53 protein-coding genes and 1 tRNA gene (2 of these 54 cut by a window edge) are annotated in these 57,488 nt (G+C 57.2%); 33 read left to right on the forward strand and 21 right to left on the reverse strand.

Annotated elements, in window-relative coordinates; genetic code table 11:
• The 6 genes from ACR0AH_RS16720 to ACR0AH_RS16745 all read left to right on the forward strand — a co-directional run.
• On the forward strand, positions 1-306 hold the 3' portion of the coding sequence (locus ACR0AH_RS16720; protein WP_480592866.1) for a CCA tRNA nucleotidyltransferase. The gene continues 849 nt to the left of window position 1, outside the view; 306 of the gene's 1,155 nt are visible here — the last part of the coding sequence; its start codon lies off the left edge, out of view; its stop codon occupies positions 304-306.
• Between the two features lie 194 nt (positions 307-500).
• Positions 501-2,339 (forward strand): ABC transporter ATP-binding protein, encoded by a 1,839-nt coding sequence (locus ACR0AH_RS16725; protein WP_480592868.1) that lies wholly within the window; start codon positions 501-503, stop codon positions 2,337-2,339.
• Positions 2,336-4,168, forward strand: coding sequence for an ABC transporter ATP-binding protein (locus ACR0AH_RS16730; RefSeq protein ID WP_480592870.1), 1,833 nt, complete (start codon positions 2,336-2,338; stop codon positions 4,166-4,168). Before ACR0AH_RS16725 ends, ACR0AH_RS16730 begins: the two co-directional genes overlap by 4 nt.
• Before the next feature lie 39 nt (positions 4,169-4,207).
• A complete protein-coding gene (locus ACR0AH_RS16735; RefSeq protein WP_480592872.1) occupies positions 4,208-5,431 on the forward strand; it encodes a class I SAM-dependent RNA methyltransferase in 1,224 nt (407 codons plus the stop codon).
• Positions 5,432-5,453: 22 nt separating this feature from the next.
• Positions 5,454-6,239 carry an ion transporter gene (locus tag ACR0AH_RS16740; RefSeq protein WP_170408783.1) on the forward strand — a complete coding sequence of 262 codons (786 nt, stop codon included), beginning with the start codon at positions 5,454-5,456 and terminating at the stop codon, positions 6,237-6,239.
• Positions 6,240-6,301: 62 nt separating this feature from the next.
• Complete coding sequence (locus ACR0AH_RS16745; protein WP_170408782.1) at positions 6,302-6,820, forward strand: L,D-transpeptidase family protein; 519 nt, start codon at positions 6,302-6,304, stop codon at positions 6,818-6,820.
• A gap of 7 nt (positions 6,821-6,827) precedes the next feature.
• Here ACR0AH_RS16745 and ACR0AH_RS16750 read toward each other — a convergent pair whose 3' ends face one another.
• The 7 genes from ACR0AH_RS16750 to cysQ all read right to left on the reverse strand — a co-directional run bounded on the left by ACR0AH_RS16750 (position 6,828) and on the right by cysQ (position 14,718).
• Positions 6,828-8,261 carry a nodulation protein NodH gene (locus ACR0AH_RS16750; protein WP_480592874.1) on the reverse strand — a complete coding sequence of 478 codons (1,434 nt, stop codon included), beginning with the start codon at positions 8,259-8,261 and terminating at the stop codon, positions 6,828-6,830.
• Positions 8,262-8,267: 6 nt separating this feature from the next.
• Positions 8,268-9,968: a DUF5927 domain-containing protein gene (locus ACR0AH_RS16755; protein ID WP_480592876.1), complete on the reverse strand. Its 1,701-nt coding sequence runs from the start codon at positions 9,966-9,968 to the stop codon at positions 8,268-8,270.
• Positions 9,965-10,951: a glycosyltransferase family 2 protein gene (locus ACR0AH_RS16760; protein ID WP_480592878.1), complete on the reverse strand. Its 987-nt coding sequence runs from the start codon at positions 10,949-10,951 to the stop codon at positions 9,965-9,967. Before ACR0AH_RS16760 ends, ACR0AH_RS16755 begins: the two co-directional genes overlap by 4 nt.
• Before the next feature lie 146 nt (positions 10,952-11,097).
• Positions 11,098-12,114, reverse strand: coding sequence for a glycosyltransferase family 2 protein (locus tag ACR0AH_RS16765; protein WP_480592880.1), 1,017 nt, complete (start codon positions 12,112-12,114; stop codon positions 11,098-11,100).
• Between the two features lie 26 nt (positions 12,115-12,140).
• Positions 12,141-13,124, reverse strand: coding sequence for a UDP-glucose 4-epimerase GalE (galE, locus tag ACR0AH_RS16770; protein ID WP_480592882.1), 984 nt, complete (start codon positions 13,122-13,124; stop codon positions 12,141-12,143).
• On the reverse strand, positions 13,121-13,921 hold the full coding sequence (locus ACR0AH_RS16775) for a 3-deoxy-manno-octulosonate cytidylyltransferase family protein (RefSeq protein ID WP_170408777.1): 801 nt from the start codon (positions 13,919-13,921) through the stop codon (positions 13,121-13,123). The genes galE and ACR0AH_RS16775 overlap by 4 nt, the downstream gene beginning before the upstream one ends.
• A complete protein-coding gene (gene cysQ / locus ACR0AH_RS16780) occupies positions 13,921-14,718 on the reverse strand; it encodes a 3'(2'),5'-bisphosphate nucleotidase CysQ (RefSeq protein WP_170776418.1) in 798 nt (265 codons plus the stop codon). Before cysQ ends, ACR0AH_RS16775 begins: the two co-directional genes overlap by 1 nt.
• Positions 14,719-14,840: 122 nt before the next feature.
• Here cysQ and ACR0AH_RS16785 point away from each other — a divergent pair, with 122 nt between their 5' ends.
• A complete protein-coding gene (locus ACR0AH_RS16785) occupies positions 14,841-15,668 on the forward strand; it encodes an ABC-2 transporter permease (RefSeq protein ID WP_170408775.1) in 828 nt (275 codons plus the stop codon).
• Between the two features lie 54 nt (positions 15,669-15,722).
• On the opposite strand, the gene ACR0AH_RS16790 is transcribed toward ACR0AH_RS16785, so the two are convergent.
• Positions 15,723-16,325: an alpha-ketoglutarate-dependent dioxygenase AlkB gene (locus ACR0AH_RS16790; RefSeq protein ID WP_170734081.1), complete on the reverse strand. Its 603-nt coding sequence runs from the start codon at positions 16,323-16,325 to the stop codon at positions 15,723-15,725.
• Between the two features lie 213 nt (positions 16,326-16,538).
• Between ACR0AH_RS16790 and dnaK the strand changes: the two genes are divergently transcribed.
• The 3 genes from dnaK (at position 16,539) to radC (ending at position 20,586) form a co-directional block, all read left to right on the forward strand.
• On the forward strand, positions 16,539-18,446 hold the full coding sequence (dnaK, locus tag ACR0AH_RS16795) for a molecular chaperone DnaK (RefSeq protein ID WP_170399312.1): 1,908 nt from the start codon (positions 16,539-16,541) through the stop codon (positions 18,444-18,446).
• Positions 18,447-18,520: 74 nt separating this feature from the next.
• The gene (dnaJ, locus tag ACR0AH_RS16800; protein WP_170399308.1) at positions 18,521-19,672 is read left to right on the forward strand and encodes a molecular chaperone DnaJ; all 1,152 of its coding nucleotides are present in this window, start codon (positions 18,521-18,523) and stop codon (positions 19,670-19,672) included.
• Positions 19,673-19,830: 158 nt separating this feature from the next.
• Complete coding sequence (gene radC, locus ACR0AH_RS16805) at positions 19,831-20,586, forward strand: RadC family protein (protein WP_170399305.1); 756 nt, start codon at positions 19,831-19,833, stop codon at positions 20,584-20,586.
• 3 nt (positions 20,587-20,589) lie between these two features.
• Here the strand turns inward: radC and ACR0AH_RS16810 are convergent, their stop codons facing one another.
• The 3 genes from ACR0AH_RS16810 to secA all read right to left on the reverse strand — a co-directional run bounded on the left by ACR0AH_RS16810 (position 20,590) and on the right by secA (position 25,907).
• Positions 20,590-22,146, reverse strand: coding sequence for a phosphate ABC transporter substrate-binding/OmpA family protein (locus ACR0AH_RS16810; protein ID WP_480592884.1), 1,557 nt, complete (start codon positions 22,144-22,146; stop codon positions 20,590-20,592).
• A gap of 25 nt (positions 22,147-22,171) precedes the next feature.
• Positions 22,172-23,089: a hypothetical protein gene (locus ACR0AH_RS16815; protein WP_480592886.1), complete on the reverse strand. Its 918-nt coding sequence runs from the start codon at positions 23,087-23,089 to the stop codon at positions 22,172-22,174.
• A 100-nt stretch (positions 23,090-23,189) separates the two neighbouring features.
• Entirely contained in the window at positions 23,190-25,907 is a 2,718-nt protein-coding gene (gene secA, locus ACR0AH_RS16820) for a preprotein translocase subunit SecA (RefSeq protein ID WP_480592888.1), read from the reverse strand.
• A 175-nt stretch (positions 25,908-26,082) separates the two neighbouring features.
• Between secA and ACR0AH_RS16825 the strand changes: the two genes are divergently transcribed.
• The 3 genes from ACR0AH_RS16825 to mutT are packed head-to-tail and all read left to right on the forward strand — an operon-like array spanning position 26,083 to position 28,557.
• Entirely contained in the window at positions 26,083-26,931 is an 849-nt protein-coding gene (locus ACR0AH_RS16825; protein WP_480592890.1) for a peptidylprolyl isomerase, read from the forward strand.
• Positions 26,932-26,935: 4 nt separating this feature from the next.
• Complete coding sequence (gene argJ, locus ACR0AH_RS16830) at positions 26,936-28,162, forward strand: bifunctional glutamate N-acetyltransferase/amino-acid acetyltransferase ArgJ (RefSeq protein ID WP_480592891.1); 1,227 nt, start codon at positions 26,936-26,938, stop codon at positions 28,160-28,162.
• Positions 28,159-28,557 (forward strand): 8-oxo-dGTP diphosphatase MutT, encoded by a 399-nt coding sequence (gene mutT, locus ACR0AH_RS16835; RefSeq protein ID WP_170399291.1) that lies wholly within the window; start codon positions 28,159-28,161, stop codon positions 28,555-28,557. Before argJ ends, mutT begins: the two co-directional genes overlap by 4 nt.
• A 16-nt stretch (positions 28,558-28,573) precedes the next feature.
• Here mutT and ACR0AH_RS16840 read toward each other — a convergent pair whose 3' ends face one another.
• A complete protein-coding gene (locus tag ACR0AH_RS16840) occupies positions 28,574-29,083 on the reverse strand; it encodes an LCCL domain-containing protein (protein ID WP_480592893.1) in 510 nt (169 codons plus the stop codon).
• A gap of 189 nt (positions 29,084-29,272) precedes the next feature.
• Here ACR0AH_RS16840 and ACR0AH_RS16845 point away from each other — a divergent pair, with 189 nt between their 5' ends.
• The 10 genes from ACR0AH_RS16845 to ACR0AH_RS16890 all read left to right on the forward strand — a co-directional run bounded on the left by ACR0AH_RS16845 (position 29,273) and on the right by ACR0AH_RS16890 (position 40,167).
• Positions 29,273-31,216 carry an AMP-binding protein gene (locus tag ACR0AH_RS16845; protein WP_480592913.1) on the forward strand — a complete coding sequence of 648 codons (1,944 nt, stop codon included), beginning with the start codon at positions 29,273-29,275 and terminating at the stop codon, positions 31,214-31,216.
• Positions 31,217-31,291: 75 nt separating this feature from the next.
• Entirely contained in the window at positions 31,292-32,110 is an 819-nt protein-coding gene (locus ACR0AH_RS16850) for an ABC transporter ATP-binding protein (protein ID WP_170426283.1), read from the forward strand.
• A 29-nt stretch (positions 32,111-32,139) separates the two neighbouring features.
• Positions 32,140-33,126 carry a branched-chain amino acid ABC transporter permease gene (locus tag ACR0AH_RS16855; RefSeq protein ID WP_170408767.1) on the forward strand — a complete coding sequence of 329 codons (987 nt, stop codon included), beginning with the start codon at positions 32,140-32,142 and terminating at the stop codon, positions 33,124-33,126.
• A gap of 3 nt (positions 33,127-33,129) precedes the next feature.
• Positions 33,130-33,387, forward strand: coding sequence for a hypothetical protein (locus tag ACR0AH_RS16860; RefSeq protein WP_170408766.1), 258 nt, complete (start codon positions 33,130-33,132; stop codon positions 33,385-33,387).
• A gap of 3 nt (positions 33,388-33,390) precedes the next feature.
• Positions 33,391-34,467: a branched-chain amino acid ABC transporter permease gene (locus tag ACR0AH_RS16865; protein WP_170627000.1), complete on the forward strand. Its 1,077-nt coding sequence runs from the start codon at positions 33,391-33,393 to the stop codon at positions 34,465-34,467.
• A 73-nt stretch (positions 34,468-34,540) separates the two neighbouring features.
• Positions 34,541-35,824 carry an ABC transporter substrate-binding protein gene (locus ACR0AH_RS16870; protein WP_170408764.1) on the forward strand — a complete coding sequence of 428 codons (1,284 nt, stop codon included), beginning with the start codon at positions 34,541-34,543 and terminating at the stop codon, positions 35,822-35,824.
• 72 nt (positions 35,825-35,896) lie between these two features.
• Complete coding sequence (locus ACR0AH_RS16875; protein WP_170399269.1) at positions 35,897-36,730, forward strand: ABC transporter ATP-binding protein; 834 nt, start codon at positions 35,897-35,899, stop codon at positions 36,728-36,730.
• Positions 36,731-36,749: 19 nt separating this feature from the next.
• The gene (locus ACR0AH_RS16880) at positions 36,750-37,967 is read left to right on the forward strand and encodes an acyl-CoA synthetase family protein (protein ID WP_170426281.1); all 1,218 of its coding nucleotides are present in this window, start codon (positions 36,750-36,752) and stop codon (positions 37,965-37,967) included.
• 106 nt (positions 37,968-38,073) lie between these two features.
• On the forward strand, positions 38,074-39,738 hold the full coding sequence (locus tag ACR0AH_RS16885) for an ABC transporter permease (protein WP_480592895.1): 1,665 nt from the start codon (positions 38,074-38,076) through the stop codon (positions 39,736-39,738).
• A gap of 78 nt (positions 39,739-39,816) precedes the next feature.
• Positions 39,817-40,167, forward strand: a complete 351-nt coding sequence (locus tag ACR0AH_RS16890) for a DUF2794 domain-containing protein (RefSeq protein ID WP_170399260.1) — start codon at positions 39,817-39,819, stop codon at positions 40,165-40,167.
• Here ACR0AH_RS16890 and ACR0AH_RS16895 read toward each other — a convergent pair.
• From ACR0AH_RS16895 to ACR0AH_RS16905, 3 genes are all read right to left on the reverse strand, one after another.
• Positions 40,164-40,901 carry an NlpC/P60 family protein gene (locus tag ACR0AH_RS16895; protein ID WP_170408761.1) on the reverse strand — a complete coding sequence of 246 codons (738 nt, stop codon included), beginning with the start codon at positions 40,899-40,901 and terminating at the stop codon, positions 40,164-40,166. The two genes, ACR0AH_RS16890 and ACR0AH_RS16895, sit on opposite strands and share 4 nt — an antisense overlap.
• Complete coding sequence (locus tag ACR0AH_RS16900; RefSeq protein ID WP_480592915.1) at positions 40,898-42,280, reverse strand: leucyl aminopeptidase family protein; 1,383 nt, start codon at positions 42,278-42,280, stop codon at positions 40,898-40,900. The genes ACR0AH_RS16895 and ACR0AH_RS16900 overlap by 4 nt, the downstream gene beginning before the upstream one ends.
• 63 nt (positions 42,281-42,343) lie before the next feature.
• Positions 42,344-42,733 (reverse strand): hypothetical protein, encoded by a 390-nt coding sequence (locus ACR0AH_RS16905; RefSeq protein ID WP_170399254.1) that lies wholly within the window; start codon positions 42,731-42,733, stop codon positions 42,344-42,346.
• A gap of 214 nt (positions 42,734-42,947) precedes the next feature.
• Here ACR0AH_RS16905 and ACR0AH_RS16910 point away from each other — a divergent pair, with 214 nt between their 5' ends.
• The 3 genes from ACR0AH_RS16910 (at position 42,948) to ACR0AH_RS16920 (ending at position 45,144) form a co-directional block, all read left to right on the forward strand.
• On the forward strand, positions 42,948-43,427 hold the full coding sequence (locus ACR0AH_RS16910) for a phosphoribosyl-AMP cyclohydrolase (RefSeq protein ID WP_170399250.1): 480 nt from the start codon (positions 42,948-42,950) through the stop codon (positions 43,425-43,427).
• A gap of 86 nt (positions 43,428-43,513) precedes the next feature.
• Positions 43,514-44,050: an SRPBCC family protein gene (locus ACR0AH_RS16915; protein ID WP_170408759.1), complete on the forward strand. Its 537-nt coding sequence runs from the start codon at positions 43,514-43,516 to the stop codon at positions 44,048-44,050.
• Between the two features lie 401 nt (positions 44,051-44,451).
• Entirely contained in the window at positions 44,452-45,144 is a 693-nt protein-coding gene (locus ACR0AH_RS16920) for a M48 family metalloprotease (RefSeq protein WP_480592897.1), read from the forward strand.
• A 143-nt stretch (positions 45,145-45,287) separates the two neighbouring features.
• Here the strand turns inward: ACR0AH_RS16920 and ACR0AH_RS16925 are convergent, their stop codons facing one another.
• The 3 genes from ACR0AH_RS16925 to ACR0AH_RS16935 all read right to left on the reverse strand — a co-directional run bounded on the left by ACR0AH_RS16925 (position 45,288) and on the right by ACR0AH_RS16935 (position 48,646).
• Positions 45,288-46,310, reverse strand: a complete 1,023-nt coding sequence (locus tag ACR0AH_RS16925; protein WP_170598560.1) for an aspartate-semialdehyde dehydrogenase — start codon at positions 46,308-46,310, stop codon at positions 45,288-45,290.
• Between the two features lie 113 nt (positions 46,311-46,423).
• A complete protein-coding gene (locus tag ACR0AH_RS16930; RefSeq protein WP_480592899.1) occupies positions 46,424-47,458 on the reverse strand; it encodes a glycosyltransferase family 4 protein in 1,035 nt (344 codons plus the stop codon).
• 15 nt (positions 47,459-47,473) lie between these two features.
• A complete protein-coding gene (locus ACR0AH_RS16935) occupies positions 47,474-48,646 on the reverse strand; it encodes an MFS transporter (protein WP_170734090.1) in 1,173 nt (390 codons plus the stop codon).
• Positions 48,647-48,791: 145 nt separating this feature from the next.
• Between ACR0AH_RS16935 and ACR0AH_RS16940 the strand changes: the two genes are divergently transcribed.
• Positions 48,792-49,934 carry a DUF3095 domain-containing protein gene (locus ACR0AH_RS16940; RefSeq protein ID WP_480592901.1) on the forward strand — a complete coding sequence of 381 codons (1,143 nt, stop codon included), beginning with the start codon at positions 48,792-48,794 and terminating at the stop codon, positions 49,932-49,934.
• Here ACR0AH_RS16940 and ACR0AH_RS16945 read toward each other — a convergent pair.
• A complete protein-coding gene (locus tag ACR0AH_RS16945; RefSeq protein WP_480592903.1) occupies positions 49,931-51,340 on the reverse strand; it encodes a pyridoxal phosphate-dependent decarboxylase family protein in 1,410 nt (469 codons plus the stop codon). The genes ACR0AH_RS16940 and ACR0AH_RS16945 overlap by 4 nt on opposite strands.
• 126 nt (positions 51,341-51,466) lie before the next feature.
• Here ACR0AH_RS16945 and hpaR point away from each other — a divergent pair, with 126 nt between their 5' ends.
• Positions 51,467-51,901 carry a homoprotocatechuate degradation operon regulator HpaR gene (gene hpaR / locus ACR0AH_RS16950; RefSeq protein WP_170515396.1) on the forward strand — a complete coding sequence of 145 codons (435 nt, stop codon included), beginning with the start codon at positions 51,467-51,469 and terminating at the stop codon, positions 51,899-51,901.
• Between the two features lie 163 nt (positions 51,902-52,064).
• Entirely contained in the window at positions 52,065-52,979 is a 915-nt protein-coding gene (locus ACR0AH_RS16955) for a helix-turn-helix transcriptional regulator (protein ID WP_170567234.1), read from the forward strand.
• Here the strand turns inward: ACR0AH_RS16955 and ACR0AH_RS16960 are convergent.
• Entirely contained in the window at positions 52,972-54,186 is a 1,215-nt protein-coding gene (locus ACR0AH_RS16960) for a winged helix-turn-helix domain-containing protein (RefSeq protein ID WP_480592905.1), read from the reverse strand. The two genes, ACR0AH_RS16955 and ACR0AH_RS16960, sit on opposite strands and share 8 nt — an antisense overlap.
• Before the next feature lie 6 nt (positions 54,187-54,192).
• On the reverse strand, positions 54,193-55,218 hold the full coding sequence (locus ACR0AH_RS16965) for a LacI family DNA-binding transcriptional regulator (RefSeq protein ID WP_170734093.1): 1,026 nt from the start codon (positions 55,216-55,218) through the stop codon (positions 54,193-54,195).
• Between the two features lie 114 nt (positions 55,219-55,332).
• Between ACR0AH_RS16965 and ACR0AH_RS16970 the strand changes: the two genes are divergently transcribed.
• From ACR0AH_RS16970 to ACR0AH_RS16985, 4 genes are all read left to right on the forward strand, one after another.
• A tRNA-Arg gene (locus tag ACR0AH_RS16970) sits at positions 55,333-55,409 on the forward strand.
• A gap of 155 nt (positions 55,410-55,564) precedes the next feature.
• Positions 55,565-56,422: a hypothetical protein gene (locus ACR0AH_RS16975; RefSeq protein WP_170361218.1), complete on the forward strand. Its 858-nt coding sequence runs from the start codon at positions 55,565-55,567 to the stop codon at positions 56,420-56,422.
• Positions 56,419-56,889 carry a plasmid mobilization protein gene (locus ACR0AH_RS16980; RefSeq protein ID WP_226689051.1) on the forward strand — a complete coding sequence of 157 codons (471 nt, stop codon included), beginning with the start codon at positions 56,419-56,421 and terminating at the stop codon, positions 56,887-56,889. The genes ACR0AH_RS16975 and ACR0AH_RS16980 overlap by 4 nt, the downstream gene beginning before the upstream one ends.
• Positions 56,886-57,488, forward strand: the 5' portion of a protein-coding gene (locus ACR0AH_RS16985; protein ID WP_170361220.1) for a relaxase family protein. Its footprint extends 954 nt past the window's final position; 603 of the gene's 1,557 nt are visible here — the first part of the coding sequence; it begins with the start codon at positions 56,886-56,888; its stop codon lies beyond the right edge, outside the window. Before ACR0AH_RS16980 ends, ACR0AH_RS16985 begins: the two co-directional genes overlap by 4 nt.

Genomic DNA, 57,488 nt, shown 5'->3' on the forward strand with positions numbered 1-57,488 from the left:
CAGCGTCTGGCTCGGATGCGCGACGAAGCGATGGCGACGACCAGTGTCGCAGAATTGGGTTATCGCTATGGGTCGGAAGGCGGATTGCACGAGACACTTTTGCGTCATGCATTTCTTGAACAGCCTTGGTCCGAAGACCTGAACCGAGCTTTGCAAAAAGGGTCCGCGGCCAGTTTCCCGATCAAGGCGGCGGATTTGATCCCCGCCTTCTCGGGCCCCGCGCTGGGCGCAAAACTGGCCGAGCTTGAGGCGCGTTGGATCGCGTCGGATTTCGCGCTTAGCCGCGAAGAATTGCTGGCCGACTGATTTGAAGTCTCAAAAAGGGATGACAAACCCGATTTGATTTGGCAGGGTGCGCCTGACTCATATGGAGGGAGGAATGCGAATGTATTACGGGATCTGGTTCGGCTAAAGCCCGGAACACTTTGACCCGTAGGGGTGGTGTTCTGGCGCCATCTTTCTTCGCATGACCTATTTTCTGCTCAATCGGAGCACTCTCCATGTTTCGCTACTTCGAAAATCTCATTGACCCTTTTGTTGCCTATGAACAGGTAGACAAGCCACCGACGCGGCTGTGGCCTTTCATGCTGGGTTACTCGCAGCCTTTCAAACGCGTTTTTGTATTGGCCGCGCTGATGTCCGTGGTCGTTGCGGCGGTCGAGGTCGGGCTGATCTTCTATATGGGCCGCGTTGTGGACCTGTTGGGCAGTTCTCCCGCCGAATTCTGGCGGGCGCATGGAACTGAGTTGATCGTGGTTGCCGCGCTGATCCTGTTCATTCGCCCGATCCTGCAACTTGTTGACGTGCTGTTGCTCAACAACACAATCTTGCCGAACTTTGGCACGCTGATCCGTTGGCGCGCCCATAAACATGTTCTGCGTCAATCGGTTGGCTGGTTCGAGAATGACTTTGCCGGGCGCATCGCAAACCGGGTTGTTCAGACCCCGCCCGCCGCGGGTGAGGTGGTCTTTCAAGTCTTTGACGCGATCTCGTTCTCGATCGCCTACATGATCGGTGCGGCCATTCTGCTGATGGCGGCTGATCCGCGCCTGTTGTTGCCTTTGCTGATCTGGCTGGTGTTTTACGGCGCGCTTGTGCGATGGACCGTAAAACGGGTTGGCCCCGCGTCGCAGGCAGCGTCGGATGCACGCTCGACCGTGACGGGCCGGGTGGTGGACAGCTATACCAACATCCACTCGATCAAGATGTTTGCCCATGACACTCAGGAACAGGACTATGCGCGCGAGGCGATTGCGGAAACCCGCCGCACTTTCCAGATCGAGATGCGGATTTTCACCATCATGGATGCAGCACTAGTTGCGCTGAACGGTGTGCTGATCGTGGGAGTCGTTGGTTGGGCGATCTTGCTTTGGACGCAAGGTAGCGCAACGGTGGGAGTGGTGGCCGCCGCCACGGCGTTGACGTTGCGGCTGAATGCCATGACCGGGTGGATCATGTGGGCGCTGACCAGCTTCTTTCGCGAGTTGGGTATCGTTGCCGAGGGTATGCAGACCATCGCGCAGCCCATCGATCTGTTGGACGAACCTGATGCGAAACCTTTGCGGCTGGGTAATGGCCAGATCGAAATACGCGATCTGTCTCATCACTATGGACGGGAAACCGGTGGTTTGGATCACGTCAACTTGACCATCCGGCCAGGCGAAAAGATCGGCCTGATCGGTCGCTCAGGTGCGGGAAAATCGACCCTAGTAAAGCTGCTTTTGCGGTTTTACGACGTCGAGAAGGGTGCGATCCTGATCGATGGCCAGGATATCTCGAAGGTCACGCAGGACAGTTTGCGCAGCCATATTGGCATGGTTCAGCAGGACAGTGCTCTGTTGCACCGCTCGGTTCGGGCCAATATCCTCTATGGTCGGCCTGATGCGACCGAAGAACAGATGATTGCCGCTGCGAAACAGGCCGAAGCGCATGAGTTCATCCTCGATCTGCAAGACCCGGAGGGCCGCACTGGCTATGATGCGCATGTGGGTGAGCGGGGCGTGAAGCTGTCTGGCGGTCAGCGGCAGCGTGTGACGCTGGCGCGGGTGATCCTGAAAGACGCGCCGATTTTGCTATTGGACGAGGCGACATCTGCCCTAGATTCCGAAGTCGAAGCCTCGATACAGGAAACACTCTACGGCATGATGCAAGGCAAGACCGTGATTGCCATCGCGCACCGGCTCAGCACGATTGCTCAGATGGATCGCATCCTGGTGATGGATGGCGGCCGGATCGTTGAGCAAGGCGGTCATTCCGATCTGTTGGCGCAAGGAGGGCTTTACGCTCAGTTCTGGGCGCGGCAATCTGGAGGCTTCCTGAACCCGGAGGCCGCTGAATGAGGATTGCCGACCTCATCCAACCGTTCAAAGACACAGAAACGCCCCCGCCGCAAACGCTGGGGGCGTTCATCCGTTGGAGCTTGTCCGGCGCCTGGCCGATGCTGTTCGTCGCAGCCGCCTTCTCGGCGATCGCGGGTGCGATGGAGGCTGGCACCGCCTGGGTCCTGGGCCGCGTCATTGATCTGACCACCAACAGCAGCCCCGAGGCGTTTCTGACCGGCGGCAATCTCGCGATCATTTTGGGTGCTGTCGCATTCTTCATGCTTATACGCCCCGCACTGTTCGGACTGTCATCGGTGGCAAACAACTACATCGTCATGCCCAACATCACGCCGTTGGTTTTGGCAAAACTGAACCGCTGGACGCTGGGCCAGTCGGTGACCTATTTCGATGACGATTTCGCCGGACGTATCGCCCAAAAACAGATGCAGACATCGAACGCCATGACGCAAGTGGTGTCCGAAACAATCAGCGCTATTGTCTTCGCTATTGCCTCACTTGCAGGCTCATTGCTTTTATTAGGGTCTATTCACCCGCTTGTGATGCTGCCATTTGTTGCCTGGCTTGTTGTCTATTTCCTGCTAGTGCGCTGGTATCTTCCACGCATCCGCGTACGCTCTGCCGCGCGGGCGGGGGCGCGGGCGATGGTATCGGGGCAGGTGGTCGATACGATCACCAACATCAAAACCGTCAAGCTGTTTGCCCATTCCGAGTTCGAAGATCATACCGCCCGAAATTCCATGGTCGACCTGCGTGAACGGTCGCTGGAATTCGGCAAGCTATCGGCCAGTTTCCGGTTCATCCTAATGACTCTGGCGGGGGTGCTGCCGGTCCTGTTGATCGGCGCGACACTGTGGTTGTGGCAGGCGGGCATCGCGACGGCCGGGGACATCGTGGCGGCCGGGGCCGTGGCGATACGCATCTCGCAAATGACCGGCTGGGTCAGTTTCACACTGATGGGCCTTTACGCAAATGTCGGTGAGATTGAAAACGGAATGCACACACTGACCAAGCGCGTTCGGGTTGAGGATGCTCCGAACGCATCGACACTTGTGGTCTCAGAGGGCGAGATTGCCTTTGACAGCGTCAGCTTTGCCTATGGCCGCGATATCGGTGGTGTTGCTAAACTTAATCTCACTGCCGCACCGGGTGAAAAGCTGGGCATAGTCGGGGCCTCAGGTGCGGGGAAATCCACTTTGGTTTCACTTTTGTTAAGGCTCTATGACGGGGAACATGGCGTTATTGCCATCGACGGGCAGAATGTCTCTCACGTGACTCAGGACAGCCTGCGGCAACAGATTGGGATGGTCACGCAGGAAACCGCGATGTTCAATCGTTCGGCGCGCGAGAACATCCTCTATGGTCGTCCTGACGCGACTGAAGATGAGCTGATAGAGGCCGCGACCAAAGCCGAGGCGCATGAATTCATACTCGGTCTAGAGGATGCGCAAGGACGCAAGGGCTATGACGCGCATCTGGGCGAACGCGGCGTGAAGCTGAGCGGCGGGCAACGACAGCGGATCGCTCTGGCTCGCGCTATCCTGAAAGACGCACCGATATTGGTTCTGGACGAGGCGACGTCGGCGCTGGATTCCGAGGTCGAGGCAACGATTCAGACGGCACTGCACCGGGTGATGCAAGGCAAGACCGTGCTGGCTATTGCCCACCGCCTGTCCACGCTTAGCGAGATGGATCGGATTATTGTTCTGGATCACGGTCATATCGTTGAAAGCGGGACGCACGAGGCTCTGCTGGAGCGTGGAGGGTTGTACGCCCGGTTCTGGCATCGCCAATCGGGCGGCTTCATTCAGGCCGAGGCTGCAGAATAAAGGGTTTTGTTGCGCTCAAACCCCAGTTATCAGGCCTCCATGACGCAGCAATACACAATAAACCGCCTTGGACATCAGGGCGACGGAGTCGCCGATGGTCCGATCTATGCGCCACGCACTCTGCCGGGTGAAGTGGTCAGCGGTACGTTGCTGGGTCAGTTTCTGAACGATATTCGCGTCGAAACACCCTCGGATCAGCGGGTCAAGGCACCCTGCCGTCATTACAAGGCCTGCGGCGGCTGCCAGTTGCAACATGCGACCGATAATTTTGTCGCCGAGTGGAAAATTGAGGTGGTGCGCAACGCGTTGGCCGCGCAGGGGCTCAATGCCCTGATGCGGCCCATTCACACTTCGCCTGAACGATCCCGCCGTCGGGCCACCATCGCCGTGCGGCGCACCAAGAAGGGTACGCTGGCCGGGTTTCATGGTCGCGCTTCTGACACGATTACCGAAATCCCGGATTGCCATTTGCTGCACCCAACCTTGATTGCTGCCATCCCGGTGGCCGAAGCCTTGGCGTTGTTGGGTGGCAGTCGGAAAGGTGTGTTGGCCGTAACGCTGACCCTGTCCGAAGTCGGTTTGGATGTTGCGGTCAAGGGCGGCAAACCGCTGGATGGACCGTTGGAACTGGCGCTCGCGCAAGTGACCGAGCATCACGGTTTTGCCCGGCTTAGTTGGGATGATGAGGTTATCGCCATGCGTAAGCCTCCGATCCAACGCTTTGGAACCGCTGGTGTCACCCCACCGCCCGGAGCGTTTTTACAAGCCACAAAAGACGGAGAACAGGCTCTATTACAAGCTGTTTCCGACGCTACGTCGGGTGCAAAGCGGATTGTCGATCTGTTCGCCGGATGCGGGACATTCTCGCTGCCGCTGGCACAGACAGCTGAAGTTCATGCAGTCGAAGGTGAGGCCGAGATGACGAAGGCCTTGGATCAGGGCTGGCGCAAGGCGCAAGGCTTGAAACAGGTCACAGCCGAGGCCCGAGACCTGTTCCGCCGCCCGCTCATGCCCGATGAACTCAAGAAATTCGACGCCGTTGTGCTTGACCCGCCGCGTGCTGGGGCCGAGGCGCAGGTGGCCGAGCTGGCGCAGGCCATGCGCCCGGTGGTTGCTTATGTCTCGTGCAACCCGATCACCTTTGCCCGTGACGCAAAAATGCTGGTTAACGCCGGATATGCCCTTGAATGGGTACAGGTGGTTGACCAATTTCGATGGTCGTCACACACCGAACTTGCTGCTCGGTTCATTTTGAACAAATAACCCTGAGATAAGGACCGCCCGCATGGTGATCGCCCAACGACTGCTGCCCATCATCGAAGCACCGGCTTTCGGGAAATTCATCACCGGTGTGATCCTGTTCAACGCGGTACTGCTGGGGATGGAGACATCGCCTACGCTGATGGACGCAGCGGGCCCGCTGATCGTGACGCTGGACAAGCTGTGCCTTTCCATATTCGTCATCGAAATCGTCATGAAACTGATCGCCACAGGGCGCCGGTTCTTCACCAGCGGCTGGAATGTGTTTGATTTCGTGATCGTGGGCGTCGCCCTAGTTCCCAGTGCAGGGGCGCTTTCAGTTCTGCGGGCACTGCGTATCCTCCGGGTGCTGCGCGTCATCTCGGTCGCGCCGCGCCTGCGCCGAGTGGTCGAAGGCTTCATCTCAGCCCTGCCGGGCATGGCCAGCGTGTTCCTGCTGATGGCGATCCTGTTTTACATCGGCGCTGTGATCTCAACCAAACTTTTCTCGGGCACGTTCCCCGATTGGTTCGGCGATCTGGGTCTGTCGGCCTATACGCTGTTCCAGATCATGACGTTGGAAAGCTGGTCCATGGGCATTGTCCGCCCTGTGATGGAGGTGTATCCCTACGCTTGGCTTTTCTTTGTTCCCTTCATCATGGTGACCACCTTTGCGGTGGTGAACTTGCTGGTCGGTCTCATCGTGAACTCGATGCAGGATGCCCACCATGCCGAGGATGAGGTCAAGACCGATGCCTATCGTGATGAGGTTCTTGAAAGGCTGGAATCGATCGAACGCCGCCTGACGGAACAGTCGAACAGCAAAAAGTGATTTAAGTTTCGCGAAAATCTGGCATAATAATTGACAAAAAAGAGCATCAGGCAGTGAAAATAATGGATCGTCGAGCATTCGGAATGGGCGCAATGGCAACGCTGAGCCTTTCAGCATGTGCCTCAGCCAAACCCAGATTTCTTTCTTATCGCGGGCCCGAGGTGACCTCGATGGTCATCAACAAAGGTGCACGCAAGCTGTATTTGCTCCATAACGAGCAGATTTTGCGGGAGTATGATATCGATCTAGGATTTGCGCCCAACGGCACGAAAAACAAAAAAGGCGATGGTCGTACGCCCGAGGGTACCTATCTGATCGACCGCCGCAATCCGCGCAGCAGGTATCATCTATCGTTGGGTATATCGTATCCCAATTCGGAAGACTTGGCTAAAGCCAAGGCCGCAGGTGTTGATCCGGGCGGCGACATCTTCATTCACGGACAACCCAATCTGCGATCCGAGTTCAAGCGGGCTAAGAAGACCCCGGATTGGACGGCAGGTTGTATTGCGGTCAAGAATGATGAGATCGAAGAGATCTACGCCATGGTGAATGAAGGAACCGTGATTACCCTGCGCCCCTAAGCAAGGTTCAAAGCGGTTTCCAGTCACCAAATCCAAATACAGTATAGTCGCGCTGGTACGCTTCCTTCGCCAGCGCTTCAAGCTGTGCGTCGTAAATCTGATCAAGTGCAAACGGCGCGTCCGGCTTGGCCTTGTTTGGGGTTGGTGGGGCTGTATGCCCAATTTTGTAGGCAAGGTCGGGCAAGGCGGTTTCCATCTCATCCTCGCGAAGGATCAGGTCGGGCATGGTGAAACCGGCCATGCCTTCCAGCGTCTGCGCCTGTCCGCACCATTCCCCATCCACACGGATCGGGGTTTGACCCGCCAGAATACTGCGCAGCATGCCCAGAAAGGCCGCGAACGCCTCGGAATGCTGATCGCGGGTATAATTGCTGAGATCACCCTTGGCAGGTAGAGGCACCTTGTACCGTCGGCTCAGCATATTGCGAATGCTGACATATGCGCCGGGGCCTGTGTGCAGAATACGGTCGCAGAACACAGCGTGCGCGCGCGCCAGCGGATGGCGCAGCACCGTGAATTTGCGGTGACCGGGATGATCCTGCATCCATTGACGGGTCTGTTTTTGATTGCGGCCGGTGATCAGGTCGGCTTGAGACACCCCGTCTAGATCGGCAATCCACTGCACCACTTCAGCCTCGGGGCCGCCGCGCACCGGAAGGTACATCAGCGAAGTTTGCGCAGCACCCACATAGCGCGAAACAGCCGGCCCGCGGTGCGGCTCGTAACTTGGGATATGGTGTAGCTTGAAGCGGTCACGTTGCGACAGGGCCAGCTCCATATCATCTGGATTGGTCACTTTCGACCGGGCAGGCGCTGGGTTTTGACGTTTGAGATGCTGGTTCAGCTCCTTAAGACGTGCGCTGACGCCAAGCCACGCGGCAAGGCCGTTCAGAACGTCCAAATCTGTTAGATCGTCATAGTCGATGTAAAACGGTGTTTGCCCGGTGGTCTGCAGATGTTTGAGCACTGTTTGTTGAAATGCTTGCCGCTGGTCGAGCTGTTCGGCGAATTCTTCGGCATCGAAGGTGATCTGAGCTTCCCGCCGTTGCTTGATGTTCACTAACCGCCACTGCTTTGTTTCCAAGGCGATTTTCCACGATATGTAGCTATCCAGAGGGTTGCGCATCAGAATGATTTTGGCGCAGCGCGGATCATCCAGCGCCGGTGGCAGCGCCCGCGCATCGTGGTCGCTGAAAAAACGAAAGCCGTTCATCTCGCCCGGAGCCTTTCGGATAGCGTCGATTAGCGCCATCGGGTCGCGTTCACGATCTTCCAGGGTAAAGCCCAGAACGCTGTCCAGTTTTGGCAGGCCGACGAAATAGGGGTTAAACGCTTCTCCGTGACACGTGACGCCATCCAGCGTGTTCAGCTGTAATTCAAGCAGGTTCGAACCTGTGCGCATATCGGCCAGAACGATGAAATAATCGAAGCGGCGGGTCATTTTAGGTTACTGCACCAAATAGGGCTTCTTGAACGATTTGGACTGTGCGCCAAACACGTCATTCACAGGGAAATCCCCCATCAGATAGGGATGCATCCCTTGGTTCTTGAGGTTTTGCAAGAACTTTCCGAACCCGGTCAGATTCACCATCGTCGGTGCCTCGGTCAGATGGGTGGGTTTGGGCGCGCCCATGTCTTCCAGAACGGTCTGCAGTTGCTCCATAGGGGATTCCACAAACTCTGCCATCGTCCATATTCGAATGCGCGTCTTTGCGCGGGCGGCATCCAGCAGCTTGAGCTGTTTGCTTTCGATCTGTTGTAGGCGGGCAGCTTCGCACCGGATATCGGCAAAATTCAGGTTCGAACGGAACAATGGAACCGCCCAGGCCCCCGAGATGACCGCAATATGTGCATTCTGGTCTTGCGTCAGGAATTCATTGATTTTCTGAATATCCGTTGGCCCGAATTGAAAGCACTGACGCTCGCCTCGTGTATTCCAGATGAGGTTCGACAGAAAGGCCGAGGGGTTATAGTCGCGTAGCGTGGCGCAATCGCTGAGCGCACCGTTGATGATCGTCTCATCTTCGGCAAATTGCGCCCGTTCGGGACCGAACAGGTGCCCATGCACCCGCCCGCCGATGGCGTTTGTCAGCCAAGGTTCGAAATCCTCGAACAACTCGGTAAAGCCTTGAAACACCGAATAGGGAAAGGCTGTCAGGCTGCGCTCCGTAGCCGCGCGAGGGAAGCGGCTTTGCATATAAAGACCATCACGACCGCGAACGCGCCGCTCGACCGCTTTGGAAAACACCCGGTCGATCTTGCCGGGGTTGGGCTCGGCCGGGGTCAGTGCGCCTTCGTGGTCGGTCAGGAAGGTCTGATACAACCGGTTCGCGCTGTGCCAGACTTTGCGCGCCACGAAACAGTCGGACCGGCGCAGCAATTGTAGGTGATCGTCGTAGAACATGTGCGGCCGACCTTGATAGTCGAACTTCGACAGAGTCAGCGATCGGCTTTCGATATGGGTGGAATAGAGCCGTGCCAGTGTCTGAAAATAGCTTTCATCGGGAATCCAGACCTGGCGGAAATAGCGATCATATTCGGCGCGCTTAGGATCCTGAAGAATGGCCGACAAGGTTTGGCGGGTCAGACACCACCACTGGCTGCCCATATGGGGCACCAGACCGTCTGGAATTCTGCGGCGCAGACCGAGGGCGCGTTGCAATCGCACGTAATTGTCAAACAGTTTTCGTTGCCTGCGCCATGAGAAGGGGAACCTCAGGGTGAAACGCTCCAGGTCCAGGCCGCCGATCGTCCAGCTCACGTCGCGCGTGGTGGCGCTTTCGATGAAATCGACACGGGGTCGGTCGGCCAGATAGTCGATCAGATCAGCGACCGGACGCAGCGGCAGACACGCGCCTGAAGACAGATATACATGCCGGACGTTCGGAAACTTCTCCAACATAAGCGATGCGGCGGATTGTGATGCGGCGACAATACCCCAGCCGCCCCATTCACAGACATGGCGTTTTGAAAACAGGATCAGCGGTTCATCCGAACAAGCGGCGACAAAATCGGAATAAGCCGGATCGCCGACTTTCTGATCTACATGAATGACCACAGGACAGCCCGAGGCGGCCCAATGGCGTGCCACCTGCTCAACCCGATCCAGCGCGGTGTGCACCAGCATTACGATGCCCAAGGTGCTCATGCCCAGTTCCCCTTGGACATCAGGCCGAGGATCTCAATCTGTCGCCAGTTGATGTATTTCTCGGACCATTTGTTCCAGAAAACCGGATTATCCTCTAACTGCTTGGCATAAGCCTTGTACTCGCCCGACGCAGCATAGTGCTGTCCGCGCAGCAACTCTTCTTTAGCTTTTTCCCCAAGCGTATTGATCAGCTTTGCATGCAGCAGCGCTCCGCTGGTTTTTTCACCGCCCTGCTCTTCATAGACCTGATTGAGCCCGCGCGGCAGCAAGGCGTGGGTTGAGCTGACATAAGCGTAGCGCCGGTGCCATTTCACAAGAGGTATCTTGTTCAGGGCTGGAGCCTTCAGGGGATTGTCCTGAAAGAAAACCCGTGCGCGTGCACCGCCTTGAATCCACAGATTCCCATAGGTCGGGTTGCGGGTAATCATGAAGTTGCCTGAATCGAACCAAGGCGTGACTTCAAAAGGGTTCTGGCCCTCATGATAGGGCGCATCCATGATTCCGGTTTCGGGATACATGTCGATCAGCATGGTGCCGAAACTGCGCACACCAGTATCGTCCAGCCAGTCGGTCAGGGCGCGGATCGGGCGGGTATCGCAAAAAGGATAGATAAAGAATTCATCCGGATCGACCGTCAGAACCCAGTGCTTATGCGCATAGCGGCGCAGCAGGTAGTTGGACCAATCCAGACCAAAGGTCGCATTCTTGTAACCTACATCCGTCCACCACAGCGAAACGTCCGGCTGGCTGCTCAGGTATTCGTGGGTGCCGTCATCGCTGTTGTTGTCCACGCACAGGAAGTGATTGATGCCAAGCTTTCGATAGTAGTCTAAGAAATAGGGAAGGCGGATCTTTTCGTTCCGCATCACGCTCATCAACAAGATGTCGTTTTCTTTGATCTTGTTGGTGTTATCTTGCACCGCTTTCAGATCCCGACGCCGACGTAGGCAACGCAGCAGGCGGCGCTTGCGCCGCAATCTCATGCGATAGGAATCCAAAAGGCTCACGCGGCTGCCCAACCTTTTTTGATACGCGCGTCTGCCCGGGGCCGCCTGAGGCCTGAGTGGTGCCGGACATTAACGTTTTATGACATCTCTGCACCTTGTGAGGCAACGGGTTTAAATCCGGTTTACTTCCCCCCTGTGGCAGGAAATCCGCCCGCGTTCATGAGCCCAAGGTCTTGTAACTGTTGCCAATCACTTAGTTTGACCGAGTCAGAAGTCCAAAGATCAGGCCCGCTGATGATCCCGTCATAATAGGCGCCGAACCGATCGGGGTCGTGAAAATGTTGCCGCCTCTGTTTTTCGATCCGCGATTTGTCGACAACCTCAGGCAGGAATTTCGTGTGGAGCAACACGCCCGAGGCGGTCTGCCCACCCGGACCGTCATATTCAAAATTCAAGAACCGGGGCAGCGCGGAATGGCACGAATTCACATAGGCCATATGTCGTGACCACCGGGTTAGAGGGATCTTGTTTAGGGTCGGTGATTTTTGGGGCTGATCTGCAAAAAACGCCCGCTCGCGTACGCCTCCCTGAACCCAAAGGTTGCCCATCGGCCTTTGGCGCTGGGCACGATAGGGGCCGGGGTCAAACCAGTTCAGGCAATCGGTTGGATCGGAATGCGGATCATAACTTTGCTTGCCCAGCCGACCTTTGGGATAGAGATCCAGCATCATCGCCCCAAACGTGGTTTGACCGCGCGCGTCCAGCCATGCAGTTAAATCGCGCATCGTATGGGTGTTGTGATGGGCGTAGATCAGTAACTCATCGGCGTCGACCATCAACGTCCAGTGGTCGTACCCAAGTTTCCACTGCAGCCAAGTCAGCCAATCCAACCCGAACCGGGACGCGCGATAGCTTGCCGTAGTCCGCCACAGCGACACATCCGGCTGTTCGAGCAAATACGGGACCGAGCCGTCATCGCTGCCATTATCCACCATCAGAAAATGATCAATGCCCAGCGTGCGATAATGGTGAAAGAACCACGGCAGACGGGTGATCTCATTCCGCAGCGTGGTAAAGGCCAGAATGGCGCCGGGTGTGATCTTTTGCGTGTTGTCAGTCAACGACTTCAGTTGATGGCGGCTGCGAAAGGATCGCCACAACAGCCGCTTGCGTTTCAGGCGCAGCTTGTAGCGCTGCACCCAGCTTAGCGGCTGATCCTCAAGCCTCACTTGGTGTAGCCGCCATTCTGATGCCAACGCCAGGCATCCGTGATCATCGTCTCTAACGTTGATCTTTTTGGTGTCCAGCCCAGCTCTTCCTTGGCTCGGACCGAGCCTGAAACTAGACGCGTACAATCCCCGGCCCGGCGCGGGCCGATGCTATACGGCACCGCACGGTTGGTGACGGCTTTGGAATGCTCGATGACTTCCATCACCGAAAACCCCGACCCGGTGCCCAGATTGAACACGCGGCTTTCTTTGCCCTGTTCTAGCCACTTTAGCCCCAGTACATGTGCATCGACCAGATCACAGACGTGTACATAATCGCGGATGCAGGTGCCGTCGGGTGTGTCGTAATCGGTGCCGAATACAGTCAAGCCACTCCGCTTGCCATCGATGGCGTCCAGCATCAGCGGCACCAGATGGGTTTCTGGTTGGTGAAACTCTCCAACTTCGGCATCCGGGTCGGCCCCGGCCACGTTGAAATAGCGGAAGATCACGTGCTTCAGGCCATATGCGGCTTGGAAATCACGTAAGATGTCCTCGATCGCTCGTTTCGAAGCACCATAGGCATTCAATGGCTGCTGCTGAGTGCTCTCGTCCAGCACAACGTTGTCATGTTCGCCATAGGTGGCGCAGGTCGACGAGAACACAAAGTTCCAACATCCCGCATCCACAGCCGCTTGTATCAGTGTCAGCGAACCGGTGACATTGTTCGACCAATACGTTCCGGGCTCAGCCATCGCTTCGCCGACCTGACTGAGGGCGGCGAAATGTATCACGGCGGCGGGTTGGTATTTGGCGAACACTTCGTCCAGCCGGGCGCGGTCCAGCAGGTCGCCCTGCTCGAAAGGGCCGAATTTCACCGCGTCCTGCCATCCGGTGACAAGATTGTCATAGGTTACGGGCGTATACCCCGCCCTTGCCAGTGCCTTGCAGGCATGAGAGCCGATATAACCTGCACCACCTGTAACCAGAATATTTGTCATTCAAGCCCCATAGCGGCCATCATTTCTTCGATCTTGGCCACGTCCTGCGGGTTGTTCAGCTCCCAGAACTGACGACCTTTGGCTTCAACTTCGACACACAGAACCTTGCGGCCGTTTTCCATGAAGCGCAGCTGTTCCAACCCTTCCAGTGTCTCCAGCGGACCGCTAGTCCAGCCCGGATAAGCAGTCAGAGCGTCAGGCCGATAGGCATAAACTCCGACGTGGTGGAATACCGGTGTCGGGTCACTGCTGGCATAGGTCTCGGCTGTGAAAGGGATCACTTCTTTCGAGAAGTAAAGCGCGCTGTGGTCATTGCCGAACACCGCTGTAGTGCCCCCGACCCGGCCTTGCTTGCGATCGTTCAGTAATCCGTTCAGTGCGTCCCCGTCACAGCGCAGCACGGGGGTGGCCACACCCGCATCTGGCGCGTTGCGCAGACCCGAGATCAGGTCTTCAACAAACCAATGCGGGGTCAAAGGCGCATCCCCTTGCAGGTTGACGACGATGTCATAACCGCCACCCAGAGCCGAGTGCGCCTCGGCGCAGCGTTCGGTACCGTTGCGGCAGGTGTCTGAAGTCATCACCACCTCGGCACCAAATCCCTCTGAGACTTCGCGGATACGGTCATCGTCGGTTGCCACAACCACGCGATCTACGCCTGACACGGAAATCGCAGCGCGCCAGGATCGTTCGATCAGAGTCATGCTGGTTCCGTTTGCCCCGGTCAGCGGAACCAGAGGTTTGCCTGGATAGCGGGTCGAAGCGTAGCGCGCGGGAATGGCAATCAATACTGACATCAGGCTTCCTTCAGCTCAACGCCTGGAGCATAGGCGATGAAAAATGGATTGGCATAGCCGTCTTTGCCATAGGTCAGCGGCGAATGGTCGTCAAAGCGCACCACATGTCCGCCCGCACCGGCCAGAACCGCGTGGCCCGCAGCGGTGTCCCACTCCATGGTGCGGCCAACACGGGGGTAGAGGTCGGCCTCTCCCGTCGCCACCAGACAGAACTTCAGCGACGACCCGGCACTTTTGCTGTCGCGCACCTGATATTTGTTGATGTAATCCTCGGTCGCCTGATCCCGATGCGACTTGGATGCAACGATCATCAGCGCCGAATTGTCTGGTTTAGAGACTGATATTGGCGTCAACACACCCGGCTGATCTTTGTCCAGTGCGCCGGTTTCCTCGACAGCTTGCCCATCGGCTTGCGTATAGAACATCCGCCCCCGCGCCGGTGCGTAAACCACACCGCGCGTCGGCACGCCGTTCTCGACCAGAGCAATATTTACCGTGAAATCGCCCCGCCGGTTGACGAACTCTTTGGTGCCGTCCAAAGGATCAACGATCAGAAAGGTTTCACCCTTTTCGGAATGCGAAGCTGCCTGTTCCTCGGTCACCAGCAGGATATCTGGAAAAGCCTCGCGCAATCCGGCCGAGATCAAAGCATCCGCCGCCTCGTCCGCCTCGGTTACCGGGCTTGAGTCTGACTTGACCTTGACGTCGAAATCATCCGCTTCATAGATCTGCATGATCTTGTCGCCTGCCTGCAAGGCCAGCCGCCGGATGACGGGAATAAGCGCGTCATAGGTCACAAAAAAGCTCCGTTTCTGTGGTTTGTTGATCAGGGCATCTCACGGACTTATGATGCGATGGATACGGAACAGCAAGAATTTCGTGCCAATTTGCGGCTGACACAGCAGGAAAGAGTATTCGAGTGTTTCACTACAAGCGAAATCAGTCGTTGCTGGGCGGGGTTTTCACCACCGCCGAGCTTATATTCCATGCGGTGGTCCGCAATATCCGCTCGCAGCATTCAAATGCGGTGATCGCAATCCTGATAAACATTGTTCAGGTCGTTCTTCTGGTGACGGCGTTTTATATACTTATGACGCTAATTGGTCGAATGACCGGCATGGCCAAAATCCGGGGCGAGATGGTGTTGTTCCTGCTCTCCGGAGTTTTTCTGTTCCTGACGCATATCAAGTCTGTCGCTGCTATCGCCGGGGTTGGATCCGGCAACAATCCGATGACACTGCATTCGCCGATGACCATGATGGTGATGTTGTCAGCATCTGCCTTCGGTATTCTGTACACGCAGCTTGTCTCGATCCTGGTCATCCTGTTCGTCTACAGCGTAGCCGTCTCGCCCCTTGTAATTCAGGAGCCCGGCGGTGCTTTTGGGATGCTTTTGCTGGCATGGTTTGTAGGATGCTCAGTCGGTCTTGTGTTTCTGGCGCTAAAGCCCTGGTTTCCAAATACGGTAAGCATCCTGACAAGTATGTACCGTCGTCTGAACATGATATTTTCTGGCAAGATGTTCGTCGGCAACGCATTGGGTGGGTTCATGCTGACTATGTTTGCGTGGAACCCGCTGTTTCACATCATAGATCAATGCCGTGGTTTTGTGTTCCGAAACTACTTTCCCCGCAACTCCAGTTGGGAATACGCGCTTTGGGTCGGGATAATCCTGACGATGATCGGCCTGCTGGGCGAGTTCTATACCCGTAAGCAGGTCTCGAAAAGCTGGGATGCGCGACGCTGATCTTGGCGGTGCACACTTTATCCTGAAAAGCTGATCCCGAATTTGGATTGTGTTTCACGTTGCGACTCTCAAAGTCAGGTTGATGCGTCCGCCCTTTGGCAAAAGTTTGGATGATCCAAACCGGATGCGATCAACCCCGTGATAGGTCAAGCGTGCCGGGCCGCCCATGATCACCACATCGCCCGAGCTCAGCCAGATCGACTCGGTCTTGCCGCCCCGTGTTGTATTGCCGATGCGGAATAGCGCGTCATCGCCCAATGAAATCGACAGCACGGGCCACGAGAAATCGGCCTCATCCTTGTCCTGATGCAGGCCCATCTTGGTGCCTTCACCGTAATAGTTGATCAGACAGCAATCGGGCCGGCGATCCGCGCCCGTCAGGTCCTGCCAGATGGTCAAAATCTCATCTGGAATCGCGGGCCATGTCATGCCCTTTGGGTGCGTGTCCTGATACCGATAGCCCGCCCGGTCAGTGACCCATCCCAGCGCCCCGGCCGAGGTCATGCGCACTGACATTTCCTTGCCCGAAGGTGTCACGGGCCGATAAAGCGGTGCCACTTTCAGAATCGGCCTAAGCAGGTCAACTAGATGCGACTGCGCCGCCGCATCCAAATAGCCTTTCCGAATATCAAATCCGCGCAATAACAGCCGCGCCATTCCAGAATCCCCAAACCTTGCCAAAACCTTGCCAAAAAAGGCCACAGATTCCCGAAAACCTGCGTTTCTGAACGCTTGCAGGCCCCTGTTCTCGCCCTTATATACGCCTCGACGCGCGATGGTGTAGTGCTGTCGCGCACATCAATCGGGGGCAGGATGCCGCAACGGGTCCAACCCTCGGGACATCGCCTTGAATGGAAAGGGATTGAAAATATGGGAAAAGTAATCGGGATTGACCTCGGTACCACCAACTCGTGTGTGGCCATCATGGACGGCTCGCAGCCGAAGGTCATCGAAAACGCCGAAGGGGCGCGGACCACGCCCTCGATCGTCGCTTTTACAGAAGATGAGCGTCTGGTCGGTCAGCCTGCAAAACGTCAGGCGGTCACCAACCCCGACAACACGATCTTTGGCGTCAAGCGTCTGATCGGTCGTCGTGTGGATGATGCAGAAGTCGAAAAAGACAAGAAAATGGTGCCCTACGCCATCGTTGATGGCGGCAATGGCGACGCGTGGGTTGAAGCCCGCGGTGAAAAGTACTCCCCAAGCCAGATCTCGGCCTTCACTCTGGGCAAGATGAAGGAAACCGCAGAAAGCTATCTGGGTGAGGAAGTCACGCAAGCAGTCATCACCGTTCCGGCATACTTCAACGATGCTCAGCGCCAGGCCACCAAAGACGCCGGTAAAATTGCCGGTCTGGAAGTGCTGCGGATCATCAACGAGCCGACAGCGGCTGCTCTGGCCTATGGTCTGGACAAGGAAGAAACCCAAACCATCGCGGTTTATGACCTTGGTGGTGGTACTTTCGACGTAACCATTCTGGAAATCGACGACGGTCTGTTCGAAGTCAAATCGACCAACGGTGACACCTTCCTGGGTGGTGAAGACTTTGACATGCGCATCGTCAACTACTTGGCGGATGAGTTCAAAAAGGAACACGGTGTCGATCTGTCTGCCGACAAGATGGCCCTGCAGCGTCTGAAAGAAGCTGCTGAAAAAGCCAAGATCGAGCTGTCCTCGACCTCGCAGACCGAGATTAACCAGCCGTTCATCTCGATGGGCTCGAACGGTCAACCGCTGCACATGGTCATGAAACTGACCCGTGCCAAGCTGGAATCGCTGGTTGGCGACCTGATTAAGAAGTCGATGAAGCCTTGCCAGGCTGCCCTGAAAGACGCGGGCCTGTCGGCTGGCGACGTGGATGAGGTTGTTCTGGTCGGTGGTATGACTCGCATGCCGAAAGTGATCGAAGAGGTCACCAAGTTCTTCGGTAAGGAGCCGCACAAGGGTGTGAACCCGGACGAAGTTGTTGCTATGGGTGCCGCCATTCAGGCCGGTGTTCTGCAGGGCGACGTCAAAGACGTGGTTCTGCTGGACGTGACCCCGCTCAGCTTGGGCATCGAGACGCTGGGTGGCGTATTCACCCGTCTGATCGACCGCAACACGACCATTCCGACGAAAAAGTCCCAGGTCTTCTCGACCGCCGAGGACAACCAGAACGCCGTGACCATCCGCTGTTTCCAGGGTGAGCGCGAAATGGCTGCGGACAACAAGATCCTGGGTCAGTTCAATCTGGAAGAGATCCCGCCCGCACCGCGCGGCATGCCTCAGATCGAGGTGACTTTTGACATCGACGCCAACGGCATTGTCTCGGTTTCGGCCAAGGACAAAGGCACTGGCAAAGAGCAGAAGATCACAATTCAGGCCTCAGGCGGTCTGTCGGACGAAGATATCGACAAGATGGTCAAGGATGCCGAGGAAAACGCCGAGGCGGACAAGGCGCGCAAAGAGCTGGTCGAAGCCAAGAACCAGGCCGAAAGCCTTGTCCACGCGACCGAGAAATCGATCGAGGAACATGGCGACAAGGTCGACCCGTCGACCGTCGAAGCGATCGAGCTGGCCGTTGCTGCGCTCAAGGATGAGCTGGAAACGGACAATGCCGACAAGATCAAGTCGGGCATCCAGAACGTGACCGAAGCGGCCATGAAACTGGGTGAGGCGATCTATAAGGCACAGGCGGAAGAGGGCGAAGATGAGCCCGCAGCCGCAGATGCCGCGCCGGGTGACGATGACATTGTCGACGCCGAGTTCGAAGATCTGGACGACGATAAGCGTAACTAACGGGTAACCGGGCCAATTTGGGCCGGTCCGGTTGCCGGGCCGGCCCGATTACGTTGAGGCAGAAGGAAATACTGATGTCCAAACGCGACTATTACGAAGTGCTCGGCGTGTCCAAGGGCGCTTCTGCGGATGAGATCAAAAAAGGCTTTCGCTCGAAAGCCAAACAGCTGCATCCCGATCGCAACAAGGACAACCCCGATGCCGAAGCGCAGTTCAAAGAGGCCAACGAGGCTTACGATGTTCTGCGCGATGCTGACAAGAAAGCCGCTTATGACCGCTTTGGTCACGCCGCGTTTGAAAACGGCATGGGCGGTGGCGGCGGCCGTCCCGGTGGCGGCTTCGGTCAGGGCGATTTCTCCAGCGCGTTCTCTGACGTGTTCGACGACCTGTTCGGCGACTTCATGGGTGGCCAGCGTGGGGCAGGCGGGGGCCGTCGCGCCGCACGCGGTTCAGACCTGCGCTATAACCTGCGGGTCACGTTGGAAGAGGCTTATGCAGGCCTGCAGAAAACCATAAACGTTCCTACGGCTGTGGCCTGTTCCTCTTGCGAGGGAACTGGTGCCGAAGGTGGTGTTGAACCTACCGCATGTCCGACTTGTTCCGGCATGGGTAAGGTTCGCGCGCAACAGGGCTTTTTCACGGTTGAGCGCACCTGCCCGACCTGCTCTGGTTTGGGTCAGATCATTAAGAACCCTTGTAAGTCGTGCCAAGGTGCGGGGCGCGTTGAAAAAGATCGCGCATTGTCCGTGAACATCCCTGCCGGTGTCGAGACCGGCACCCGGATTCGTCTGGCTGGTGAGGGTGAGGCCGGAATGCGTGGTGGTCCTCCCGGTGACCTCTATATTTTTGTCGAAGTTTCCGAGCACAAGCTGTTCGAACGTGACAGCGTGAACCTCTATTGCCGTGTGCCAGTCAGCATGGCCAAGGCAGCACTTGGCGGTTCGATCGAGGTGCCGACCATCGACGGTGGTCGCGGTCGTGTTCAGATTCCTGCCGGCAGCCAGTCGGGCCGCCAGATGCGCCTGCGTAGCAAAGGCATGCCCGCCCTGCGCGGCGGAGGCATCGGGGATATGTTCATCGAACTTGCCGTGGAAACTCCGGTCAATCTGACCAGTCGTCAGAAAGAACTTCTGCGTGAGTTTGACGATTTGGGTGAAGATAACCACCCGGAATCTAAAAGCTTTTTCTCTTCTGTAAAGTCCTTCTGGGATGGCATGAAGGGTTAAACGGTTAAGCAAGGGGGCTCTGCCCCCATCACCCTTTGGGCGACCCCCCCGAGATATTTATGGCCAGATGAAACAGGGGATCCGTGTGTTGCCGATCCGGCGGGCAGGGATAAGGCGCGTTAACTTTTCGGAAACCGATTCTGCGTCAGAGTGGTGTTATGACCCAAGACGCCTTTGCCGAAGCCCCCATGCTGTTCGATACGGATGAAGCACCGGCGCAGCCGCTGCCCGTTGGTCGGTTACCCTCCTACATCAAAGACCATCGCAAGCGGCTGCGCGAAAGGTTCATGTCTGGCGGATCAGCAGCGATGCCGGATTATGAACTGCTGGAACTTGCTCTGTTCCGATCCATCCCGCGTCAGGATGTGAAACCGCTGGCTCGGGCACTGATGGAAGAGTTTGGTGATTTCAATCGTGTGTTGACTGCACCCGAGGAACGGCTGCGTCAGATCAAAGGCGTTGGGGACACGGTGATTACCGATCTGAAAATCCTTGAGGCCTGTGCCCATCGCATGGCGCGTGCCCGGGTGATGCAACGGCATGTGATCTCGGGATGGGATGCGCTTCTGGACTATTGTCACACCACGATGGCGCACCGCGAGATCGAGCAGTTTCGTGTGTTTTATCTAGATCGCAAGAATGTGCTGATTGCGGATGAAGAGCAGGCCAAAGGCACGGTGGATCATGTGCCGGTCTATCCGCGAGAGGTCGCGAAGCGGGCGTTGGAACTCAATGCCTCGGCTCTGATCCTGGTCCACAATCATCCATCCGGTGATCCGACGCCGTCGCAGTCGGATATCGATATGACCAACCGGATTCAGGATGCGTGTTCCGCCCTTGGGCTGACTTTGCATGATCACCTGATCATCGGGAAATCGGCCGAACTGAGTTTCCGCTCGCAAGGCTATTTGTAAGGATTATCGGATCCAAACTTCGACCCGACGATTCACCTTACGGCCCCATTCGGTGTCGTCGCAGGCCATCGGCATGGCCTCGCCAAAGCCCTCGACACTGATTTCGATGCTGTCGGGGAGGCTGGTTTCGACCGATGCCAGCACTGCGTTTCGGACGGTTTTGGCTCGCTGCAGGGCAATACGTGAATTGGCGACCGCCGCGCCCTCGCCGTCACTAAACCCAACAAAGATCAATTGACGCGCCTCCAACGTTCCGCTTTCCAAAGCTTGCGCAAGGTTCAAGATGTTTGACCGGGACTGAGCATCGGGCCGCGAAGACCCCGGTTCGAACCGAAAGGACAAAGATAGCCGCGAAAGTGGACGGAGAGTTTCGATCATGCGCTGCAACTCTTCCAACCCGACCTCAGCTCCACCGGTGCTGATCGCATTGGCCAGCCGATCGCCTTGCAGCCCAACCTGGATTGTTTCAAGGGATTGATCGACAAATCCGGCTTGCCGGATGACCATCTGTGCGGCGCTGCTTTGGGTATAGGCCAAAAACTGTCGCGCGACTTTGGGCAATCGTCTTTGTGGCAAATAGAAAAACATGGGTGAGGTCAGCGGATAATCTTCGGTCTTGACCGACTGCCGCGTTGCCGGCAAGGCATGTCCGCATCCACCGGTCAGAGGCAGGGCGCGTGCAGCCCCGGCTTCGGCAAGGCTGGCGATGCCGATCGCGAATGGGTCGTTCGAGACTGCGCGCACCAAATCGCTGTTGCGGGTATGGCGTATGATCTTTGTGGTCATTGGTGCGTTCGTCGGCGACAACAGCAAATCCTCGACCGCCTGATCCAGCCCGGAACCGACCTGTGGCAGATGCAGAGAGATCGGCGCATCAGGCCCACCGAGATCGCCCCAATTTGCGACCTCGGCGGTGAAAACCTTCACCAGATCAGCAAGCGATATCTGGCGCACGGGATTGTCAGCCGACACGATTGGCACGATTGCATCCAGAGCCAAGACGCGCGACCGACGGGTTTGCGTCAGATCTCCGAGCCCAGCGGCTTTGGTCAACTCCAGTTCGTCTGATCGAATTTCCCGCTGCGCCAACACGACATCTGCGGTGTTCTCAACCAGATCGATAAAGCCGTCAGCCGTATCCGTTGCTCGAAATATGAACCTCGCCAAAGGCGCCTGCCGATCAGGCTGATTCAGGGCGTAGACCCGCAGGTCTCCGGTGCCCTCGGGCTGTGACAGGGTTAACCCTTCCTCGATGGCAAAGCCCTGTGCAAGCGCGGGCAGCAGTGTCTCGGCGATTACTGATGAGCCAGAGAAACGAACTTCGGCCACAAAATCCGTCAGGTTGGGGCAAGCTGGGCCGTCGCAGGTGACCCCCGATCCATCGACCGTCAGCTCTCCGAATTGCGTATCGACACGGTAGAATTCACCGTCGTAACCAAGAAGGGTGCCGACCACTTCTACCTTGCCGTCATGCGAGGTCAAAGTGATGTCCTGCGCGAATACGCTTTGTGCCAAGGATAAGGCAAAAAGCGCGGCGAACGCCGCACGAAGAATGTTCATTGGAAACCGTAGATCTGCCTGCTGCTTATTTGGCAGCGATTGTCAGGTCTGAGAACAGATTATTCAACACCAGAAAATCGCCAGCTGCCTCACAACCGGGCATATCCAGCGACAGGTCGCGTGAGCGTAGCCGTTCCGCGCGCCATTCCAATGATTGCACGTTTAGGGGCTTGCCGCAATTTGCTTCAGTGACCTCAGTTTCAACCGACAGTGTGATACTTCCGGCCTCGGTTGCGGTCTCGATGGGGTATGAATAAACCTCGATATTGCGCGCACCGTCCGAGCCGCCTTGACCCAGATGGATCACCGAGCCCGCACCGCCGGTTTCGGAGCCGGACCACACATGGCCTTCCTCCCCATAACCTGCGCCGAATTCCAGCGCATGAAGCTGCAGATCGGTTTCGCCCTGCCATTGCAATGCGACCCGGTTGAAGCTGTTGATCTCGGGCACATGCGTCGTCGCAACGGTGCCTTTCTCATCCGGCAGCGAAATCAGGAAAATAGCGTATTCCGACAGCGCCGGGATGGTCAGGTTCAAACCGCCAAGCGCATCGGTTTCGGTGCTGAAAACCAGCCCGTTGTGATGAACTTCGATGGTTTCGTTTGCGTGGCAGGGGGCCTTGACCCGCAGCCGTACATTCGCGCCGGGCACAGCCATGGCGCGCGCGCTCATATCGCAGCTCGAAGGTGAACGGCTGGTTTCAGGCGCAGGGCGCGAGGATTGAGGTAGTCTTTCGACGGGCGCTTCTGTCGGTGAAGAAGAGGTCAGAACAACGCTTTCCAACCCGGTCAGGTCTGAGTCCTGTTCCGAAATCGAAGCGACGCGTTCACCGCTCGGCTCAGCATTGCGTTGCTGCGCCGATCCGTTTTGCATCAAATATCCAATGGCCAAGGCGCAGGCAACGGTTCCGCCCGTGGTCACGTAGTTCTTAATGACAAACAAAACACCCTCCCCAGTTGAAGGAGCGAGTCGCAATTTGCTTCCGAAACAAGGCCAATATGTGGCCGTGAGGCGGACTCATTGTGGTGGAAAGCAGGTGACCTTAGGTCAACCTGCCGTGGCAATGTTTGAACTTCTTGCCCGAGCCGCAGGGGCAAGGATCATTGCGCGACGGGTTCCCCCAGGTTGACGGATCATCCTCGACAAAACCCGGGCGTCTGTCGCCAGAGGCTTGCGCTTCGGCTACCGCCTCGGCATTGTCTGCGGCTTGATCTACAGCTTGCTGGGCCTGTGCCTGCTGCGCCGCCATCTGCGCCAGCATTTCCTTTTGCTCTTCCTCGCTCAGCGGGCGCACGCGCGACAATTGCTGCGTGACGGTTTCGCGCAGAGAATCGAGCATCCCTTCGAACAGCTGGAAGCTTTCGTTCTTGTATTCATTCAGCGGATCGCGCTGGGCATAGCCACGGAAACCCACGACCGAGCGCAGATGTTCCAGCGTCAGAAGATGTTCGCGCCATTTGCCATCGATCGTCTGCAGCAGAACCTGCTTTTCGATGTTGCGCATGTTTTCCGGGCCAAAAGCCACGGCCTTCTGCGCCATCATCTCATCGGCGGCCTTGATCAGACGTTCGCGGATTTGCTCGTCATCCACGCCTTCCTCGGCGGCCCAGTCCTGAACCGGCGCATCGATGGTTAGCTTGTCTTTGACCGCTTCGTGCAGACCTTCTGTATCCCATTGATCTGCATATGATTTTGGCGGCATGAATTCGTCGATCATATCGTCGATCACCTGCTCACGCATATCGGACACGACATCCGACAGATCATCCGCTGACATGATTTCACGCCGCTGGCTGAACACGACTTTCCGCTGATCGTTCATCACGTCGTCGAATTTCAGAACGTTTTTGCGCATGTCAAAGTTGCGACCTTCGACTTTGGATTGCGCCCGTTCCAGCGATTTGTTCACCCAGGGGTGAATGATTGCCTCGCCCTCTTTCATGCCCAGCGTGGTCAGGACCTTGTCCAAACGTTCCGAACCGAAGATGCGCATCAGGTCATCTTCCAGGCTCAGGTAGAACACGGTGCGGCCCGGGTCACCTTGGCGTCCCGAACGCCCGCGCAGCTGGTTGTCGATCCGGCGGCTTTCATGACGTTCGGACGCCATTACGTAAAGACCACCGGCCTGCAGCACCTTTTCCTTTTCTTCCGCGTGCTTGGCTTCTTCTGCCGCACGCAACTCGGCCGGGTCAGCCTCGGGGTTTTCGGCCAGCGCCTGCAGCACCTTCATCTCGACATTGCCGCCCAGCTGAATATCGGTGCCGCGGCCCGCCATGTTGGTGGCGATGGTCACCGCACCCAGACGGCCTGCATCGGCCACGATCTGGGCTTCCTGTTCGTGCTGACGGGCGTTCAGCACATTGTGCTCGATACCCTCCTTAGTCAGCATCTGGCTGATCACTTCGGACTTTTCGATCGACGTGGTGCCGACAAGAACCGGCTGACCTTTTTCACCGGCCTTTTTGACCTGTTCAATAATGGCACCGTATTTTTCGGCTGTCGTGCGATAGACCTGGTCGTCTTTGTCCTCACGCGCGATTGGCTTGTTGGTCGGAACCTCGACCACACCCAGACCATAGATTTCCTGAAATTCTTCCGCCTCGGTCAGCGCAGTGCCGGTCATGCCGGACAGCTTGTCATAGAGGCGGAAATAGTTCTGGAATGTCACGCTGGCCAGCGTCACATTCTCGGGCTGAATCTGTACGCCTTCCTTGGCTTCGATGGCTTGGTGCAGACCCTCCGACAAGCGGCGGCCCGGCATCATCCGACCGGTGAATTCGTCGATTAGCACCACATTGCCATCCCGAACGATATAGTCCTTGTCACGTTGGAACAGTTTATGCGCGCGCAGGCCCTGATTGACGTGATGCACTACAGTGGTGCTTTCGGGGTCGTACAGCGAATGCCCCTCGGGCAGCAGACCCGCTGAAAGCAATTGCTGCTCCAAAAACTCGTTGCCTTCATCGGTGAACGTCACGCTGCGGCTTTTTTCATCGAGCGAGTAATGATCGTCCTGCAGCGTCGGGATCACGGTATCGATGGCAGTATAAAGGTCCGATCGGTCTTGTGCCGGCCCCGAGATGATCAGCGGCGTCCGCGCCTCATCAATCAGGATCGAGTCGACTTCGTCGACGATCGCGAAATTGTGGTGCTTCTGATAGACCTGTTCCAGATCGGCCTTCATGTTGTCGCGCAGATAGTCAAAGCCCAACTCATTATTTGTGGCATAGGTGATGTCACACTTGTACGCCGCCATCTTCTCGGCATCCGGTTGGCCCGACCAGATCACACCGGTCGTCATGCCAACGGACGCAAACACCTTGCCCATCCATTCCGAGTCGCGCTTGGCCAGGTATTCGTTCACCGTGACCACATGCACGCCCTTGCCGGTCAGTGCATTCAGATAGGCGGGGAAGGTGGCGACCAGGGTTTTGCCTTCACCCGTTTTCATTTCCGAGATATTGCCCTGGTGCAGGAACAAACCACCCATCAACTGCACATCAAAGGCCCGAAGACCCAGGGCGCGCTTGGCCCCTTCGCGGACATTGGCAAATGCTTCCGGCAGCAAGTCATCCAGCTTTTCACCGTCCAGCGCTCGTTTGCGCAGCTCAGCGGTTTTCTCGATCAGGCCATCGTCGGTCAGGATCTCGAACTCCGGCTCCAGCGCATTGATCTTTTCGACCAGCGGGCGGGCCGCCTTGATCTTGCGGTCGTTCGGTGTTCCGAACACCTTTTTGGCGAGCGTTCCGAGTCCCAGCATGTTCACTCCAGCGGATCTGTTTTTTTCTTGGTTGCGACAGGCTTGCCCACCTTGCGCGCAACCCCTAGATACGGGGGTGAAAGGCGGCCCTGTCCAAGGCTTCAAAGCGATGTAAGGGGCAGGTTCCACAGTGTCAACGCTGCGCCCTGTCGCGGCAAAGAAATAGGATAATTCCATGCCCAAAGGCCTCACTTTTCTGCCATCGCTTGCGCTTGCTGCCGTGATGGCGTCGCCGCTGGCCGCCCAGGACGCACCGGATGCCAACACCGTGGTTGCCCGCGTGAACGGCGACGAGATCACATTGGGTCACGTCATCGCCACCGCCTCGGCGCTGCCGGCGCAGTATCAGCAGCTTGAAGATGAGGTGCTATATGATTTCATCCTCGAGCAACTGGTCCAGCAGCACCTGCTGAGCCTTGAACAGGAAGAGCTGAATACACTAAACGCCCTTCGACTGGAAAACGAAACCCGGTCCCTGCGCGCCGTACAAACCGTCGAAGCGCTGACAGCCGCCAGTGTCACTGATGAGGCCATACAGGCCGCCTATGACACGCAATTCGCCGAGTTTCAGGGCGAAGACGAGTTCAATGCCAGCCACATTCTGGTCGAATCCGAGGACGAAGCCAAAGCTGTCAAAGCCCAACTTGAAGAAGGCGCAGATTTCGCTGAGCTAGCGAAAGAAAAATCCACAGGACCCTCTGGCCCCAATGGCGGTGCGCTGGGCTGGTTCGGCAAAGGCCAGATGGTGCCCGAGTTTGAAGGTGCCGTGCTTGGCCTTGAAAAGGGTCAGGTCTCGGATCCGGTGCAAACCCAGTTTGGTTGGCACGTGGTCACGCTGAACGACAAGCGCAAGACCGAGGCCCCCGAATTGGCGGTCGTGCGCGATGAATTGGCTCAGACCATTCGGCAAGAAGCAATTCAGGCCAAGATTGACGAGTTGACGCAGCAAGCGCAGATCGAGCGTCCCGCGCTCGAGGGCGCCGGCCCCGAGGTCATGCGCCAGCTGGAGCTGCTGCAGGAGTAACCCAGTGGCCACGATAACCAAGGTTTCACCGCTGGCCCCGGCGGCCTTCCCCGAATTGCCCGCGATCGACGGTGTGCGCTTCGCCACTGTCGAGGCTGGTGTCCGATATCAAGGCCGCACCGATGTGATGCTGGCCGTTCTTGATCCGGGCACCTCGGTGGCCGGAGTGTTCACCCGCTCGGCCACCCGTGCGGCCCCCGTTCTGGATTGTCAGGACAAGATCGGCGGGCCCGGCGACGGGCCTGCAGCGATCCTTGTGAATTCGGGCAACGCCAATGCGTTTACCGGCCATTACGGGCAGACCTCAGTGGCCGAGGTGACGCAAGCCGTCTCCAAAGCTACCGGTGTTGAGGTAGATCGGGTTTTTACCTCGTCGACCGGTGTCATCGGCGAGCCGCTGCCCCATGACCGCATCGTTGCACAGCTTGAGGCGTTGAAGGCGGGCCTCAGCCGTCACGCGATCGAGGACGCGGCGCGCGCGATCATGACCACCGACACCTTCCCGAAGGGGTCGTCGGCGCAGGTCGATATTGGCGGCCAAACAGTCTCTATTGCGGGGATAGCGAAGGGTTCCGGCATGATCGCGCCCGATATGGCGACGATGCTGGTTTATATCTTCACCGACGCTCAGATCGAGCAGACAGCGCTGCAGGCGATGCTGGGCGCGCAGACCGACCGGACCTTCAACTGCATCACCGTGGATAGCGATACCTCGACATCCGACAGCCTCTTGCTTTGCGCCACCGGGGCATCGGGCGTCGATGCCACCGGCAATGCCGCTTTCGCGCAAGCGCTGGAAACAGTGATGTTGGACCTTGCGCAGCAAGTGGTCCGCGACGGCGAAGGGGCCACGAAATTCGTCGAAATTCGTGTGACCGGCGGCGCCACGGATGCTGATGCCAAAACCCACGGGCTGGCTATCGCCAACTCCCCGCTGGTCAAAACCGCCATCGCGGGCGAGGACCCGAATTGGGGCCGCATCGTCATGGCCATCGGCAAATCCGGTGCTGCTGCAGACCGCGACCTTTTGAGCATATCGTTCGGAGACATCCTTGTGGCTGAAAAAGGCTGGGTCAGCCCCGACTACCGCGAGGAAGACGCTGCGGCCTATATGAAAGGTCAGGATTTGGTGATCGGAGTCGATCTGGGACTGGGTCAGGGCGCTTCCACCATCTGGACCTGCGATCTGACCCACGGATATATCGAGATCAACGCGGATTATCGCTCGTGAAGACAGTATTGGTGTCTGCTGTCGCTCTGATCGACATCGAGGGCCGCGTCCTACTGGCCCAACGTCCCGAGGGCAAATCCATGGCCGGTCTCTGGGAATTCCCTGGCGGCAAAATCGAACCCGGCGAAACCCCCGAGGCCGCCCTGATCCGCGAATTGCACGAGGAACTGGGCATCGACACCTGGGCCTCGTGCCTCGCGCCGCTGACCTTTGCCAGCCACAGCTATGACGATTTCCACCTGCTGATGCCGCTGTTTGCCTGCCGCAAATGGGAGGGCATACCGCAATCGAAAGAAGGTCAGGCGCTGAAATGGGTGCGTGCGAATGATCTGAGGAACTACCCGATGCCTGCGGCAGATGTGCCGTTGATCCCGGTTCTGAGGGATTGGCTATAAGCCCTTAAAAAAGACTCTAATCTGACTCAACTGGCAAAACGACAAAGCTTGGCAAATCACTGTGGTGCATGTCATTGCTGAACATATCGTTACGAAGGCAACCGACGTATTCTGCTTGAGGTTCCCTTTGTTCGATCCGGACTGGCCCGCCCTCACGCGTAGCAATTCCCGCATGCACCGCGGCCATACAAATGTTGCTCCACCAAGCGTACACTTCGCATCCCTGTACATTGAACGGCCGTATCCGTTGCGCCTCTTTTGTGCACATGCACTCAATGGGTAAGTCAAGTTCACCAATATGGCCGGGGCAATCCTTTAGCTCATCGGATGAAATCGGTCCACTCCCGCTACCAGCGATCACAAAAACCGCGATGGCCACAAATATGATCTGCTGAGCTCTATGCATTATCAATTCTATCACGAACTCACGCGTTGCCCAAAAAAATGCAGCGGTTGTATTCGCTTTTGGCAGCGCTGGTTTATCCAGTTCAACGATTTTTACATCTTGTACAACTCGGAACTTCATTCCTCAGCCCCTGTTACAATTCGTAAGAATTGAGAAAACATCAGGCAAAACTTGACGCTGATCGTTACGACGTCCCTTATCGGGGCATTGGCGTTCGGGCACCATCCCGAACCCGCCATTTTCGGCCCGGGGAGGGGTCGGATGGGGAGGAGAGAAAGATTGGCTCAGACGCAGTCGAGCGCTGAAGGGATGGACTCTCTTCCGGCGCTATTACACCGCAATGTGACCCAGTTCGGGGATGCCCCGGCCTATCGGGAAAAGGAATTCGGGATCTGGCAATGCTGGACCTGGGCGGAAGCCGCCAAAGAAATCCGTGCCATCGCGCTTGGGTTTCTAGAACTTGGCGTTGAAAAGGGTGACCATATTGCTGTGATTGGTCGGAACCGTCCCGCCCATTACTGGTCGATGGTTGCCGCTCAGATGGTAGGCGCGGTGCCGGTGCCTCTGTATCAGGATTCGGTCGCCGAAGAGATGGCCTATGTGCTGGAGCATTGCGGCGCGAAATATGTCGTCTGCGGTGACCAGGAGCAGGTCGACAAAGTCATCGAGATTCAGGAAAACCTGCATCAAGTCAAACACATACTCTATACCGACAAGCGCGGGATGCGGAAGTATGACCACTCGCAGATGAACGCGCTTGAGGACATCATGGCCGAGGGCAGTGCGGGGCACGCGCGGTTTGATGCGGAACTGGACAAGCGCATTGCGGCGATCACTTACGATGATACCTGCGTGATGCTTTATACCTCGGGCACCACGGGCAAGCCCAAGGGCGTGGTGCTGTCGAACCGCAATGTTATCGAAAGCGCTAAGAACTCGGCGGAATTCGATCATCTGACCCGGAACGAAGACATCCTGTCTTACCTGCCGATGGCTTGGGTTGGCGATTTCATATTCTCGATTGGTCAGGCTTATTGTTGCGGCTTCTGCGTGAACTGCCCCGAAAGCGCCGACACGATGATGACAGACCTGCGCGAGATCGGGCCGACCTATTTCTTTGCCCCGCCGCGGGTGTTCGAAACCCAGCTGACCAACGTGATGATCCGGATGGAGGATGCGGGCAAGCTGAAGCAGCGCATGTTCCATTATTTCATGGCCCATGCCAAGAAGGTGGGTGGCCTGTTGCTGGACGGCAAGGCGGTGGGCTTTGGCGACAAGCTGAAATACACGCTGGGCAATTTGCTGGTCTATGGCCCGCTGAAAGATACGCTTGGCTATGGCCGGTTCCGTGTGGGCTATACGGCGGGTGAAGCGATCGGGCCGGAAATTTTTGATTTCTACCGCTCTTTGGGCATTAACCTGAAGCAGCTTTACGGTCAGACCGAAGCGACCGTGTTCATCACCGTGCAGCCGGATGGCGAGGTACGGGCGGATACGGTTGGTGTTCCGGCCCCAGATGTCGAGCTGAAGATCGATGATAAGGGCGAGATTCATTACCGCTCACCTGGCGTGTTCGTCGAGTATTACAACAACCCGGATTCGACGGCTTCGACCAAGGATGCCGAAGGTTGGGTGGCGACGGGGGATGCCGGGTTCATCGAGGAGAACTCCGGCCATCTACGGATCATTGACCGTGCCAAAGACGTGGGCAAGATGGCTGATGGTTCGATGTTCGCGCCGAAATATGTCGAGAACAAGCTGAAGTTTTATCCCGATATTCTTGAAGTCGTGCTGTTCGGGAATGGCAAGGATCGATGCGTGGCTTTCATCAATATCGATTTGACAGCGGTTGGAAACTGGGCGGAACGCAACAACGTTGCTTATGCATCTTACCAAGAACTGGCGGGACATCCGCGTGTGTTAGAGACGATTAAGACGCATGTGGAAGAGGTAAACAAGTCGGTTGCCGCCGATGAAATGCTATCGGGTTGTCAGGTGCATCGCTTCGTGGTGTTGCACAAGGAACTGGATGCCGATGATGGCGAGATGACCCGGACCCGCAAGGTGCGGCGTGGGTTTGTCGAGGACAAATTCAGCGACATTATAGCGGCGTTGTACGACGGGTCGTCGAGCGTTTCGACCACGACTGAAGTGACCTATGAAGATGGTCGTAAGGGATCGATTTCTGCGACGTTGGAAATTGTCGATGCGCCAGTGGTTCCGGTCGCGCAGCACAAGGTGGCGGCGGAATGAGTGGGCTGACGCGCGCCGCTCGACCTGCGGTCATCGCCCCGCCCGCCGTCCCGTTTTTGTGTCAGGGAGGTTCTGATGCTGGATAACTCCGAAGGATATGTCACCGAAGACGGCCGCAAGATCGGCGGTGTGGTGATGGAGATGAAGAACATCACCCTGCGCTTTGGCGGCGTGGTGGCCATCAAGGATATCTCGTTCGACATCCGTGAGGGTGAGATCCGTGCGATCATCGGGCCAAACGGGGCGGGTAAGTCCTCGATGTTGAACGTGATCTCGGGCTTTTATGTTCCGCAAGAGGGTGAGGTTTGGTTTCACGGTGCCAAACGCCCGCCGATGCGGCCCTTTGAAGTGGCCCAGCAAGGGATCGCTCGGACGTTCCAGAACATTGCCTTGTTTGAAGGGATGAGCGTTCTGGACAACGTCATGACCGGGCGTCTGGGTTTTATGAAGACCAATATTCTTCAGCAGGCGCTGTGGAAGGGCAAGGCCGAGGCAGAAGAGACCGAGAACCGCGAGGCGGTCGAGAAGATCATTGATTTCCTTGAGATTCAGCACATCCGCAAAACGCCGGTGTCCCGCCTGCCTTACGGGTTGAAGAAACGCGTCGAACTGGCGCGCGCGCTGGCGGCGGAACCGAAACTGCTGCTGCTGGATGAGCCGATGGCCGGGATGAACGTCGAAGAGAAAGAGGACATGAGCCGCTTTATCCTCGACGTGAATGACGAGTTTGGCACCACGATTGCGCTAATCGAGCACGATATGGGCGTGGTAATGGATCTGAGCGACCGTGTGGTTGTGATGGATTACGGCAAAAAGATTGGTGACGGCACCCCGGATGAGGTGCGCAACAACCAAGAAGTCATTGATGCCTATTTGGGGGTCAGCCATGACTGAGGTCCGGGCAGAATTGGGGAGGGGCTGGCATGCCTGAACAATTAATCTTCGCGATGGAGGTCATCCTCAACGGTCTGATGGCTGGGGTGCTGTATGCGCTGGTCGCACTGGGCTTTGTGTTGATCTACAAGGCGTCGGGGATTTTCAATTATGCCCAAGGGGTTATGGCCCTGTTTGCGGCGATGACGCTGGTCGGAATCATGAATGGGCAGGTACCTTTTGCGCATCTGATCAACGCGACTTTCGGCACGCATGTCTATAATTTTGGTTGGAATGTGCCCGCGTTGCTTGCGATTATTCTGACCATGGCCGTGATGGTGTTGCTGGCCTGGTGCGTGCAACGGTTCGTCATGCGCCATCTGGTCGGACAGGAACCGATCATCCTGTTCATGGCGACCATTGGTCTGGCCTATTTCCTTGAGGGCGTCGCCGACCTGATGTGGGGGTCCGAGATCAAGACGCTGGATGTGGGTCTGCCGCAGGGTATCAACCTGTGGATTGACGAGACGACCTTTAATATCTTCGACTACGGTTTCTTCATCGACAATCTGGACATCGTGGCCACGATCATCGCAGCACTTCTGGTGGCGGCTCTGGTGGCGTTCAGCCAGTACACCAAGCAGGGTCGGGCGATGCGTGCGGTGGCGGATGACCATCAGGCGGCGCTATCGGTCGGGATTTCGCTGAACTTCATTTGGATCATGGTCTGGTCGGTCGCCGGGTTTGTAGCGCTGGTTGCGGGCATCATGTGGGGCACCAAATCGGGCGTTCAGTTCTCGCTGTCGCTGATCGCGCTTAAGGCTCTGCCGGTATTGATGCTGGGCGGGTTTACCTCGATCCCCGGGGCCATCGTCGGCGGTCTGATCATCGGTGTAGGCGAGAAACTATTCGAATTCGCGATCGGTCCGATGGTTGGCGGCGCAACCGAGAACTGGTTTGCCTATGTATTGGCGCTGATCTTCCTCGTGTTCCGACCTCAGGGCCTGTTCGGCGAGAAGATCATCGAGAGGGTGTAGGGCGTGACCAAGCTGATTGCCATCATCAACGTGATCGCATGGGCGGGGTTTTGGGCTTTCGGCTACATCGCCCTGACATCAAGCGATCTGACCGAGGGCCAACTTGTGATCGCTGTAATTCTGGCCTTTGCCGGGCTGGTCATGGGCATCCTGGCTTACATGAAACTGGTGCGCGCTTCCGAGGCCACCGGATATGCCAAAGGGTCCAATCAACTGGACGCCGCTGCCCGCAATCGGGCGCAGGAAGAATGGGGAAAGTAAGATATGTTCTATCGTGAGGCCGGGGATTTCAAAACCTCATATATCGCCGACAGCCAGACTTTCCCGATCAAGTTTGACCGGTATCGGTACTATGTCGTTCTGGCGGTGGCGTTCGGAATAATTCCGTTCATCATCAACGATTATTGGGCCAATGCGCTGCTTCTGCCATTCCTGATCTATGCCATCGCTGCGATCGGGCTGAACATTTTGGTGGGCTATTGCGGGCAGGTCTCGCTGGGCACCGGCGGGTTCATGGCAGTGGGGGCCTATGCCTGCTACAAGCTGATGACGGCCTTTCCCGATGTCAGCATGTTCATCCATGTGATCCTTGCTGGAGGGATCACTGCGATTGTTGGTGTTTTGTTTGGTCTGCCATCTCTGCGGATCAAGGGATTCTATCTAGCAGTCGCTACGCTGGCGGCTCAGTTCTTTCTTGTGTGGCTGTTTAACCGGGTGCCGTGGTTCTACAACTACTCGGCCTCTGGCCAGATCAATGCGCCGGAACGCGATGTGTTCGGCATCATTATCACTGGCCCGAATGCTCCGGCATGGGCGACTTATCTGTTCTGCCTGATCTTCCTGACCGTCTGCGCCATCATCGCGCGTAACCTGACGCGCGGCACCACTGGTCGAACCTGGATGGCAATCCGCGACATGGACATCGCGGCCGAGATCATCGGGGTGAACCCGCTCAAGGCCAAGCTGACAGCTTTTGCCGTCAGCTCGTTCTTTGTGGGCATCGCCGGGGCGCTGTTCTTTGCGGTCTATCTGGGCGCGGTCGAGGTTGGAGAAGTGTTCGGCATTCAAAAATCGTTCCTGGTGCTGTTCATGGTGATTATCGGCGGATTAGGGTCTATTTTTGGATCCTTTGCGGGGGCTGCCTTCCTGGTTTTGCTGCCGGTTGTACTGAAGCTGCTGGGCGTCGATCTGCTGGGCTGGCCCACGGATATCGTCGCGCATCTCAACCTAGTCATCGTCGGTGCTCTGATCATCATGTTCCTGATCCTCGAACCGCATGGTCTGGCGCAGCTCTGGCGTGTGGCGAAAGAGAAACTCAGACTCTGGCCGTTCCCGCACTAAGGACCGGCCCAACGAAAAGACGGGTGTGAAACCCGAAACCCAACATCGGATCAACCAAGGGAGGAGACACCCGATGAAAAAGAAACTGGCAACCCTGGCGCTGGGCGCCGTGATGGCCGCAGGTCCGGTCATGGCCGACCTCGTATTCCCGTCGCTCAGTTACCGGACCGGGCCTTATGCGGCCGGCGGTATCCCATTTGCGGACGGATATGCCGACTACTTCACACTGCTGAACGAACGCGATGGCGGTATCGGCGGTGTTGCGGCCAACGTGATCGAATGCGAGACCGGATATAACACGGAAAAAGGCGTGGAATGTTATGAATCGACCAAGGGCGAAGGTGCTCTGGTCTATCAGCCCCTGTCCACCGGCATCACCTATCAGTTGATCCCTAAAGTGACCGCAGACGGCATTCCGCTGCACACAATGGGTTATGGCCGCACCTCGGCGGCGAACGGTAAGGTGTTCAGCAACGTGTTCAACTATCCTGCCAACTACTGGAACGGGGCGTCGGGCGCGATCAACTATCTGCTGGACGAAAACGGTGGCGACTTGAGCGGTAAGAAGATCGCGCTGGTCTATCACAACTCGGCCTATGGCAAGGAACCGATCCGTACGCTGGAAACACTGGCTGAAAAACATGGCTATGACCTGACCCTGCTGCCGGTCGACCACCCCGGTCAGGAGCAGAAGTCGCAGTGGCTGCAAATCCGCCGGGAAAAGCCCGACTATGTGATTATGTGGGGCTGGGGCGTGATGAACCAGGTCGCCGTGCAAGAAGCCGCCAATATCCGCTTCCCAATGGAGAACTTCATCGGTGTCTGGTGGTCCGGGGCCGAGTTTGATGTTGAGCCTGCGGGTGATAAGGCCACCGGCTACAAAGCGCTGACCTTCACCGGTCTGGGCGACGACTATCCTGTCTATGACGACCTGAAGAAATATGTCGTCGATGCGGGCAAAGCTGCAGGCGCCGGTGATCAACTGGGTACGGTGCAGTACAACCGCGGCCTCTATGCTGCGATGCTGGCCGCAGAAGCAGTGAAAACCGCGCAAGAAATGCACGGCACTGCCGAGATCGACGCATCGATGATGCGCGATGGCATGGAGGCGCTGGAGATCACCAACGCCAAGATGGAAGCGCTGGGTATGGCCGGTTTCGGACCTGAATTCGCGGTCTCATGCGAAAACCACGGCGGCCCAGGCCTTGTCGGTGTTGTTCAGTGGGATGCAGCGGCGGGTACCTGGAACTCGATTCAGGGCTTCGAACCGACTGACGCTGAGGTCATCAACGCACTGATCGACGAAGACTCGGGCGCATATGCTGCTGAGAACAATATTTCTCAGCGCTGCGAATAAGGTGCTCTGAACCAAACGGGGCGGCGGATCGCTGCCGCCCCGAACCCCACACTCGCACAAGGACACGCGCTGATGTTGGATGCGGCACAAACCACTGACGTGCAGGCGGAAACCCTGCTTGAGGTCAACAATATCGAGGTGATCTACAACCATGTGATCCTTGTTCTGAAAGGCGTCAGCCTGACTGTGCCCAAGGGCGGCATCACAGCCCTACTGGGTGGCAATGGTGCGGGCAAGACAACCACATTGAAGGCCGTGTCGAACTTGCTGCATTCGGAACGGGGCGAGGTCACCAAAGGCTCGATTAAATATCGCGGCGAGGGCGTGCATGAAAGCGACCCGGCTGCCTTGGTGGAGAAGGGCGTCATTCAAGTCATGGAAGGCCGCCACTGTTTCGAACACCTCACAGTCGAAGAAAATCTGCTGACCGGTGCCTATACCCGTAAGGACGGGTCTGCCGCGATCCAGCAGGACCTGGAACTGGTTTATAATTACTTCCCACGCTTGAAGGAACGCCGTCGTAGTCAGGCCGGTTATACTTCGGGTGGTGAGCAGCAGATGGTTGCGATGGGCAGGGCTCTGATGTCACGGCCCGAGACCATCCTTCTTGATGAACCCTCAATGGGTCTAGCCCCGCAACTTGTCGAAGAGATTTTTGGCATCGTAAGGGACCTGAACGAGAAGGAAGGCGTGTCCTTCCTGCTGGCTGAGCAGAACACAAATGTGGCTCTAAGGTTTGCTCATTACGGTTATATTCTGGAATCTGGCCGCGTGGTGATGGACGGCCCCGCCGCTGAATTGCGCGAAAACCCGGACGTAAAGGAATTTTATCTTGGCATGTCTGACGAAGGCCGAAAGAGCTTTCGAGACGTGCGCTCATACCGCCGCCGCAAGAGATGGCTGTAAGCGGGTGGAGGATATTTCAATGACCTATTTTGATAAGCTTGAAACCCGATCCGCTGACGAGCGCACCGCTGATCACGCGCGCGCCTTGCCAGAACAGATTGCCCGCGCTCAAAAAGCGCCCGGATATGCCGGCATCCTGTCCAACGTGGACGCCGGCACAGTGACAGACATGCAGGCGCTGGCACAACTGCCGGTTCTGCGAAAATCCGATCTGACAAAGGCGCAGGGCACCCGGCCTCCGTTTGGAGGGTTCACCGTCAAACCGGCGCGGAATTTCCAGCATGTCTTTCAATCTCCGGGGCCAATCTATGAGCCCGGCAGCACTGATCACGACTGGTGGCGCATGGGCCGGTTCCTGAATGCAGCCGGGGTTGGTCCGGGCGATATTGTTCAGAACTGTTTTGGCTATCACCTCACCCCCGCGGGCATGATCTTTGAAAGCGGCGCGCAGGCCGTTGGCGCGTCGGTCCTGCCTGCAGGTACAGGTCAGACCGAGTTGCAGGTGACCGCTGCGCGCGATGTGGGTTGCACCGCATATGCAGGTACGCCCGACTATCTGAAAGTCATTCTTGATAAAGCCGAAGCCATGGGCGTCGCGCTGAAATTTTCCAAGGCCGTTGTGGGTGGCGGGGCGCTGTTTCCAAGCCTACGACAGGATTACGCCGATCGGGGCATCGTCTGCCTGCAATGCTACGCGACCGCTGATCTGGGCAACATAGCTTATGAAAGCCCTGCGATGGAGGGTATGATCATCGACGAACACGTGATCGTTGAGATCGTCACCCCCGGCACAGGAACCCCGGTTGCACCTGGTGAAGTAGGTGAGGTGGTTGTGACCACGCTGAACCCCGATTACCCGTTGATCCGATTTGCCACCGGTGATCTGTCGGCGATCATGCCCGGAGAGTCTCCGTGCGGGCGCACAAATATGCGTATCAAAGGCTGGATGGGTCGCGCCGATCAGACCACCAAGATCAAGGGCATGTTCGTCCGCCCCGAACAGGTGGCCGCGCTGGTCGACAAGCATGATGAAATCGTCAAGGCGCGTGTCATTGCGGCGCGACAGGGCGAGATGGATACCATGACCGTTCAGATCGAAAGCCCCTGCGAGAACGATGGTGCCTATGCAAAATCGGTGGTCGAAGTCCTGAAACTGAAAGGCGCGATTGAAGTTGTGGCGCCGGGCTCATTACCAAAAGATGGCTTGGTGATCGAGGATCAGCGCGTTTATGAATAGGCATCTGCGGCGAACATTGCCGCAGTTTTTGTTAGTCCGCCCACTGGTGTTTCTTAGAGTTTTAGTCGATTAAAGGCAGACCCTACGGGATTCTCAGTCAGACGCCATGGCCGAAGTCGAATATTCAGAACACGGAACGCATAATCGCGGCGCACTAGGCACACGCTTTGTGGGCGGCATTGCCTATGTCGTGGCAGCCGCCTGTCTGTTGCCAATGGTGGCGGTTGTTCTGGCGGCGGTGACCGGTGGCACCGACACAATTTCCCATTTGTTAGAGACTGTTTTGCCTCGCTATGCGCTGACCACGGTGATCCTGGTGGTGCTGGTCGCAGCAGGGACGTTTTCGATTGGCGTCGGCGCTGCGTGGCTGGTCACGATGACCCGCTTTCCCGGAGTGCGGTGGCTGGAAATCGCTCTGGTCCTGCCGCTGGCCTTTCCGGCTTATGTGCTGGCCTATGCCTATACCTTCATTCTGGATCACCCCGGAATCGTTCAGACCACGCTGCGGGATGTGACCGGCTGGGGCCCGCGCGACTATTGGTTCCCCGAGATTCGCTCGACCGAGGGTGCGGCGGTGATGTTGATCCTGGTGTTGTATCCCTATGTCTATTTGCTGGCGCGCGCGGCGTTTCTGCAGCAAAGCGCCACGGCCTTTCTGGCGGCCCGGGCGCTGGGCAACGGCCCTTGGCATGCCTTTTGGCGCGTATCCCTGCCGATGGCACGCCCGGCGATTGCGGGGGGTGTCTTGCTGGCGGTTATGGAAACCATCGCCGATTTCGGCACAGTCGCCTATTTCGGAGTGCAGACTTTTGCCACTGGCATCTACACAAGCTGGTTTTCCATGGCTGATCGCGCTGCTGCGGCGCAACTCGCCCTTTGTCTGTTGGGTTTTGCGCTTGTCATGGCCGTGGCCGAGCGGACACAGCGCGGCAAAGCCAAATACTATCAGGCAGGCAAGCGCCACGCAGGTCTGCCAGCGGCGCAACTCAAGGGATGGCAATCACTTGCGGCATTTCTGCTATGCGCAATTCCCGTCCTGTTCGGATTCCTTCTGCCTGTGGTTATCCTAGTGCAGATGGGGTTGGAATCCGAGCAGAACCTGCTGTCGCGCCGATATATCGGGTTCATACAGAACTCGCTGACACTGGCGGGGACTGCGGCGGTTATCACCGTCAGCGCGGCGATTTCGATAGGATTCTTCCAACGCCTGCGCCCCGGACGCGGGGCCGCAATGGCGGCTTATGTGGCGCGGTTGGGTTATGCGGTGCCGGGTGGCGTGATAGCCGTGGGGCTGATCGTCCCCTTTGCGGGATTCGACAACGCACTGGATGCGTGGATGCGCCAGACCTTTGATATCTCGACCGGATTGCTGGTCACGGGATCCATCTGGTTGCTGATCGCGGCCTATATGGTGCGCTTTCTGGCCGCCGCGCTCAGCGCCTATGAGGGTGGGCAGAGTACGGTTCACGCCAATATGGATGCCGCCGCGCGGTCGCTGGGTCAAACCCCGTTAGGAACGCTGCGCCGGGTGCATCTGCCGATCCTTACGCCTTCGCTGCTAACGGCACTGTTGATTGTCTTTGTGGATGTGATGAAAGAGCTGCCCGCGACCCTGATCATGCGGCCTTTTAACTTCGACACGCTAGCAGTGCAGGCCTATCGTCTGGCCTCGGATGAGAGGCTTGAAGGTGCAGCGGTTCCGTCGCTGGTTATTCTGGCTGTCGGGTTGCTGCCGGTGATCCTGATTTGCCGTCAGGTTGGGCGCAGATAGCGGGCGGGCGATCCAAAAATACAACACCTTGATGCCAGTGGGCTTGATTCGACGGCGATTTCCGGCAAGGCTTGTCATATGAACATGCAGCCTCCCAGCCGGTTCGGGTCCGGCTCTGCCCAGATGCCGGTCGCGTTTGACCGGCGCGAGATGTCTCAAATCCTGTCTGTTTATGGCCGAATGGTTGCTGCCGGTGAATGGCGCGACTACGGAATCTCGAACCTGCGGGATATGGCGGTGTTTTCGATCTTTCGGCGCACGGCGGAACATCCCATTTACAGGGTCGAGAAGCACCCGCGCCTGCGGCTACGTCAGGGCATGTATTCCGTGGTCGGCATGGATGGGCGTATATTGAAGCGCGGGCACGATCTGCGCGCGGTTCTGAGGGTTCTGGAACGCAAGCTTATCCGGGCCGTTGACCTAGATTAGAGCCTTTTATGCGCTGTAACCGGCCCGTCACCCTGGGCGGCGATCCGGGCAATCGCCTGATCCATCGGTTCGAGCGCAACGGCCATGTGATAGGCGTTGGCGTGAAGTAGAAGGTTTTCGGCGGCAACCCAGGCAACATGGCCTTTCCAGAACAGCAAGTCTCCGCGCCGTGCGGGATCGCCCTCGGGCACCGATCCACCAACTTCGCGTTCCTGATCGCCGCTGTCTCCGGGACAAGGAACGCCGCAGGCGAGCAGTGCGAGCTGTACGAGGCCCGAGCAATCCAGCCCGAATCGACTGTTACCACCCCAAAGATAAGGGGTGCCGAGAAAAAGTTCGGCCGCGGAAACGGGATCGGTCAGCAGGGAATAGGCGGGCACGGCATGCACCCCCGGAATGAACCCGATTGGCGTTTCCAGAAATCCGCCCTCCTCAGACAGAGCCCTGATTTTACTGCCAAAGCTAAGAGAGGTCAGATCGCGGCTTTTTATATCGGGCTTCTCATAGGCATGGGTCGAAGCGGCGACGATCCAGTGAGTCTGTGGCTCAATTGGTCCCAGATGGTCCGTCGCCACCCATCCGGTATAGCCGTCCTTGCTGGCTGAGATCTTGCTCCAGCCGTTTTGGTCGTCCAAAACAGTGACCGTGTCGCCGAACAACAATTGCCGGTCGCGCGGACCGTCAGGGTGGCGTAGCAGGTCTATGACCGGTTGAATGATGCGCGCCTGAGTCATAGGCCAAGGATCTCTGGCAATGCCCCCAGGAGGGCACGCGGGCCTTGGCCCAAACCACCCTTGCTGCGACCGGGTTCCTTACTGCGTTGCCACGAATAGATGTCAAAATGCATATAGCGACTTTCGGCAGCGAACCGGCGCAGGAACAGTGCCGCGGTGATAGAGCCCGCAAATCCACCAGAAGGCGCATTGTCGAGGTTAGCGATGCCGGGTTCGATCATCGCTTCATAGGGGTCATGAAAAGGCATACGCCAGACCGGATCAGCGGCAGCCCGGCCAGCACGCGCCAGCACGTCCGCGGCTTTGTCGTCATCGGTATAAAACGGGGCCAAATCAGCGCCCAATGCAACCCGGGCCGCGCCAGTCAAAGTGGCCATCGAGATGAGCAGGTTTGGTGCCCCTTCATGCGCCAGAGCAAGGGCATCGGCCAGCACCAACCGACCCTCGGCATCAGTGTTGTTTATCTCAACCGTTAGCCCATTGCGCGCCGTCAGGATGTCGCCGGGGCGGAGAGCATTGCCCGCTACTGCGTTTTCGACCGCCGGGATCAGGACCCGTAATTGCACCTTCAGATCCAGCGCCATGATCATACGGGCCAGACCCAGCACATTGGCCGCTCCGCCCATATCTTTTTTCATCAACCCCATCGAAGCACCGGGTTTCAGATTCAGGCCGCCGGTATCGAAACAGACCCCTTTCCCAACTAATGTTAGTTTTGGCCCGTGGTCACCCCAGTTCATCTCGATCAGACGCGGGGCCTGTTCGGCAGCACGCCCCACCGCGTGGATCATCGGAAAATTCTGTTCCAGCAACGCATCGCCTGTGATGACCGAGATGTCTGCGCCGTGTTCCCGTGCCAGTGCCTCAACCGCGTGTTGTAATTGCACCGGGCCCATGTCCGAAGCGGGTGTGTTGACCAGATCCCGTGTCAATGCCTCGGCATTGGCCATGATTTCGATCCGCCGGGCATCTACGCCCTCGGGCGCGATCAGCGTAGCGTTAGCCGGGCTTTGCGCTGCATAGCGATCAAAGGCATATCCCGTCATCAGCCAGCCCAGGCATTCAGCCTCAAGCACATCTGCGGGAACGCCCGAGGCGATATGATAGGTGCCCTTGGGCAGCGATTCTGCGGCAGCGGCTAGCGGAAATCGCTTGCGTACCCGTTTTGCCCCGCTGCCATACCCCGCCAAGGCAAACTGCGGATTACCATCTGTGCCGGGCACCAGAAGTGTTTGACCCAGAGCTCCGGAAAACCCATCGGCCACAACCCAAGCTCGGATATGATCCGGCTGATCGGTCAGCCAGCTTTCAAAATCTGATTGCTCTAACACATGTAGTGGCAGCGATGGGTCGGAGGCAGGGGCGAAGGACAGGGTCATGCGTGTCTCGGCTGGTTGGATTTTCGCCCAGACTATCTGTCTGCGGCGCACTCGCAACCCCCCTCAGACGGATAGATCTTGCTGGTCCCAGACGGCAGTCAGCGATCGCTCACCCACACGGATCAGGCGGCTCAGAGTCGCCCCTGTCGCCACCGCATCGCCAGCGTCGACAGTACAGGCTACATCGCCTGCCACACGTGCCAGTGCTGTCATGCCGATTTGCTCGGATATGGCCACGAGAGATTTTGCGCATTTGCGAAGCCCGGCCCAATCGCGTTGCCGCCAAAACCGTTCACAATTCGACAACCGCAACGCCAGTTCCTCAACCGTGCGGCACAGCACATCCATCGCGTTGGTGTCGCCAAGCTGATTGTACAGGCTGCTCAGGCGATCCGGGTCCAGACGCACGGGTTCTTTCTGTTCCAGTGTGATAATCTTGTCCACCACATTCACCCCAATTGAAGTGCCCCCACGGCACTGTCAGAGATTGGCGGCAAAATGCTTTGCAAAACCTTGCACCGGTTCAAAAGAATGGGTCGAATTTTCTGAGAATTCAGGCTTCCACGCGGTTCTGTGGGCAAAACCGGGCGAGAGTCCGGTCACACCTCTTGCGTTGACGCTCACTTGCTGCCAGTACCGTAGAAACCGGACAGAGAAGGACAGGATCATGCCGATTACCACTGACGAGCTGGCCGCTGCCCGTACCGCCTGGGGCGATGGGTTGATTGCGATCTCCAAAGCTTTTGAAGACGGTGGGATCGATGCGGCCCGTTCCGTTGCCGAGGGTGTTCTGGATGCGGCATACGGCTATAATCTGGGTCCGGTCCTGTTCAAACCAACTATGGCGTCCGGAGATCAAACCTTTCGCCCGACTCGCCACGGTGCACTGGCCTATTTTGTCGGTCACGATGCCGAATTTCCGCTTGATGGCGGTTTCGGAATCAAGGGTTGGCGCGAAATGGCAAGTGAGACATCGGCCAGCTTCGTCGAAGGTGATGTCGCCATGTGGATGGGCAAGGTCATTCTGACGGATAGCCAAGGTAACATCACGCAAGTCGACAAAAGCTTCGGCTACAAAAAAGACGCTGACGGAGTGCTTCGCATCGTGCTGCACCATTCGTCGCTGCCTTACCAGCCACCGGCCTGATCCTGCGGGTCATACGATCGGGCCTCTGAAATTACGTCGATTTTTTGATATGTTTCCGATGATGTTGTCAGAATCGGATCGAGCTCATGAAATTGATTAAACGCATTCTCGTCACCCTACTGGTGATCATTCTGGCGCTTGTCGGAGTATCATATCTTTTGCCTGGTCAAGCCGAGGTGTCCCGCAGCATCACAATCGACGCACCAGCCTCGGCGATCTTTCCCTATGTGAATTCGATGCAGGAGACCGAGAAATGGTCCCCCTGGCTGTCCCGAGACCCCGAAACCAAGCTGAGCTATAGTGGCCCGGAAGCGGGTGTCGGAAACACGCTGAACTGGGCCTCGGACAACCCGCAGGTGGGAACCGGTTCGCAGGAAATCACCGAGAGCACCCCGGATCAGTCCGTGCAAACCGCACTGGATTTTGGCCCGATGGGGACAGCCACCGCCTCGTTCCAGTTGCGGCCAGAAGGATCAGGCACACAGGTTACCTGGGGATTCGTATCCGACCTTGGTATGAACCCCATGTCCCGCTGGATGGGCCTAATGATGGACAATTGGGTCGGCGGAGATTACGAGCGCGGGTTGGAGAATTTGAAGACGCTGGTTGAGGGACAGGGGTGAAGGATCAGGCAGTAGGCATCTCTCTGATGACTGCTTTGAGGCCATACCAGAAACGATTGTTGAAATGTACGTGCGCTCATAGCAGTCCCTTTGCCGCGCAGGAGGCTGGGATCAAGCCATCGTGCAGCGCAAATAACCTCCGCTGACGCGGTGTTCAACTCGGTTCAAGCCCATACAGAACGGGGCGTGGATCGTTTGGTCCTTCGCTTCAAAGCCATTTGTAGTGCCTACCATTTTGACGACAGCTTAATCGGGGCGACCACCGACAACCCGTCTGTTATTGAATATCAAATCGTGAAGACCGTAGGTTCGAATGTGCAAGTTGGTTTCTCGAAAGCCACAGATTCGATTTTGATGCTCTGAACATTTGGAAAGGTGTGTTTATGAGGCGAACGGTATTGATGTTAGCTGTTTTGGCATTAGCGGGATGCGCTTCAACCACCACTCCTCCATCAGCACCTATTCCAAACCCCGGTCGCGCGAGCGCGCCCGTCAGTTCACAACAGGCACAAATAAGGTTCCGTCAGGTCGCCTCACGAATAGAACCTGTGGCAGAACGAGAATGCCGCCGCCGCACTAAGAATGTGAATTGTGATTTTTTGATCCGCATTGATCCAGACAAAAAAGCACCCTCAAACGCGTATCAGAGTTTAAGCAAGTCGGGGCGCCCCGTTATCACAATGACTCAAGCGCTGATACGGAATGTAAACAACACTGACGAACTTGCATTTGTTATGGCGCATGAGGCCGCTCACCACATTCAAGCGCATTTGGCGCGACAGGCCCAAAATGCGGCGGCTGGTGCGGTGCTTTTGGCCGGTCTAGCAACAATTGCGGGGTCAGGGCCGAATGACATTGCCGCAGCACAAGACCTTGGAGCCTTTGTTGGCGGCCGCAGCTATTCAAAGAACTTTGAATTGGAAGCTGATCGACTAGGCACTGTAATAGCCTACAAAGCGGGTTATGATCCACTCAAGGGTGCGCTGTACTTCGCACGAGTTCCTGAACCTGGTGATCGCTTTCTGGGGACGCATCCCCCAAACTCTCAAAGATACCATGCGGTAAAAGCGACAATGTCCCAGATCGGTGGCTGACCAACTGGTGCTGGATAGGCAATGGCAACGCATGCACAGGGCGGCTTTGTCCCGCAATTTTGTCATCTCTGCCCGTCCACAAAATAATAAACCCCACTGGCGGTGCAGCGGGGTTTAATAGAGTCATAACCAACTGGCGAAGGTTACCCCTTCTTTAGAACTTCACGGCCCAGCAATTCTGCAATTTGAACAGCGTTCAATGCCGCGCCTTTGCGCAGGTTGTCCGAAACGCACCACAGGTTGATGCCATTCTCAACCGTCGAATCCTGACGGATGCGGCTGATGAACGTGGCGAAATCGCCCGCGCATTCGATGGGCGAGACGTAACCACCGGCTTCACGCTTGTCGATTACCATGATGCCCGGTGCTTCGCGCAGGATGTCGCGGGCTTCGTCTTCGTCGAGGAACTCTTCGAACTCGATATTCACCGCCTCGGAGTGGCCGACGAATACCGGAACGCGAACGCAGGTTGCGGTGACCTTGATCGACGGATCGACGATCTTTTTGGTCTCGACAACCATCTTCCACTCTTCCTTGGTCGAGCCGTCTTCCATGAAGACGTCGATCTGCGGAATGACGTTGAAGGCAATCTGCTTCTGGAATTTCTTCGGTTCAACCTCGGTGGTCGGGTTGTAGATGGCCTTGGTCTGATCCCAAAGCTCATCCATGCCTTCCTTACCGGCGCCCGACACCGACTGATAGGTCGACACAACCACGCGCTTGATCTTGGCACGGTCATGCAGAGGCTTCAGCGCGACGACCATCTGCGCGGTCGAGCAGTTGGGGTTGGCGATGATGTTTTTGTTTTTATAGTCGTGGATCGCCTCGGGGTTACATTCCGGCACGATCAGCGGAATGTCCGGGTCATAGCGATAGAGCGAGCTGTTATCGATCACCACGCAGCCAGCCGCTGCCGCCTTAGGGGCGTAAACCTTTGTGGCCTCGGAACCCACAGCAAATAGCGCCATGTCCCAACCAGTGAAATCGAATGTGTCCAGATCTTTGGTAGTGAGCGTCTTGTCGCCAAATGTCACCTCAGTACCCAGCGAACGACGGCTTGCCAGAGCAGCAAGTTCATCGACGGGGAACTGGCGTTCTGCCAGGATGTTCAGCATTTCGCGGCCCACGTTGCCCGTGGCGCCGACGACTACGACGCGATAGCCCATTTCATGTCTCCAAAGTTAAGGACGCGCGTTCATAGCCGCGTTGTGGCAAAGAAAAAAGAGGGGTTTCGGCTTATTTCACCCCGTCACACCGATTTGACACAGTTCAGTACCGTTCAGGGTTGTTTCAGCAAGGATCGATAAACTTCGACAATCGCCTGCGCTTCGCCTTCGATTCGAAAATTCTGCTCGACATGGGCGCGCGCGGCTAGTCCCGCAGCGGCCAGCGCAGCGCGGTCCTGCACCATATCCTCCAGCGCGTCGGCCAGTGCAGGGGCATTGTCTTTCTCGACCAGTCTTCCGGTCTCACCATCCTTGATTTGCGCACTGAACGCTCCGACCCCGTGACTGGCTATGGCGGGCACGCCCGAGGCCATCGCTTCAAGCGGTGTAAGGCCGAACCCTTCGTGCCGTGCGGGCGCAACGAACAGATCGAGCGCGCGATAGGTCTCGACAATCTCATCCCAAGGGCGCTCACCCAGAAAATGAACGCGGTCGCCCAGCCCGGCGTCCTGCAGCTTTTGCTCCTGCTCAGCCTGAAACGCCTCAAATTCGTTGGTGGTACGCCCGGTGAAGATCACATGCGCATCGGGGTGATTAGGCAGCACCTTCAGGGCGGCATCGACCAACAAGTCGACCCCTTTCTGAGGGCGGATACGGCCAAAACACCCGATCAGCAGCCCGTCTGGCAGACCAAGTTTTTGGCGCAGGGCGCTTTTGTCCTCGGCCGGGTGAAACAGCTCGGTGTTGACGCCATGCATGATGACAGTAGCGGGATGTTCCAGAAAGGAAGCGGCCTGTGGCGTCGTCGCGATCAGTGCGTCCATTTTCGAAATCAGCCGCTTGGTGAACCCGGAATGATCGCGTTGCGCGGCCGAAGTGAACAGCAGTTTATAGTTGCGTCGGAACACAGTGCGCAGGATCAGACCCATCAGCATCTCGGTATTCCGGCGTGCATGCCAGACCCGTTTGCGATTGGGCAGAAACAGTAGTTTCCAGAGTCTGATATGGGGCAAATCCGCCGGCAGGCCGGGGCCCGTGGCGCGGACGCCGATCATCTTCTGCTGGATTGGCAACAGTCGGATCACCGTCGTTGTCACGCCCGACAGGGAATGCTTCAGATTGGGTGCAATCACCTCAATATCTTGCACAGGCGGTCTCCGGTTTCAGTCTATGCTGTCCCGACTGAATAGATAGATCGCGCAACCAATGGCAAGGGTGACAGCAAAAAAGCCGAAAATCGCAGTATACGGCGCGGCGGAGCCGATCCCGTCGTTAGCGGCATGGATACGTCCGGTGGCAAATTGCGCCAGACCAACGCCGCCAACGCCGAAAAGGTTCAGCAGGGTGACGCCCCGCCCGACCAGATGCGGCGGCACGAAGGCCCGGCCATGGGCCATGATCACCGGAAAACTGGCGCCCAGAAAGCCGATCAACGCCAACAGCAGCACCGAGACCCAAACGCCGCTGTCAATCCACAGGCACAGCAGGCCCAGTGCTGCGACGCCCAAGGTATTACCGCTCAGGATCACCCATTTCCGGGTGCCCAGGATACGGTCCAGCGGCCCATAGGCGAAGGTTCCCGCGATCATCGCGGCCCCCATGATCAACGTAGCCGTCCCGATCTGAGCGGTGCTGAGCCCGAACACGTCATTCAAATACGGCCCGGCCCAAAGCCCTCGTATCGCACCCGATGGCGCATAAGACACAAGCATGAGAGGCAGAATGGCCCAAAGTGCAGGTTCTTTCAGCAGGTCTAGAAGTGATCCTTTTTGTTCGGTTTTTACCTTTTCAGGGTCATGCACCGTCAGCCAGATCCCCGCAGCCACCGCAGCAGAGATAATCGCCAGACCGGCCAACGTAGCGCGCCAGCCCATCAGCTCGACCGCCAGCGCCGTGGGGTATGAGGCGACCAGATTGCCGACAGAACCCACACCCAGCATCACCGCGGCGAGCGTGGCAAATTTGGCGGGTGGAAACTCTCGTGCGAAGATGTAGTAGGATGCCATCAGAACCGGCGAGCATCCTACCCCGATCAGCGCCATGGCGAGCGCCACATGGAACGGGGTCGTTGCGACCGCGAACAGGCCAGCCCCGCCAGCCCCGCCGATCAGTAGCAGCACCGCAGAACTGCGCCGAGGACCGACGCGGTCCAGTGCCCAGCCCACCGGAATCTGCATCGCCGCAAAGATTAGAAACCAAAGACCTGAAGCAAAGGCGAGGTCTTCGGGTGTTGCGCCGATATCGCGTCCCAGATCGGTAGTCAAAACTGCCAGAAAAGCGCGGAAAAACTGGCTGAGTACATAGGCCAGACACAAGATCACCAAACCTGCCTGCATTTCTTGACCTATTGTCTAGCTGCCCCGCCCCGATGCTTTGCACGCCGCGTTGATCGGCACAAGTGCCATGATTGAATCGATTGGGGCGGACATTCTTCACAATTGAGCTATCATCACGGCAGATTTTGGATTTCCCGAGTGTGTTATGACCCTCTCAGACTCTGTATTTTATGACTCCGTCCCCATTTCGGACAATTTCCTCAGCCTCAGTGACCCCGCGCAGTTCATACCTTTGCCAGAGACATGGGTTCTGGGCGTCGCCGATATCGTAGATTCGACCGGTGAAATCGCGCGGGGCCGGTACAAGACCGTCAACATGGTGGGGGCGGCCGTGATTTCAGGCATGATCAATGCGCTGGGTGGGCGCATATTTCCGTATGTCTTCGGTGGTGATGGTGCTGGATTCGCCGTATCGGGTGAGGATGCCGAGATCGCGCGGGATACGCTGGCAACATTGCAAAGCTGGGCCGAAACGGAATTCGCCATCACTCTGCGCGCGGCGCTGGTTTCGGTGGCCGACATCCGCGCCGCTGGACGTGATCTGCGTGTTGCTCGCTTTGCGCCTTCCACCGGCGTTGACTATGCGATGTTTACCGGCGGGGGACTGGCCTGGGCCGAGGCTCAGATGAAATCCGGGCAACGTGTTGTGCAACCAGCCGGACCTGACGCGCAGCCCGATCTGACCGGCCTATCTTGTCGTTGGTCCAACAGTCCAGCGAGGGTTGGTCAGATCGTTTCACTGGTTATTCAGCCTACATCAGAGTCTAATGAGGCTGAATTCGCCGCCCTGACCCAATCCATCCTGTCCGTCGCCGAAGGGCTAGAACGCGCCGGTCACCCGGTTCCGGCCAAAGGACCTCCGATGAGTTTCCCTCCGCCCGGCGTCGATATCGACGCCCATGTCTCACGCGCAGGTCGGAATCTTCTGATGCAGAAAACACGCTTGATGATCGGGAATATGTTGATCGGCTTGTTGTTCAAAACCGGGATGCGCCTGGGTCAATTCGAACCCAAGCATTACAAAGAGATGGTCAGTCGCAACGCTGATTTCCGAAAGTTTGATGACGGTCTGAAAATGACGCTGGATTGTGACTCGAGCACGTTGGAACAGCTCACTCAGATGCTGGACGACGCGCAAACAAAAGGCAAAATCAGATATGGAATGCACGCCCAGCAAGAGGCGATGATGACCTGCTTTGTTCCCTCGGCCATGCGCGACGACCATGTGCATTTTGTTGACGGGGCCTCGGGGGGATACGCGCAGGCTGCAGCGTCAATGAGGGCCTAAAGCCCTCGAGCGATTTCAGTGATCACGTCATAGGCCATCATCACGTCCTGTTCTGTGGTTTCAAACTGACCGGCCTGAAAGCGGATGACCAGATCGCCATCCACGCGGGTCTGTGTCAGGTAGATCCGCCCATCATCATTGATTGCATTCACCAGCCGCAGGTTCAGATCATCCAGATCGTCGGCCCCATCCGGCTCGTATCGGAAGGTCCAAAGAGACCACATTGGAGGCGTCAAGATCCGAAAATCCGGTTCTGCTGCTAGACGATCATGCAGTGCGCGCGACCAATTGACGTGATTCCGCAGCCGTTCGCGCAACCCCTCCAGCCCATAGGTGCGGATGACGAACCACAGTTTCAGCGCGCGGAACCGACGTCCCAATGGCACCGACCATTCCGAGTAATTGATGATCCCGTCCTTGCCGTGGGTTTTCAGATATTCCGGGCTGATCGCAAGCGTGCGGACCAGATCATCGGGGTTTTTCAGGAAATGCGCACAGCAATCGAATTGCACGCCCAGCCACTTATGGGGATTGAATACAATGCTGTCGGCCTGATCGATCCCCGGCCAGTAGTGACGATATTCGGGGCAGATCATCGCCGACCCCGCCCAGGCTGCATCGACATGGGTATAAAGGCCGTATTTCTGTGCGATCGCCAGGCAGTGATCCACTGGATCAGTTGCCCCGGTTCCGGTCCCTCCAACACAAAGGATCACGCCCGCCGGGTGGAAACCAGACTCTAAATCTAATTGAATCGCTGCTTCAAGCGCATCGGGGTTCATTCCACGCCAATCACCTTGCACGGGGATGCGCACCAGATTGTCCTGTCCAATCCCCGCAACCCAGATGGCGCGGTCGATTGAGGTATGAACCTCGGAAGAGCAATAAATGCGCAGTGGCTTTTGACCGAACAGCCCCAGCGTGTTGCCCTGCCAGTTCATCGCCTTCTCGCGCATGGTCAGCACAGCCGCCAATGTCGCAGATGACGCCGAATCCTGAATGACCCCGGCAAAACCTTTGGGCAGGTCCAGCGCTTCGCGCAGCCAGTCCATCATTCGTGTTTCCATCTCGGTTGCGGCGGGCGAGGTCTGCCACAGCATACATTGCGGCGCGATGGCGCTGGCCAGGAACTCGGCCAGAACAGACGGGGCCGAGGCGTTCGAATTGAAGTAGGCGAAGAACCGAGGGTGTTGCCAATGGGTAATGCCGGGCATCACGATTTGTTCGAAATCATGAAAGATGTCCTCGATCGGCTCGCCCTGCTCAGGGGGATGCGCGGGCAGAGCATTCAGGATATCGCCCGGCTCGGTCCGGGCGCGCACGGGCTTGTCGCCCACCGTCAGGTGATAGTCTTGCGTCCACTCGGCAACCTTCTTGCCCCAATCGGAGAATTCATTCCATTTCATCTTATCCGCCTCGGTAGCCTTTTGTCAGTATCATATGCTAAACAAGTTAAGTAAAGTCCAGTAAACGAAACTCAACCACAACCAACGTTCTATTGCGAAATATTTGGAATTGCGCGAAAATTCCATATGTCAAAGAACTTACCACAGACGTCCCGATCATTGCCGATAGCGTTGTTGCGCGCTCGGGAAAAGGTGATGGGGCCTATTCGTGGTGTGCTAACGGATGCTGGCGTCACCGAGCAACAATGGCGCGTTCTGCGCGTTTTGCAGGAAGAAGGACCTCAGGAGCCTACTCAGATCGCCGAGCGCGCCTGCCTCTTGTTGCCCAGCCTGACGCGCATTCTGAAAAAGCTAGAAGACAGCAAGCTGATCATGAGGCGGCCGGATACCAAAGACCGCCGCCGACAGATTGTCGAAATCAGCGAGAATGGGTTGCAAATTATCGACGCAAATCTGGCGGAAATGTTGGAGCTGGCGGAACACACCCGCTCTTTGCTCGGGGCAGAGCAGCACGAGAAGTTGCTGGACCTTCTGGTAGAGCTTCACCAGCTGGAAGGCTGAGCGCAATGCTCAGAACAGGCTCTAACCAAGTTGTTTGCCGTCGTTCAGACCTCGTTTTAGGCCCCAAACTATAAGCATTGTGGGCGGAGAAGGTAATATTCGTTGCCCGTAGATGGTTCGCGTCGTAGCCTCATCCTTACCTTTAACAAACGGTTCAATGCAGATGGATGGGCCCAAACCGCCAGAACCGGCACCGCCTGCACATATTGCAAAGCAGGATTTGAGCGAACGAGTGGGCGCGCGTGTACGCCGGGCGCGTCAAATGCGAGGCATCCCGCGCCGGATCCTGTCTGAGAACTCGGGCGTTTCCCCACGCTATTTGGCGCAGCTTGAGGCGGGTGAGGGCAACATCTCGATCGGCGTGTTGCACCGTGTCGCACAGGCACTGGATTACAAAGCCGAATGGTTGATTGGTGAAGATGATCCGTGGGATTCGGATGCTTTGCAGATAGTTGAGCTTTTCCGACAAGCCAGCGACGACGTCAAAGAAAGCGTCAGGCGTGCATTGCAACCTCATCCAGATGAGGATGCACGTGCGCATCGGGTTTGTCTGATTGGGTTACGCGGAGCGGGTAAGTCAACTCTTGGCGCTATGCTGGCTGCTGCACAAAGACTGCCGTTTGTTGAGCTCACAGCCATGATTGAAGAGATGGCCGGCATGCCCATGTCTGAAGTGATGGCGTTCTACGGGCAAGACGGGTATCGCAATCTGGAAGCGCAGGCGCTGGATCGGGTGATTGCAGAGCATGATCGGGTCGTGCTGGCAGTCGCGGGCGGGATCGTATCAGAGCCTTCGACCTATGCGACCCTGCTTGGCCGGTTTCACACCATCTGGCTGCGCGCGTCACCGACCGAGCATATGGACCGCGTGCGCGCCCAAGGCGACGAACGCCCGATGGCTGGAAATCCCAAGGCGATGGAGCAGCTCAAGAACATATTGGCCAGTCGCGAGGCTTTGTATGGGCGGGCAAATGCGCAGCTAGATACATCGGGCAGGGCGCCCCATGTTTCGCTGAACGAGCTGCGCCTACTGATTGAGGAACAAGGTTTCCTGATCGAAAAATTGGGTTCTATTTAGGATCTTTCAGCCAATCCTTTTCAAATTCCACCCCGTCCAGTTCCGCAAATCGCCGTACCCGGTCCAATTCGGCCTGCAGGCGGCGGGTTCTTGCGTCAGACCAACGCACCGACCGTTCTGGCCATACGGATCGGACTTGCAACAGTCCACGGTCTCGCTGGGCCTTCATGTCGATGCGTCCGATCAACCGGTGCCCTTCAAGCAACGGAAAGACATAATAGCCGTAGGTACGCTTGGGTTCGGGTACGAACACCTCGATCCGATAGTGGAATCCGAACAACCGCTCGGCCCGGTTCCGGTCACGCAACATAGGGTCAAAAGGGCTGAGAACTCTGATCCGGCCCGGCGCATCGGGCAGCTCTGTAGCGTGTTCACATAGACCGGGGCGGGCGAACACTTTTCGTTCCCGCCCGTCTGCGCATTCGACGCAGATCTCTTCGATTTCACCCTGTGTTAGAGCCTGTTGGCACCAGGATTTTGCCTCGGCAGCGCTTACCGTATCCCAGAACGCGGCAAGCTCTCCCGATGTGGCGAACCCCAGCCGGTCGAGTGCGGCGTTACACAACCAATCCACAGTTTCATTTGCGTCGCAATGCAAATTGCCGGGGCAAAGTTGAGTTTCTATAACCCGCTCTGTCAGGTCATAGCGTTTCTGAAACCCATCGCGTCCAACCACGGTCAGCGCGCCGGATCGCCAGAGATATTCCAGCGCGGTCTTGGATGGATGCCAGTCCCACCAACCGCCAGATCCCTTTTTCTCGTCTTTTCCGACATCGGACGAGCCAACCGGACCATGGTCGCGGATATGTTGTAGGACGGTTTCGAACTTTTGCTCAAACCCGTCACGCCGCCAGTTCTTCCAGCGGGCTTTCAACATGTCGGCATCGCGCAGGAACCGCAGATGCCAATGGCGATAGAATTCCATTGGGATCACCGCCGCATCGTGCGTCCAATGCTCAAACAGCGCGCGGTCGCGTTCGTAGAGCTGCTTGAGGTAGCGCGAACGATAGCTGGGCTTACGCGCATATAGGATCATGTCATGCGCGCGGGCGACGGTGTTGATACTGTCGAGCTGGACAAACCCTAAACGATGGATCAGCTGTAACAAGTCATCGCCTTTGGAACTTCCAGTAGGCTGTTCCAAAAGCGCGTGCCGATCCATGAACAGCGCCCGCGCCGCGCGGTTGTCCAGACGTTGCAGCGCCATCTGGCGTTATCGCCGTTTCAGCGTGTCGCCATAGCTGATCTTGGGGGTCAGGGTAACGCGGGTTTCAACCTCGGATTCCGGATCGGCCAACTTCGCCGCAATGATCTCGGCCGCGGTGCGCCCAATCTCGGTCCGGCAGGCATCCATCGTGGCCAGCTTGCGCGGCAGCCCCTGCAGCAGCTCTACATTGTTGAATCCGGCTAAACCGATCTGACCGGGCACGTCGATCCCTTGATCCAGCAAATACAACAGCCCACCCGCGCCGATCATATCGTTGGAATAATACAGAAAATCCAACTCGGGCGAGCGTTCAAGCATCGCTTGTGTCATCTCGCGCCCCTTGGCCAGCGCCGAGCCACCCGAATAAAATTCACGGTCCTCAATCTCGATCCCGTGCTTGCCCAGCACTTCGGTGAACCCTTCGAACCGTTTACGGGCACGGTGGTCCAACGGCATCTTGGTGCCCATAAACCCGATATGCTCATAGCCCGCCTTCAGGATTGCCTGCGCCATTTCGCGCCCGGCGCGGCGGTGAGAGATTCCCACCATCGCATCCACCGGTTTGCCATCGGTATCCATGATCTCGACCACCGGTATGCCAGCTGAATCCAGCATAGCGCGCGCGGCTTCGGTATGCTCCAGCCCGGCAATGATCACGCCTGAGGGCCGCCACGAGAGCATCTCGTACAGCACTTTTTCTTCTTTTTCTGGCAGATAGTCCGTGACGCCAACCACCGGCTGCAGTTCAGTATCTTCCAGCACCTGATTGATACCGGTTAGAACTTCGGGGAAGACCATATTTGACAATGACGGGATGATCACAGCGACAAGATTCACCCGGCTTGACGCCAATGCTCCCGCGATCTTGTTGGGCACATATCCCAGCTCTTTTGCGGCGGCCAAAACACGGGTACGGGTGGCATCCGACACATCCCCGCGATTACGTAGCACCCGGCTAACGGTCATTTCGGATACTCCGGACGCTTCCGAGACATCACGAAGGGTAAGCGGGCGTTTTGTTTCTGTTGTCACCGAGATACCTGCATTGTTTGTTTGGCTGATGGTAGCGTGAACAGGGCGAATTGTTCAACTGTTGTGCAAAGCTCATGACAATCTGAAAAAACCCCGCTAGAGAAAACGACGCGCGGCCCCGTGGCTCAACTGGATAGAGCAGCCCCCTCCTAAGGGGCAGGTTGCAGGTTCGAATCCTGCCGGGGTCGCCAAAACCACCTGAAAAATATGGCTTATTTACAGGACGTTGTGCGGAAGACTGCAAAAAGTCCCGTCAGCTTTCGGGCCGTAATCGACTGAAACGACCGATTTCTCGTACAAAACCTGTACAAAATTCGCACGTTTGTGCGTATTTCGGGGGCCAATCATGAGCCGCCATAGCTTTGATCCCGAAATCGCGGGACGTGTTGGCCTGAACGCGGCGGTGATTTTCCAGAACATCACCTTCTGGATCGAGAAGAACCAAGCCAATCGCCGCAACCATCGAGACGGGCGGTATTGGACTTACAATTCGATCTCGGCCTTTAGTGAGTTGTTCCCCTATCTGAGCGAAAAGCAGATCCGAACAGCGCTCGAAAAGCTGGTCAGTGCAGAGCTGATCATCAAGGGCAATTTCAGCGATGATCGCTATGACCGGACCTGTTGGTATGCCCTGGGCAACTCCATTTGCCCAAATGGGCAAATCGATCCGACCGAAAGGGAAAATGATGCATTTGCCCCTGAGGGCAAGCCATCTGCCCCAGAGGGCAAATCCTATAAGAACAGATATAAACCATATCAAAAACCAAATCCTTCGCACGCGAAGGTAGCGGTGGAGGATGAGGTTTCAGAAAAGATTTTGTCCGCCTATCCCGAGGATCGCGTTCGCGGCAAAGCGGTTTGTAACTCGCAGATCCGCCAAGCGCTGGCCGACGGAGTGGACGCCAAAGACCTCGAGGACGCCGTGCGGACCTATGCGACCGAGAGCGAAGGCTTCACCCGCTCCAAGGTGTGCTTCTCCGACAATTGGTTCTCCTCTGGCCGTTGGTTGAAATACCTTCAGGAGGTTGAGGAGGCGCGAGAAGCGGGCAAAGCCAAAGAGGTGGAATTGCTGAAAGGTTTGGCCGACTGGGTCACGGACAAGCATCCCCTTTGCCGCCACATAACACCCGGCCAAGTGACCGCTTTGCTAGCCGCGAACCTAGTCAGCTCAGCTGAAATCGAAGCGGCGGGGCTCAGAGCATGAGTGCGACAGACCCCCACAAAGAGCAGAGAGCAAGGTTACCCACCGATTACATCGGCGGGTCTTGTGAGGGGCGGCAAGCCTCCCCTTCAAACCCCAACCAGACGCACGCAAGCGGCGTCAAAGAGGGCCTTTCCGAGAGCGTGATCTTTCGATGCACACCGTCGGAAAAGGCAGCGCTTGTGGCCAAGGCGCGCGCGGCTGGCCTGCCCAATGCCACGCTGATGCGTGAGGCCTTGGGGCTAACCGAGGCACGTCGGCGCAAGCCCGTCCCGCGAGTTGACCCGAAGCTGACTTTTGCGATTGCCCGCGTCGGCGGCAACCTCAATCAGCTCTCCCGCTGGATCAACGGCGCGGTCAAATCCGGCCGCGCGAGCCAGATCGACGCGCTCAAGGTCGCGGTGCAGCTAGTGGCCATCGAACGGCAGATGGCGCAGATCGTGGCGGCACACACGGGCGGTGGCGAATGATCATCTCGTTCTTTTCCACCGGCACAGGCGGCGGAGCCGCACCCGTCGACTACCTGACAGCGCGTGAAGTTCTTGCCTATGACGAGAACCGCCACCTCATCCGCGACGACACCAGTAAACCGCAAACCAAGATCCGCGACCCGTTGCCTGAGGTGCTGCACGGTAACCCCGACCAAACCCGCGACCTTATCGATGCGAGCTCCAACAAATGGAGCTACACGGCAGGTGTGATCAGCTTTGCCGACAGCGACGATCCCAGTCCCGCCGCCCAGCAAGAGGCCATTGAGCTATTTGAGGCTCTGGCCTTTGCTGGGCTGGACAGGGATCAATACGATTGTCTCTGGGTGCGCCACTCGCATGAAGGCAATGTCGAGCTGCACTTCTGCACGCCACGCCTTGAGCTGAGCACGGGCAAGGCGTTGAACATCGCACCGCCAGGCCATGAAAACGCCTTTTCCAGCCTGCGTGATTTGATGAACAAGACGCACGGTTGGGCAGACCCTTTGGAGCCAGATCGCACTCGCGAAGTGAGGGCGACGATTGAAGCGCCGACGCGCGCGCAAGGTCGCGAAGCGCTGCACGATTGGATCCTCGATCAG

Source organism: Ruegeria sp. AM5, assembly GCF_056540645.1.

Excerpts from the sequence above, each read along its gene's own strand:
- ACR0AH_RS16725 (WP_480592868.1), top strand. The coding sequence starts at position 501 with ATGTTTCGCTACTTCGAAAATCTCATTGACCCTTTTGTTGCCTATGAA.
- ACR0AH_RS16730 (WP_480592870.1), top strand. The coding sequence starts at position 2,336 with ATGAGGATTGCCGACCTCATCCAACCGTTCAAAGACACAGAAACGCCC.
- ACR0AH_RS16735 (WP_480592872.1), top strand. The coding sequence starts at position 4,208 with ATGACGCAGCAATACACAATAAACCGCCTTGGACATCAGGGCGACGGA.
- ACR0AH_RS16740 (WP_170408783.1), top strand. The coding sequence starts at position 5,454 with ATGGTGATCGCCCAACGACTGCTGCCCATCATCGAAGCACCGGCTTTC.
- ACR0AH_RS16745 (WP_170408782.1), top strand. The coding sequence starts at position 6,302 with ATGGATCGTCGAGCATTCGGAATGGGCGCAATGGCAACGCTGAGCCTT.
- ACR0AH_RS16750 (WP_480592874.1), bottom strand. The coding sequence starts at position 8,261 with ATGACCCGCCGCTTCGATTATTTCATCGTTCTGGCCGATATGCGCACA.
- ACR0AH_RS16755 (WP_480592876.1), bottom strand. The coding sequence starts at position 9,968 with ATGAGCACCTTGGGCATCGTAATGCTGGTGCACACCGCGCTGGATCGG.
- ACR0AH_RS16760 (WP_480592878.1), bottom strand. The coding sequence starts at position 10,951 with ATGAGATTGCGGCGCAAGCGCCGCCTGCTGCGTTGCCTACGTCGGCGT.
- galE (WP_480592882.1), bottom strand. The coding sequence starts at position 13,124 with ATGACAAATATTCTGGTTACAGGTGGTGCAGGTTATATCGGCTCTCAT.
- ACR0AH_RS16775 (WP_170408777.1), bottom strand. The coding sequence starts at position 13,921 with ATGTCAGTATTGATTGCCATTCCCGCGCGCTACGCTTCGACCCGCTAT.
- ACR0AH_RS16790 (WP_170734081.1), bottom strand. The coding sequence starts at position 16,325 with ATGGCGCGGCTGTTATTGCGCGGATTTGATATTCGGAAAGGCTATTTG.
- dnaK (WP_170399312.1), top strand. The coding sequence starts at position 16,539 with ATGGGAAAAGTAATCGGGATTGACCTCGGTACCACCAACTCGTGTGTG.
- dnaJ (WP_170399308.1), top strand. The coding sequence starts at position 18,521 with ATGTCCAAACGCGACTATTACGAAGTGCTCGGCGTGTCCAAGGGCGCT.
- radC (WP_170399305.1), top strand. The coding sequence starts at position 19,831 with ATGACCCAAGACGCCTTTGCCGAAGCCCCCATGCTGTTCGATACGGAT.
- ACR0AH_RS16810 (WP_480592884.1), bottom strand. The coding sequence starts at position 22,146 with ATGAACATTCTTCGTGCGGCGTTCGCCGCGCTTTTTGCCTTATCCTTG.
- secA (WP_480592888.1), bottom strand. The coding sequence starts at position 25,907 with ATGCTGGGACTCGGAACGCTCGCCAAAAAGGTGTTCGGAACACCGAAC.
- ACR0AH_RS16825 (WP_480592890.1), top strand. The coding sequence starts at position 26,083 with ATGCCCAAAGGCCTCACTTTTCTGCCATCGCTTGCGCTTGCTGCCGTG.
- ACR0AH_RS16840 (WP_480592893.1), bottom strand. The coding sequence starts at position 29,083 with ATGAAGTTCCGAGTTGTACAAGATGTAAAAATCGTTGAACTGGATAAA.
- ACR0AH_RS16845 (WP_480592913.1), top strand. The coding sequence starts at position 29,273 with ATGGACTCTCTTCCGGCGCTATTACACCGCAATGTGACCCAGTTCGGG.
- ACR0AH_RS16850 (WP_170426283.1), top strand. The coding sequence starts at position 31,292 with ATGCTGGATAACTCCGAAGGATATGTCACCGAAGACGGCCGCAAGATC.
- ACR0AH_RS16855 (WP_170408767.1), top strand. The coding sequence starts at position 32,140 with ATGCCTGAACAATTAATCTTCGCGATGGAGGTCATCCTCAACGGTCTG.
- ACR0AH_RS16865 (WP_170627000.1), top strand. The coding sequence starts at position 33,391 with ATGTTCTATCGTGAGGCCGGGGATTTCAAAACCTCATATATCGCCGAC.
- ACR0AH_RS16870 (WP_170408764.1), top strand. The coding sequence starts at position 34,541 with ATGAAAAAGAAACTGGCAACCCTGGCGCTGGGCGCCGTGATGGCCGCA.
- ACR0AH_RS16875 (WP_170399269.1), top strand. The coding sequence starts at position 35,897 with ATGTTGGATGCGGCACAAACCACTGACGTGCAGGCGGAAACCCTGCTT.
- ACR0AH_RS16880 (WP_170426281.1), top strand. The coding sequence starts at position 36,750 with ATGACCTATTTTGATAAGCTTGAAACCCGATCCGCTGACGAGCGCACC.
- ACR0AH_RS16885 (WP_480592895.1), top strand. The coding sequence starts at position 38,074 with ATGGCCGAAGTCGAATATTCAGAACACGGAACGCATAATCGCGGCGCA.
- ACR0AH_RS16890 (WP_170399260.1), top strand. The coding sequence starts at position 39,817 with ATGAACATGCAGCCTCCCAGCCGGTTCGGGTCCGGCTCTGCCCAGATG.
- ACR0AH_RS16895 (WP_170408761.1), bottom strand. The coding sequence starts at position 40,901 with ATGACTCAGGCGCGCATCATTCAACCGGTCATAGACCTGCTACGCCAC.
- ACR0AH_RS16900 (WP_480592915.1), bottom strand. The coding sequence starts at position 42,280 with ATGACCCTGTCCTTCGCCCCTGCCTCCGACCCATCGCTGCCACTACAT.
- ACR0AH_RS16910 (WP_170399250.1), top strand. The coding sequence starts at position 42,948 with ATGCCGATTACCACTGACGAGCTGGCCGCTGCCCGTACCGCCTGGGGC.
- ACR0AH_RS16915 (WP_170408759.1), top strand. The coding sequence starts at position 43,514 with ATGAAATTGATTAAACGCATTCTCGTCACCCTACTGGTGATCATTCTG.
- ACR0AH_RS16920 (WP_480592897.1), top strand. The coding sequence starts at position 44,452 with ATGTTAGCTGTTTTGGCATTAGCGGGATGCGCTTCAACCACCACTCCT.
- ACR0AH_RS16925 (WP_170598560.1), bottom strand. The coding sequence starts at position 46,310 with ATGGGCTATCGCGTCGTAGTCGTCGGCGCCACGGGCAACGTGGGCCGC.
- ACR0AH_RS16935 (WP_170734090.1), bottom strand. The coding sequence starts at position 48,646 with ATGCAGGCAGGTTTGGTGATCTTGTGTCTGGCCTATGTACTCAGCCAG.
- ACR0AH_RS16940 (WP_480592901.1), top strand. The coding sequence starts at position 48,792 with ATGACCCTCTCAGACTCTGTATTTTATGACTCCGTCCCCATTTCGGAC.
- ACR0AH_RS16945 (WP_480592903.1), bottom strand. The coding sequence starts at position 51,340 with ATGAAATGGAATGAATTCTCCGATTGGGGCAAGAAGGTTGCCGAGTGG.
- hpaR (WP_170515396.1), top strand. The coding sequence starts at position 51,467 with ATGTCAAAGAACTTACCACAGACGTCCCGATCATTGCCGATAGCGTTG.
- ACR0AH_RS16955 (WP_170567234.1), top strand. The coding sequence starts at position 52,065 with ATGGATGGGCCCAAACCGCCAGAACCGGCACCGCCTGCACATATTGCA.
- ACR0AH_RS16960 (WP_480592905.1), bottom strand. The coding sequence starts at position 54,186 with ATGGCGCTGCAACGTCTGGACAACCGCGCGGCGCGGGCGCTGTTCATG.
- ACR0AH_RS16975 (WP_170361218.1), top strand. The coding sequence starts at position 55,565 with ATGAGCCGCCATAGCTTTGATCCCGAAATCGCGGGACGTGTTGGCCTG.
- ACR0AH_RS16980 (WP_226689051.1), top strand. The coding sequence starts at position 56,419 with ATGAGTGCGACAGACCCCCACAAAGAGCAGAGAGCAAGGTTACCCACC.